49 protein-coding genes and 2 pseudogenes (2 of these 51 only partly in view) are annotated in these 57,671 nt (G+C 60.6%); 24 read left to right on the top strand and 27 right to left on the bottom strand.

Features of this window, described 5'->3' with window-relative positions:
- Together tssM and BSU04_RS11265 are read left to right on the top strand one after the other, a co-directional pair.
- Positions 1 to 947: the end of a type VI secretion system membrane subunit TssM gene (gene tssM / locus BSU04_RS11270; RefSeq protein ID WP_089160681.1), read on the top strand. 2,560 nt of this gene lie to the left of the window's left edge; the window shows 947 of its 3,507 coding nt (coding positions 2,561-3,507); the start codon falls outside the window, past its left edge; its stop codon occupies positions 945 to 947.
- Between the two features lie 38 nt (positions 948 to 985).
- Entirely contained in the window at positions 986 to 1,972 is a 987-nt protein-coding gene (locus BSU04_RS11265) for an FHA domain-containing protein (RefSeq protein WP_089160680.1), read from the top strand.
- On the opposite strand, the gene BSU04_RS11260 is transcribed toward BSU04_RS11265, so the two are convergent.
- The 3 genes from BSU04_RS11260 to purT form a co-directional block, all read right to left on the bottom strand.
- Positions 1,969 to 2,379 carry an MliC family protein gene (locus BSU04_RS11260; RefSeq protein WP_373452821.1) on the bottom strand — a complete coding sequence of 137 codons (411 nt, stop codon included), beginning with the start codon at positions 2,377 to 2,379 and terminating at the stop codon, positions 1,969 to 1,971. The two genes, BSU04_RS11265 and BSU04_RS11260, sit on opposite strands and share 4 nt — an antisense overlap.
- A gap of 55 nt (positions 2,380 to 2,434) precedes the next feature.
- The gene (locus BSU04_RS46405) at positions 2,435 to 2,590 is read right to left on the bottom strand and encodes a DUF6726 family protein (RefSeq protein ID WP_306427184.1); all 156 of its coding nucleotides are present in this window, start codon (positions 2,588 to 2,590) and stop codon (positions 2,435 to 2,437) included.
- A gap of 67 nt (positions 2,591 to 2,657) precedes the next feature.
- On the bottom strand, positions 2,658 to 3,872 hold the full coding sequence (purT, locus tag BSU04_RS11255; RefSeq protein ID WP_089160755.1) for a formate-dependent phosphoribosylglycinamide formyltransferase: 1,215 nt from the start codon (positions 3,870 to 3,872) through the stop codon (positions 2,658 to 2,660).
- Positions 3,873 to 4,208: 336 nt separating this feature from the next.
- On the opposite strand from purT, the gene BSU04_RS11250 reads away from it, so the two are divergent.
- On the top strand, positions 4,209 to 4,823 hold the full coding sequence (locus tag BSU04_RS11250; protein WP_256982493.1) for an META domain-containing protein: 615 nt from the start codon (positions 4,209 to 4,211) through the stop codon (positions 4,821 to 4,823).
- A 291-nt stretch (positions 4,824 to 5,114) separates the two neighbouring features.
- Complete coding sequence (locus BSU04_RS11240) at positions 5,115 to 9,059, top strand: DNA translocase FtsK (RefSeq protein ID WP_089160678.1); 3,945 nt, start codon at positions 5,115 to 5,117, stop codon at positions 9,057 to 9,059.
- A 76-nt stretch (positions 9,060 to 9,135) separates the two neighbouring features.
- Here the strand turns inward: BSU04_RS11240 and BSU04_RS11235 are convergent, their stop codons facing one another.
- Both BSU04_RS11235 and BSU04_RS11230 read right to left on the bottom strand, forming a co-directional pair.
- Positions 9,136 to 10,209: a transporter gene (locus BSU04_RS11235; protein WP_256982492.1), complete on the bottom strand. Its 1,074-nt coding sequence runs from the start codon at positions 10,207 to 10,209 to the stop codon at positions 9,136 to 9,138.
- Positions 10,210 to 10,369: 160 nt separating this feature from the next.
- Positions 10,370 to 11,599 carry a lactonase family protein gene (locus BSU04_RS11230; RefSeq protein WP_373452820.1) on the bottom strand — a complete coding sequence of 410 codons (1,230 nt, stop codon included), beginning with the start codon at positions 11,597 to 11,599 and terminating at the stop codon, positions 10,370 to 10,372.
- Between the two features lie 352 nt (positions 11,600 to 11,951).
- On the opposite strand from BSU04_RS11230, the gene BSU04_RS11225 reads away from it, so the two are divergent.
- Positions 11,952 to 12,104 carry a DUF3096 domain-containing protein gene (locus BSU04_RS11225; protein ID WP_089160676.1) on the top strand — a complete coding sequence of 51 codons (153 nt, stop codon included), beginning with the start codon at positions 11,952 to 11,954 and terminating at the stop codon, positions 12,102 to 12,104.
- A 181-nt stretch (positions 12,105 to 12,285) separates the two neighbouring features.
- On the opposite strand, the gene BSU04_RS11220 is transcribed toward BSU04_RS11225, so the two are convergent.
- Positions 12,286 to 12,534 carry a hypothetical protein gene (locus BSU04_RS11220; protein WP_089160675.1) on the bottom strand — a complete coding sequence of 83 codons (249 nt, stop codon included), beginning with the start codon at positions 12,532 to 12,534 and terminating at the stop codon, positions 12,286 to 12,288.
- A gap of 370 nt (positions 12,535 to 12,904) precedes the next feature.
- Here BSU04_RS11220 and BSU04_RS11215 point away from each other — a divergent pair, with 370 nt between their 5' ends.
- Positions 12,905 to 14,770 (top strand): glycoside hydrolase family 15 protein, encoded by a 1,866-nt coding sequence (locus tag BSU04_RS11215; protein WP_089160674.1) that lies wholly within the window; start codon positions 12,905 to 12,907, stop codon positions 14,768 to 14,770.
- 340 nt (positions 14,771 to 15,110) lie between these two features.
- On the opposite strand, the gene BSU04_RS45315 is transcribed toward BSU04_RS11215, so the two are convergent.
- Positions 15,111 to 15,305, bottom strand: a complete 195-nt coding sequence (locus BSU04_RS45315) for a hypothetical protein (protein ID WP_144021196.1) — start codon at positions 15,303 to 15,305, stop codon at positions 15,111 to 15,113.
- On the opposite strand from BSU04_RS45315, the gene BSU04_RS11210 reads away from it, so the two are divergent.
- Positions 15,304 to 16,575 carry a polyhydroxyalkanoate depolymerase gene (locus tag BSU04_RS11210; RefSeq protein WP_089160673.1) on the top strand — a complete coding sequence of 424 codons (1,272 nt, stop codon included), beginning with the start codon at positions 15,304 to 15,306 and terminating at the stop codon, positions 16,573 to 16,575. The genes BSU04_RS45315 and BSU04_RS11210 overlap by 2 nt on opposite strands.
- Before the next feature lie 120 nt (positions 16,576 to 16,695).
- Here BSU04_RS11210 and BSU04_RS11205 read toward each other — a convergent pair whose 3' ends face one another.
- Positions 16,696 to 17,328 carry a TetR/AcrR family transcriptional regulator gene (locus tag BSU04_RS11205; RefSeq protein ID WP_089160752.1) on the bottom strand — a complete coding sequence of 211 codons (633 nt, stop codon included), beginning with the start codon at positions 17,326 to 17,328 and terminating at the stop codon, positions 16,696 to 16,698.
- A gap of 512 nt (positions 17,329 to 17,840) precedes the next feature.
- Between BSU04_RS11205 and rsxB the strand changes: the two genes are divergently transcribed.
- The 3 genes from rsxB to BSU04_RS11190 all read left to right on the top strand — a co-directional run bounded on the left by rsxB (position 17,841) and on the right by BSU04_RS11190 (position 20,038).
- Positions 17,841 to 18,782 (top strand): electron transport complex subunit RsxB, encoded by a 942-nt coding sequence (gene rsxB, locus BSU04_RS11200; RefSeq protein ID WP_373452819.1) that lies wholly within the window; start codon positions 17,841 to 17,843, stop codon positions 18,780 to 18,782.
- Between the two features lie 5 nt (positions 18,783 to 18,787).
- On the top strand, positions 18,788 to 19,432 hold the full coding sequence (gene nth, locus BSU04_RS11195; RefSeq protein ID WP_089160672.1) for an endonuclease III: 645 nt from the start codon (positions 18,788 to 18,790) through the stop codon (positions 19,430 to 19,432).
- A 174-nt stretch (positions 19,433 to 19,606) separates the two neighbouring features.
- Positions 19,607 to 20,038, top strand: a complete 432-nt coding sequence (locus BSU04_RS11190) for a DUF1841 family protein (RefSeq protein ID WP_089160750.1) — start codon at positions 19,607 to 19,609, stop codon at positions 20,036 to 20,038.
- A 125-nt stretch (positions 20,039 to 20,163) separates the two neighbouring features.
- On the opposite strand, the gene BSU04_RS11185 is transcribed toward BSU04_RS11190, so the two are convergent.
- Both BSU04_RS11185 and BSU04_RS11180 read right to left on the bottom strand, forming a co-directional pair.
- Positions 20,164 to 20,553 carry a c-type cytochrome gene (locus BSU04_RS11185; protein ID WP_089160671.1) on the bottom strand — a complete coding sequence of 130 codons (390 nt, stop codon included), beginning with the start codon at positions 20,551 to 20,553 and terminating at the stop codon, positions 20,164 to 20,166.
- 81 nt (positions 20,554 to 20,634) lie between these two features.
- Positions 20,635 to 21,000 carry a c-type cytochrome gene (locus BSU04_RS11180; protein ID WP_089160670.1) on the bottom strand — a complete coding sequence of 122 codons (366 nt, stop codon included), beginning with the start codon at positions 20,998 to 21,000 and terminating at the stop codon, positions 20,635 to 20,637.
- A 450-nt stretch (positions 21,001 to 21,450) separates the two neighbouring features.
- Between BSU04_RS11180 and BSU04_RS11175 the strand changes: the two genes are divergently transcribed.
- From BSU04_RS11175 to BSU04_RS11150, 6 genes are all read left to right on the top strand, one after another.
- Entirely contained in the window at positions 21,451 to 22,293 is an 843-nt protein-coding gene (locus BSU04_RS11175; protein ID WP_062090977.1) for an AAA family ATPase, read from the top strand.
- Positions 22,294 to 22,306: 13 nt separating this feature from the next.
- A complete protein-coding gene (locus tag BSU04_RS11170; RefSeq protein ID WP_089160669.1) occupies positions 22,307 to 22,921 on the top strand; it encodes a GNAT family N-acetyltransferase in 615 nt (204 codons plus the stop codon).
- A gap of 41 nt (positions 22,922 to 22,962) precedes the next feature.
- Positions 22,963 to 24,138, top strand: coding sequence for a vWA domain-containing protein (locus BSU04_RS11165; protein WP_089160668.1), 1,176 nt, complete (start codon positions 22,963 to 22,965; stop codon positions 24,136 to 24,138).
- A 185-nt stretch (positions 24,139 to 24,323) separates the two neighbouring features.
- Complete coding sequence (locus BSU04_RS11160) at positions 24,324 to 25,511, top strand: benzoate/H(+) symporter BenE family transporter (protein ID WP_089160667.1); 1,188 nt, start codon at positions 24,324 to 24,326, stop codon at positions 25,509 to 25,511.
- A 423-nt stretch (positions 25,512 to 25,934) separates the two neighbouring features.
- Positions 25,935 to 26,888, top strand: a complete 954-nt coding sequence (gene tal, locus BSU04_RS11155; RefSeq protein WP_089160666.1) for a transaldolase — start codon at positions 25,935 to 25,937, stop codon at positions 26,886 to 26,888.
- Between the two features lie 170 nt (positions 26,889 to 27,058).
- A complete protein-coding gene (locus BSU04_RS11150; protein ID WP_089160665.1) occupies positions 27,059 to 27,475 on the top strand; it encodes a VOC family protein in 417 nt (138 codons plus the stop codon).
- Positions 27,476 to 27,529: 54 nt separating this feature from the next.
- Here BSU04_RS11150 and BSU04_RS11145 read toward each other — a convergent pair whose 3' ends face one another.
- The 6 genes and pseudogenes from BSU04_RS11145 to BSU04_RS11120 form a co-directional block, all read right to left on the bottom strand.
- Positions 27,530 to 28,639 (bottom strand): FUSC family protein, encoded by a 1,110-nt coding sequence (locus BSU04_RS11145; RefSeq protein ID WP_089160664.1) that lies wholly within the window; start codon positions 28,637 to 28,639, stop codon positions 27,530 to 27,532.
- A 148-nt stretch (positions 28,640 to 28,787) separates the two neighbouring features.
- Positions 28,788 to 30,338 carry a monocarboxylate uptake permease MctP gene (gene mctP / locus BSU04_RS11140; RefSeq protein ID WP_089160749.1) on the bottom strand — a complete coding sequence of 517 codons (1,551 nt, stop codon included), beginning with the start codon at positions 30,336 to 30,338 and terminating at the stop codon, positions 28,788 to 28,790.
- The gene (locus BSU04_RS11135; protein ID WP_089160663.1) at positions 30,338 to 30,592 is read right to left on the bottom strand and encodes a DUF3311 domain-containing protein; all 255 of its coding nucleotides are present in this window, start codon (positions 30,590 to 30,592) and stop codon (positions 30,338 to 30,340) included. Before BSU04_RS11135 ends, mctP begins: the two co-directional genes overlap by 1 nt.
- Positions 30,593 to 30,863: 271 nt before the next feature.
- Entirely contained in the window at positions 30,864 to 31,796 is a 933-nt protein-coding gene (locus BSU04_RS11130; protein WP_089160662.1) for a spermidine synthase, read from the bottom strand.
- A complete protein-coding gene (locus BSU04_RS11125; protein ID WP_089160661.1) occupies positions 31,793 to 32,266 on the bottom strand; it encodes a DNA-deoxyinosine glycosylase in 474 nt (157 codons plus the stop codon). The genes BSU04_RS11130 and BSU04_RS11125 overlap by 4 nt, the downstream gene beginning before the upstream one ends.
- A 5-nt stretch (positions 32,267 to 32,271) precedes the next feature.
- Positions 32,272 to 32,829 (bottom strand): annotated as a pseudogene (locus BSU04_RS11120) (chorismate--pyruvate lyase family protein); the annotation flags it as partial.
- Between the two features lie 156 nt (positions 32,830 to 32,985).
- On the opposite strand from BSU04_RS11120, the gene BSU04_RS11115 reads away from it, so the two are divergent.
- Positions 32,986 to 33,243, top strand: a complete 258-nt coding sequence (locus BSU04_RS11115) for a hypothetical protein (protein ID WP_089160659.1) — start codon at positions 32,986 to 32,988, stop codon at positions 33,241 to 33,243.
- A 94-nt stretch (positions 33,244 to 33,337) separates the two neighbouring features.
- Here the strand turns inward: BSU04_RS11115 and htpG are convergent, their stop codons facing one another.
- Together htpG and BSU04_RS11105 are read right to left on the bottom strand one after the other, a co-directional pair.
- Complete coding sequence (gene htpG, locus BSU04_RS11110) at positions 33,338 to 35,242, bottom strand: molecular chaperone HtpG (protein ID WP_089160658.1); 1,905 nt, start codon at positions 35,240 to 35,242, stop codon at positions 33,338 to 33,340.
- Between the two features lie 162 nt (positions 35,243 to 35,404).
- Positions 35,405 to 36,847, bottom strand: a complete 1,443-nt coding sequence (locus BSU04_RS11105) for an aminotransferase-like domain-containing protein (protein ID WP_089160657.1) — start codon at positions 36,845 to 36,847, stop codon at positions 35,405 to 35,407.
- A gap of 344 nt (positions 36,848 to 37,191) precedes the next feature.
- Here BSU04_RS11105 and BSU04_RS11100 point away from each other — a divergent pair.
- The 4 genes and pseudogenes from BSU04_RS11100 to BSU04_RS11085 all read left to right on the top strand — a co-directional run.
- Positions 37,192 to 37,863 (top strand): annotated as a pseudogene (locus BSU04_RS11100) (VOC family protein); the annotation flags it as partial.
- A gap of 410 nt (positions 37,864 to 38,273) precedes the next feature.
- The gene (locus BSU04_RS11095) at positions 38,274 to 39,482 is read left to right on the top strand and encodes an aminotransferase-like domain-containing protein (RefSeq protein WP_089160655.1); all 1,209 of its coding nucleotides are present in this window, start codon (positions 38,274 to 38,276) and stop codon (positions 39,480 to 39,482) included.
- Between the two features lie 85 nt (positions 39,483 to 39,567).
- Positions 39,568 to 40,032, top strand: a complete 465-nt coding sequence (locus BSU04_RS11090) for a RidA family protein (protein WP_089160654.1) — start codon at positions 39,568 to 39,570, stop codon at positions 40,030 to 40,032.
- 606 nt (positions 40,033 to 40,638) lie between these two features.
- A complete protein-coding gene (locus BSU04_RS11085; protein WP_089160653.1) occupies positions 40,639 to 43,038 on the top strand; it encodes a bifunctional diguanylate cyclase/phosphodiesterase in 2,400 nt (799 codons plus the stop codon).
- A gap of 26 nt (positions 43,039 to 43,064) precedes the next feature.
- On the opposite strand, the gene BSU04_RS11080 is transcribed toward BSU04_RS11085, so the two are convergent.
- The 5 genes from BSU04_RS11080 to BSU04_RS11060 all read right to left on the bottom strand — a co-directional run bounded on the left by BSU04_RS11080 (position 43,065) and on the right by BSU04_RS11060 (position 51,090).
- Positions 43,065 to 43,523: a CopD family protein gene (locus BSU04_RS11080; RefSeq protein WP_089160652.1), complete on the bottom strand. Its 459-nt coding sequence runs from the start codon at positions 43,521 to 43,523 to the stop codon at positions 43,065 to 43,067.
- 243 nt (positions 43,524 to 43,766) lie between these two features.
- Entirely contained in the window at positions 43,767 to 46,079 is a 2,313-nt protein-coding gene (gene parC / locus BSU04_RS11075; RefSeq protein ID WP_089160651.1) for a DNA topoisomerase IV subunit A, read from the bottom strand.
- Between the two features lie 92 nt (positions 46,080 to 46,171).
- Positions 46,172 to 48,187: a DNA topoisomerase IV subunit B gene (locus BSU04_RS11070; protein WP_089160650.1), complete on the bottom strand. Its 2,016-nt coding sequence runs from the start codon at positions 48,185 to 48,187 to the stop codon at positions 46,172 to 46,174.
- A 339-nt stretch (positions 48,188 to 48,526) separates the two neighbouring features.
- The gene (locus BSU04_RS11065) at positions 48,527 to 50,461 is read right to left on the bottom strand and encodes an ATP-binding cassette domain-containing protein (protein WP_089160649.1); all 1,935 of its coding nucleotides are present in this window, start codon (positions 50,459 to 50,461) and stop codon (positions 48,527 to 48,529) included.
- A 221-nt stretch (positions 50,462 to 50,682) separates the two neighbouring features.
- Positions 50,683 to 51,090, bottom strand: coding sequence for a DUF4399 domain-containing protein (locus BSU04_RS11060; protein ID WP_089160648.1), 408 nt, complete (start codon positions 51,088 to 51,090; stop codon positions 50,683 to 50,685).
- A 370-nt stretch (positions 51,091 to 51,460) separates the two neighbouring features.
- On the opposite strand from BSU04_RS11060, the gene BSU04_RS11055 reads away from it, so the two are divergent.
- On the top strand, positions 51,461 to 51,643 hold the full coding sequence (locus BSU04_RS11055; RefSeq protein WP_075644035.1) for a rubredoxin: 183 nt from the start codon (positions 51,461 to 51,463) through the stop codon (positions 51,641 to 51,643).
- 56 nt (positions 51,644 to 51,699) lie between these two features.
- Here BSU04_RS11055 and BSU04_RS11050 read toward each other — a convergent pair whose 3' ends face one another.
- Together BSU04_RS11050 and BSU04_RS11045 are read right to left on the bottom strand one after the other, a co-directional pair.
- On the bottom strand, positions 51,700 to 52,434 hold the full coding sequence (locus BSU04_RS11050) for a class I SAM-dependent methyltransferase (protein ID WP_089160647.1): 735 nt from the start codon (positions 52,432 to 52,434) through the stop codon (positions 51,700 to 51,702).
- Positions 52,435 to 52,476: 42 nt separating this feature from the next.
- Complete coding sequence (locus BSU04_RS11045) at positions 52,477 to 53,280, bottom strand: bestrophin-like domain (RefSeq protein ID WP_089160646.1); 804 nt, start codon at positions 53,278 to 53,280, stop codon at positions 52,477 to 52,479.
- Between the two features lie 455 nt (positions 53,281 to 53,735).
- Between BSU04_RS11045 and BSU04_RS11040 the strand changes: the two genes are divergently transcribed.
- A complete protein-coding gene (locus BSU04_RS11040) occupies positions 53,736 to 54,935 on the top strand; it encodes a GGDEF domain-containing protein (protein ID WP_089160645.1) in 1,200 nt (399 codons plus the stop codon).
- A 403-nt stretch (positions 54,936 to 55,338) separates the two neighbouring features.
- Here the strand turns inward: BSU04_RS11040 and BSU04_RS11035 are convergent, their stop codons facing one another.
- Entirely contained in the window at positions 55,339 to 55,671 is a 333-nt protein-coding gene (locus BSU04_RS11035) for a hypothetical protein (protein ID WP_089160644.1), read from the bottom strand.
- Positions 55,672 to 56,212: 541 nt separating this feature from the next.
- On the opposite strand from BSU04_RS11035, the gene BSU04_RS11030 reads away from it, so the two are divergent.
- A complete protein-coding gene (locus BSU04_RS11030; protein ID WP_179258289.1) occupies positions 56,213 to 57,142 on the top strand; it encodes a phytanoyl-CoA dioxygenase family protein in 930 nt (309 codons plus the stop codon).
- A gap of 197 nt (positions 57,143 to 57,339) precedes the next feature.
- Here the strand turns inward: BSU04_RS11030 and BSU04_RS11025 are convergent, their stop codons facing one another.
- Positions 57,340 to 57,671: the final stretch of an SOS response-associated peptidase family protein gene (locus BSU04_RS11025; RefSeq protein WP_089160642.1), read on the bottom strand. The gene runs 628 nt beyond the window's last position; only the last 332 of its 960 coding nucleotides appear in the window; its start codon lies off the right edge, out of view; its stop codon occupies positions 57,340 to 57,342.

Below are 57,671 nucleotides of genomic sequence, written 5' to 3'. Positions count from 1 at the left end.
TCGGCGCGTCCGATGGCACCGCCGCCGGCGCCGCGCCGTTCGACAGCAACCTGCAGGTGATTGACGAGCTGTATCGCTATTTGTCGTCGGCGAACGCGGCGCTCGCGAGCGGCAACGCGCCGCCTGTCACCGACGTCTTCGACAAGCTGCAAGCCGACGCTGGCCGCATGCCGATGCCGTTGCGCGCGATGCTCACGGATTTGTCGAAAAGCGGCGCGGCGCAGGTGGGCGGCGCCGCGCGGCGCAATCTCGCGCAGGATGCGCAGGGCAGCGTCGGACGGACATGCCGGCAGATGATCGCCGGGCGCTATCCGTTCGCGCGTCATTCGACCCGCGATGTCGCCCTCGATGATTTCTCGCGCCTGTTCGCGAGCGGCGGCCTGATGGACAGCTTCTTCCAGAAGAACCTGGCGTCGCAGGTGGACACGGGCCGCGAGCGCTGGGCGTTTCGCCGCGACGCAGGCATTGCCGGCACGTCCGGGACACCCGGTGATTCGCGCCTGCTCAGCGCATTCCAGAACGCGGACACGATTCGCCGCGTGTTCTTTCCGGGCAACACCAGTGCGCCCTCGTTGCAATTCGAAATCATGCCGCTCGAACTCGATCCCGGCATCACGCAATACGCGCTCGACATCGACGGCCAGGCGCTGCGCTACGCGCACGGTCCGCAGGTGCCGGCGGCCGTGCGCTGGCCCGGGGCGCGCGGCTCGAACCTCGTGACCCTGCAGGTCAGCACCCGCGACGGTGTCGACAGCGTGCAAACCGAAGGCGCGTGGGCACTGCAACGTCTTTTCGACCACGCGCGGATTGCGCCGGGTGCAGCGCCCGAGACGTTCGTCGCGAGTTTCGATTTCAACGGCCGCAAGCTCGCGCTGCGCGTGAGCGCGAACAGCAGCGTCAACCCGTTCCAGTTGCCGGAGATGGACGCGTTCGCTTGTCCGTCGTGAACCGGCGACTTCGTCAAATAAATAAGGAGGAGTAACCCATGTTTTCGTCGACGCTCGGCTTGACTATCATCGCGAGCCACGGCCAGGCACGCACCGGCGGCGCTCGCGCGCAGTTTAATGCGGCGGGTGGCACCATCGGCCGTGACGCTGCCAACGCTCTCATGCTTCCTGACGACAACTCGGTGGCCGAGCGGCACGCCGCCGTCGTCGCGGACAAGGACGGCTGGCAGCTTGTCAACCGAAGCGCGCAGGCGAGGATCGCCGTCAACGGAGGGCTGCTCGCGCCGGGTGAGCAGACGCGTCTCGTCGCCGGGGATATCGTGAACATCGGCGCTTATGTGCTGCAGGTGTCGGTGGCAAGCGCGGACAAGGGTCCGCTGCACTATCGTCCGCCGGTCGACGACTACTGGGACATGTCCACGCCCAAGACGGGCGAAAAAACCGCACCCACCGATCTCGACGACCTGCTCGGCCTGCCCGTCGATCCGCTTGCGCTCTTTGGTGGCGCAAGCCGAAAGGGACTGGGACCGGCGGGACGCGCGGCGGAATCGATGGGATTGTTCGGCGACATTCTCGCCACGGCGCCCGAAGCCTTCAACGCGCCAATCGATGCACGCTTTGACGCACAAGCCGACGCCCCCGTGGCACCAGACAACGCGATCCGCGACAACACCCCCGCGTACCTGAGCCCAATGCGCGTGAAGATCGCCGCACCGATCCCGGAGACGGAGGACACGGCGCAGACGGCTGAGAAGACAAAGACGCCTGCTTCGCATATCGCCACCTTGCGCATCATGGCCCCCGCGCCGCGTCCTGGCGGCTACGGCGCCCGTCCATCAATGACGATGGCGGCGAGCCAGCCCCTTCCAGCCGGCTCCAACACTGCCGCGCAGCCGGACGCGCTCGCGCTCGCCTTCCTCGACGGGGCCGGCGTCGCGCCCGACGATGCGCACGCGGCAGGCTTCACGCCAGCGTTCATGCGCACGCTGGGCGCGCTTGCCGGCATGCTCGGCAAGCGCCGTTAACCCGTCTTGCATTCCGACAACAGCGGGGCGGCCTTGGGATCGGCGGTCTCATCCGTGAGTGTGCCTTCCGGGCCTTTCGTCCACCACGTGAAGCGATCGCCGACATATTTCGCGCCGGACGCCGCGAGCACGTTCACGAACAGCATCTTGCGGTCATCCACGGTGAGCAGCGCGAAGCTCTGCTTGTTCTTCGTGTTCATGTATTGAACAGTCAACGCGTTGCCACCACTGCATTTATAGCGAATCGTGTTGGTCGTCGCCGTCTGGATCTGCGGCACGGTCAGCGGCATGGCGAACGCCGTCTGGGTTGCCGACATCAGGCACAGCGCGCCCAATGTCGCGGCGAACGGCCTGAGCGCCCGGCTGGTCCTGGCTATCAGGTACGTTCGTTCGATAACTCGTTTCATTGTGCTGTCCTTTGGTTTCCTCTCTGTGGCGGCCAGACGCTGCGCCGGACGGCGTTCAAGGATCGATCACGCCCGCGCACGCATCGGTCGGCGCCGCCGCCACATGGCCGACCAGCGGCACCATCTTCAATCCCGCCGATGCCACCCGGCAAGGCGCCGCCGCAACACCACACCCGGCCAAACCGACCAACGCCGCGCACAGCGCGACCATTGCACACCATTTCACTTGAAACCTCCGTGCCGGTTGCGACATGCTCGCTGCCAGCGGCGTGTTGCCGTCATCGAGTAGAGACGGGTCTTACCTTAGACGCGGCCAGCTTCGCGCGTTCCCGCGCTTCGTCAGTATCGCGTCCGGTTGCTAGCGCAACACCCATGCGCCGCTTCGTAAAACTTTCCGGTTTGCCGAACAGGCGCAGGTCCGAATCAGGCACGGCGAGCGCGTCAGCGACACCTTCGAACGCGACGCCCGCTTCGTCCAGGCCGCCATAGATCACCGCCGATGCACCCGGCGCGCGCAACGTTGTATCGACGGGAAGACCGAGGATCGCGCGCGCGTGCAGGTCGAATTCGGAGAAGCGCTGCGTGGCGAGCGTGACCAGGCCTGTGTCATGCGGTCGCGGGCTGACTTCGGAAAACCAGACGTCGTCGCCGCGCACGAACAATTCGACCCCGAACAATCCGCGGCCGCCCAGGGCCGTCGTCACTTTTGCCGCGACATCGCGCGATTTCGCAAGCGCGGCGGCACTCATTGCCTGTGGCTGCCACGATTCCACGTAGTCGCCCGCCACCTGGACATGGCCGATCGGTTCGCAGAAATACGTCTGCAGATCGCCCGTTTCCGGACTGAGCGCGCGCACGGTGAGCTGCGTGATCTCGTACTCGAAGTCGATAAACCCTTCCACGATCACACGCCCATGATTGACGCGCCCGCCGGCCATCGCGTGCTGCCAGGCCGGTTCAATATCCGCGGTGCTTTTGAGCACGGACTGCCCCTTGCCTGACGACGACATCACCGGTTTCACCACGCACGGAAAACCGATCTTGCCGACGGCCGCCGTCATCTCGTCAAGCGACTCGGCGAACGCATACGGCGACGTCGGAAGCCCAAGCGTTTCGGCGGCTAGACGGCGAATGCCTTCGCGGTTCATCGTGAGTTGCGTCGCGCGCGCGGTCGGGATTACGACGGCGAGCCGCTCGGCTTCGATTTCAGCGAGGGTATCGGTTGCTATGGCCTCGATCTCCGGCACGATCAAATGCGGCCGTTCCGCTTCGATCAGCGCGCGCAACGCGGCGCCGTCGGTCATGTCGATCACGTGCGAACGATGCGCGACCTGATGGCCGGGGGCGTCGGCGTAGCGGTCGACCGCGATCGTCTCCACGCCGAGCCGCTGCAACGCGATGATCACTTCCTTGCCGAGTTCGCCCGCGCCGAGCAGCATCACGCGCGTCGCGCCAGGCGTGAGCGGCGTGCCGATTTTCACCGGCTGCTGCATCGGCTGCATGCCGGATTGAGGGGAAGAAACGGCGGACGCAGCGGACTTCGCGCTCTGCATGGATGCTCCAGAAAAAGAGGCCGGTCAAGCCCGCAATGTTAACACGCGCACCCTTTTCAGGAGACGATCGGTGTTGCGTTTCCGGGCGCAGCCGGCCAGATCCGGGATGGCCTCGAGGTCGGGCGCCGGCTAACCGCTACGGGGTTTTCGCTTCATCGAGCGGGAGGCTCGGCTAACTTTTCTTTACATGTTGCAGTGACTTTGCCGCAATCTGGCTTGGTCAATCTTAGGACGAGTGCGATACCCTTACGGTTTTGCCAGCCTTAAGGAAATTCCATGTCGATGCAGCCTTCCCGCTCGCCAACTGCGCGTGTTTCGGCGCGCAACCGGGTCCATGCTGCGTTCCCGCGTTTCAGGCCCTCATTTGCCGCCCTGGTGTCGGTCGTGACCATCGCTTTCGGCACCGCGTTAGCAGGGTGCACGATGCCGACACATCCGGACAGCGCCGCGCCGCCGACCGATCCTTACAACCCGGCCGCGACCCAGCTTCTCGACGATACCCAATGGCAGCTCACCAGTTGGGCGAATGCCGACGGCAAGATGCGCCCGGTCCCGTCCAATCCGGCTGGCGCCGCAGGCGGTAGCACTGGCGGAGCGCCGATCACCCTGAATTTTTCGACGCAAGGCGGCCAACGCAAGACGAACGGCTTTTCCGGTTGCAACCGTTTCACCGGCACCTACGATCTGGCCGGCGGCGAGCTCTCTTTTGGCCCCCTTGCCAGTACGCGGATGGCCTGTGCGCCGGGGCCTGGCAGCGCGCTCGAGCAACCGTTTCTCCAGGGGCTGGCGGATATCGAAAAGACCGGCGTGCAAATGCAGCCGCCGCAACAATTGCAGATCACGCTCAAGAACGGCGACGTGATGACGTTCACACAAGGCGCACAACCTTGAGATCGATGCAGGCCGGTTTCGCGGGTTGAGGTTTTTGAGGGTGCAGGCTCAGGGTGCAGGTTGAAGGGACGCCGTTGCGTTTCAGGCGGATGTGAACGTCCAATGAACGTCCGCCTGACCCGGCCAACATCGTCTCCATGTACCCATCGTCACCTTCGGCCGAATGCTTGATCGCTTGAGCGCCGCCCGCCCTCGCCGCGTTCATGGCGGTTAAACTCGGTGGTATCGATTCACCTTTGTCTGAGCCTGGGTTCGCAGCTCACATCGCTTACATCATTCCTGGTTCCTTGCATGCACACGGTAGTTTTCGGCTGGTTCGGTGCTTCGGCCGTCTGGTTCATCCCCCTTCTCTGGCGCATCGTCAAGTCCGTTCTTCCCAACGGCGGCGGTCTGCGCGGTCCGGGCACGATCCGGCTTTGGCTCGGTTTCTTCTGCGTGCTTCTCGCGAGCTGCTCGCTCGAAGCCGCGTTGTTCCATTCGTTCGCATTCGCAGTTGATGTCGACCATCTCGGCCGCGCGCTGCTGCTCGGCCTGGGCGGGCATGCCGGCGTCGTGAGCACGCCGGCGGCGCTGAGCGTGGGTGCCGGCGCGGCCGTCGTGTTTTTCATCAGCTTGCCGTGGCTCTGCGGGTTCCAATGGCGCGAAACCCTTGGCTGGGCAAACGGCGCGTTCGGCCTGGGCCTCAAACCCGAGTGGCTCACACCACGGGAACGGACGGTCCGCGAGAAGCCGGCGCGTGCCCGGGCATCGCGCGAGAAGGCGGAAACGCGGGGGGCCGGCAACGGTCTCGGCAGTTTCAAGGCGGGAAGTGCGGCTGGGAGCGGCGTCACGACTTCGGGAAGAACCTCCAACGATGCTCCGGCACTCGGCTTGCCGAGCGCAACGCAACGCCCAAGCGGTCGCTATCAGCGCCCGACCGTCTGGCGTCCCCAGCCAGCGCGGCGCAGCGATGCCGGGCGGCCACTGCGTGGCCCCGAGGCAGCACGCCCGATCGAATCCTTGTCGCCGACACATCGTGAACCGGTTGCCGGCAAAGACAGCTATTCGGACCGCTTCCCCGATGCACGCCCTGCCGCTTCGCACAGCGGTCGTGGAGCAGGACCTCGGGAGCCGCTCGAACCGATCGCGCCGGCTGGTTGGCTGAAGACAGGTTCGGGGTCGGGAACGTCGACAGGAACGCGGGAAAGGGCACCTGGCGTGAACGCGCCCGCGGCGGCGACGGGCGCCGGATCGGCTGGCATCACGCGGGTCGCGAGCGCGGCGGGGAGAACGGCGGGGGGAGCCGCGGGTGCCATGCCGCCGAATCCTGCCCACACATCGACCACGCGGGGAACCGAGCGTCCTGCGGATACTGGCGCGTCACGGCGTCCAGACGTGTCGCGTTCGTCGCTGAACCGGAGTGCGCCGGGCGCCGTTCGCGCGTCGGGTTCCTCCAGCGTTTCTCACGCCGCATCGAGCAATACTTCGATGAACCCGGCCCGTGGCAGGTCGGTTCCTCCGGTCGTATCGAGAGACTCTTTTTTTGCTGCGACAACAGCATCCGAGTCGGTTTCCGCCAAGCCTGCCGGTCCGCCGCCGGCACCTGAACGTATCAAGGAGACGCTGCGCTCCATCGAGCAGAGCACGGCGCAATGGACCACGCACGCGGGTGGCGTTGATACCGCGCGGGAACCGGGAACGTTGCCAGATACGAGCGCTGCGGATAAGGAACACGATGCAGCGGCGCTGAACGCTTCGGGTACTTCGGGTACTTCCCACGCGCTGGCCACTTCGGCTGGTTCTGCGATTTCCGTTCTCCCGGCGTCCTCGACTATTGCAACGCCTGCAGCTTGCCTGGTGTCAGCGTTTGCGCCCCCTGCCGTTTCAGCTTCGTCGGTCAGTGCTGGTCTCGCGAGTCACGCAACCTCTGGCACGGCGATACCGGACGCGACCGATCTTGCGAAGGCCACAATCGCCTCCGATTCGCCTCCGTCGTCAGGCACGAATACTCCATCACCGATAACCAACCTATCCGCGAACCAGGCCGACCAGCCGGGAATGGCGGAAGGTGTTGCGTCGATGACGGCATCGAGTGTTGCGGGCACGTATTCGTCGAGCGCTTCGTTACGCGACGGCTACACCTTCGCCTCGGGCGCTCAGACTAACGTTCGCGAGCCGACGCAGCCGGAGACGTCGCCCAATACGCCACCCTCGACGCAAACGCATGAGCCGGCGCACACGCCGGTTCATCTCGCCGATCTCCCGCCATGGGCTGTCCGCGCTGGTCAGTCGCACCCCGTGCAGACGACGCGTGACATCGCACCGGCGACACCGGCATCACCGCTATCGGAAAGCCACGCAACCGCGTCCACGGGTCAGGTCCACACACCGCCGTGGCAAGCCGATGCGGGCGCCGCCCGTCCGCCGTTCCGGGTCGTCGATCCACCACACGCCACGCCGGACGCAACCAACGCAAACGTCCAAACCAGCACCAGCACCCCGTCCGTCCCTCTCGTCCCGAACGGATACGCGACACAAACGCAAACGCCATCCGGCCAAGCGGCGCAAACGGAATGGGAAATCGCGACAGAAGAACAAGCGGATCCGAGCCACGACCACGCGTCGAACGTCGTCCACTTCCCGCGCGCCAATGCGAGTGCGAGTGCGAGCGCGAGCGCGGCTCCTGCGCCTGAAACACCTCCGCAGCAACCCGAGTCCCGGCCACCTGTACGCGGTTTTATCGCGACCGAATTCGAGTTCCACGCGCCCGCCGCGTCGGCCGTCGATCTTCCCGGCCTCGATCTCCTCGAACCCGCATCCGACGAAGTCGAACCCGTCTCCGAACAACATCTCGCCGAAACGGGCCAGTTGATCGAGCAGCGCCTGCAGGAATTCAAAGTACCGGTGACCGTGGTCGGCGCATCGGCGGGACCGGTCATCACGCGCTTCGAAGTCGAACCGGCGCTGGGCGTGCGCGGTAGCCAGATCGTCGGCCTGATGAAAGACCTTTCACGCGGGCTCGGGCTGACGTCCATCCGCGTGGTCGAAACGATTCCCGGCAAGACCTGCATGGGGCTCGAACTGCCGAACGCCAAACGGCAGATGATCCGGCTCTCCGAAATCCTTGAAGCCGATGTGTATCGCGACTCGAAGTCGTTCCTCACGATTGCGATGGGCAAGGACATCGTCGGCAATCCGGTCGTGACCGACCTCGCGCGCGCGCCGCACATGCTGGTCGCGGGCACGACGGGTTCGGGCAAATCGGTGGCGATCAACGCGATGATCCTGTCGCTGCTCTACAAGGCAAAACCGGAAGACGTGCGCCTGATCATGATCGACCCGAAGATGCTGGAGTTGTCGGTGTACGAAGGCATTCCGCATCTGCTCGCGCCGGTGGTCACCGACATGAAGCTGGCCGCGAACGCGCTGAACTGGTGTGTCGGGGAAATGGAGAAGCGCTACAAGCTGATGTCGGCGGTGGGCGTGCGCAATCTGCAGGGTTTCAACCAGAAAATCCGCAATGCCGAAGCTGCGGGCAAGAAGCTGACGAACCCGTTCTCGCTCACACCCGACGCGCCCGAACCGCTCGCCAAGCTGCCGATGATCGTCGTCGTGATCGACGAGCTCGCCGACTTGATGATGGTCGCGGGCAAGCAGATCGAGCAGTTGATCGCGCGGCTGGCGCAAAAGGCGCGCGCCGCCGGCATTCACCTGATTCTCGCGACGCAACGGCCATCGGTGGATGTGATCACCGGGCTGATCAAGGCGAACATTCCAACGCGAGTGGCGTTTCAGGTGTCATCGAAGATCGATTCGCGCACGATCCTCGACCAGATGGGCGCGGAATCCCTGCTTGGTGCCGGCGATATGTTGTTCCTGCCGCCCGGCACCGGCTATCCGCAACGCGTGCATGGCGCGTTTGTCGCGGACGAGGAAGTGCATAGCGTCGTCGAGTATCTGAAGCAGTTCGGCGAACCGGAGTACGAGGAAGGGATCTTGTCGGGACCGACGCCCGAAGGTGGCACGCCGGACCTGTTCGGCGATACGCCGGATGCCGAAGCCGATCCGCTCTACGACGAAGCCGTGTCGTTCGTGTTGCGCACGCGCCGGGCATCGATTTCGTCAGTGCAGCGGCAATTGCGCATTGGCTATAACCGCGCAGCGCGGTTGGTCGAACAGATGGAAACAGCGGGCCTGGTTTCACCGATGGGCACGAATGGGAACCGCGAAGTGCTCGCCCCGGGACCATCGGAATAAGCCATTATCAGATGACCGGTGCCCAAGGCAAGGTTGCAGAACCATAGCCTGGGGATCGGCCATCGAACGCATCACTTCACCACAACCGAAAACGCCGCAACAGATACAGCGTAAAGGCGGCGCAAACGGCCATCACGCCCATCACGATCAAGAACGAATGACCGTCGTGCGTGCCGGGCAGCCCAGCCACGTTCATCCCGAAGATACCGGATACGAGCGTTGCGGGCATCAGCAACGCGGACATGACCGCGAGCCACAGCAGCTTGCGGTTGATGTCCTCCGAGAGCAACGCGGCAATCTCGTCCTGCAGAAGCTTCGAGCGCTCATACTGCGCTTCGAGCCCGGCGGCCAGTCCGTTGAGCACCTGAATGGCCTGGACCAGCGTTTCCATAGACCGGGGTTCCGCCCACTCCAGCCGCCGCATCACCAGTTGCGTGAGCGCGTTGCGCTCAGGATCCACGAACCGCTTTACTTCCACCAGCCGCCGCCGCACCGACCCCAGCTCCGCGCGCCAGTTTGAATGACGGCCGTCGAGCACCCCCTCCTCCACGTCGTCGAGCCGGTCGCCGATTTCATCAATCCGATCCGCGAACGTCTCGTTCAACGCGCGAATCAGGCCGGCGAAAAGATCGACGGTATCGCGGAACACGGCGCCTTCGAGCACGGCATGACGCAGCCGGTCGGTCGATTGCAGCGGCTGCGCGCGCACCGTGATCATGCGGTTCTTATCGACGTAAAAGCGCAGCGCGCCCGTCGCCCGGCGCGTGGCCTGCGCGTTCGGATCGGCGTCGGGCGTTTCCGCGACGCGCTCCAGATCCGCCACCACGCCGTACATGAACGTCCCGCCCATGTGCACACGCGGGCGCTTGTCCTCACCGTTCAGGAATTCACGGGCGACATCGGGCATGGCGGTCACGCCAGTCAGCCAGCTTTCGACGGTGTCGTCGTTTGCACTCAAATGCAGCCACGTCGGGCCATCGCCCGCAATCTCGCGGCGCGCCTCGTCCCAGGACAACCGTAAAGCCTCCGCGCCGGCAAACCGGAACGCACAGATGAAACCCGGCGGTGTGGGCGCGTCCGCAGACGTACTCCCGGCGGTGCTGCCGGCGGTGGGACCAGACTCCTTGCTTGGTGCTGACGTAATGTTCAACGTTGAATTCCTTCTTAATCAAGATAACCCCGCGAGACAACCCCGCGAGACAACCCCGGCCTTACTGGTTAAACCAAAACCCGTTACTTGAGAAAACCGTGCGAGCCGCGAACCACTGACGACCCACGACACACGACCCGCGCAGTTGGAGAAGCTATCTTCAGGATGGCGAAACAAACTTGAAATCGACCGGTGACCCAATCTCCAGGCGTTTCGGATCAGACGCAAGTTCGCCCGTGTCCGGATTGCGCCGGAAAAAATAGACGCTGTCGCTGTCCTGATTGCCGACAATCAGCCAGCGCCCGGTCGGATCGATAGCAAATTCGCGCGGCGACTTGCCAAGCGACGAACGCCGGTCGAGCAGCTTGAGATGACCATCGGACGGATCCACGGCGTAGGTCAGAATTTCGTTTGCGTCACCGCGATTGGTGGCATAGAGGAAACGACCGTCCGGCGACAGATGGATCGCGCTGCCACCCACCTTGCCCTTGAAACCGGGCGCGGCCATCGACAGGGTTTGCCGCAACGTGAGCTTGCCGTCGTCATAGTCGTACACCGATACCGACGCATTCATTTCGGTCGTGAGGTAAGCGTGTTTGGCGGCCTGATCGAAGATCAGGTGACGCGGCCCGGAACCCGGTTTCACCAGCGTATAACGCGACTCGGTCGGCCCGAACAAGCCGCGGCTGCCGTCGGGCGTGTATCTATAAGAGTAGATCTTGTCCGCCCCCAGGTCCTGCGCGAACAGGTAGCGGCCGTCGGGTGAAAACACTGTCGAGTGCACATGGGAATTGTCCTGACGCCCTTTCACCGGACCGCTACCGTCGTGATGCACGGTGAGTACCGACGGATCAACCCGGTCACCTTCCAGTGGAAACACGGCAAAGCTGCCGCCCGGATTCGATGCGACCGAGTAGTTGGCGGTCAGCAGATAACGGCCATCCGGCGATAAAGCGAGGTACGCGGGATCGTTGCCATCGGAAGAGACGCGGTTCACGAAGGTGAGCTGCCCGCTCGGCGGATCGAAGCGGAACGCGCTGATGCCGCCGCGTTGCGACGCGGGACCATTATCGCCGGGCAGCTCGTTGACCGCGTAGACATGCTGACGATCGCGGCTCACCACGAGGTAAGACGGATTCACCGTCTGTGCGGATGAAAGGCGCGTGATCGCACCGGTGCTCGCATCGAACCGGTACACATAGATACCCTCGCTCTTGCCGCTGCCGGTGTACGTGCCTACGAGCAAGTCGAATACGCCGTTATCGGCAGCGCCGGTAGCCGTCGCTGACATGCCGGTGCCCGCGGCGGTTCCCGCCCCTTGCGCGAAGGCTTGCGCAGCAGCAAGCGACAACACGGCGGCAACCCCCGCCGCGACACCTTTCGACGTCAATCGCAGCCGTCCGGACTGACTGCCAGGCTTAGACAAACGCACCGGCCCAATGGCGCGGCACGATGTTTGCGTAGGAGCGAAGCCCCGGAGACGGAGCGTCGAAGGAAACCGACGGGTAAAACGCGTCAAACGAGGAAAATGAGTGAAATCCGCCAATTGCATACCGCCTCCTGATCGTTCGTTATTACGGCTTGTTTCAGGGCTTGTTTCAAGGTTTGTTTCAAGGCTTGTTTCAAGTTGCTTGAGCCGTGGGAAGCGCCCGATTGTCCCAATTGTCACCGGTCACTGCTTCGGCGCATGATGCAGACCTGATGTAGACCCATTCCCATCAAAAAATCAACAAGGAGTCACCATGGATATCCATCTGAGCCTCGGACCGCTGGTCGCGCTGATAGCAGGCATTCTGATCCTGATCGTGCCGCGCCTGCTCAACTTCATCGTCGCGATTTACCTCATCATCATCGGACTGATTGGCGTGTTCGGACTGAGCGGGACACATTTCTGACGGCCTCGACCCGAACACCGCCATCGCGCTGATAGTCGAAATGCGCGTCCATAAGACGCTGTTATTGGAGCGAGGTTCCGAAAGACGCGCAAACGCTGAACGCGGGATCGCAATCCGCGATCCCGCGCTAAGAATGTTCTGAATACAGATGAAGGCGCAGCGTGCTGCAGCGCAATCAGTATCAGTTGTTGGCGAGCTGGTCGAGCCGCATCCTGCCTTGCAGCGACAAGGCGCCCACGGCAGTAAGCCCGTCGACCTCGCGATGCCGGGTGAAACAGGCGCGTTCGATCAGGAACGACGCGGCGGTTTCCATCCCGTTGCGGGACAGGCCGAGATTCTTGTAATTGAGATCCAGGAGCGTGGTGTGATCGACGATACGGCTCGCGGCCGACAGGATGGCGATGCAATCTGCTCTCGACGGATTCAGCATGGCTTTCACTTTCGATGTCCTCGAAAACGTTAGGCAAGCAAGGAGCGCGTGACGTTCATCACAGGTCCGGTGCCGCGGACCCACGGCGATACTGCCTTGGGCGAAACCCGTCTGGCGCGAAGATTCATTCTAGACATTTGTCACAAGTTTTTTCAACCTTCCTGCGCTTGCGGTTTTGCTTGGCCTTTTGCAAGCTCACTTGCATCCGGCGTGGCGGACTGGAACTGGCGGCACACGCGTGGGACGGACATGCGTGAAAAACGCGAAAAACGAATGCGCTTCATAATCGAACGCTCGAAGGACTGGAACAGCTTGGCTTCCCACAACCACGCGGCGCCTGTACCGCGGCCGCATCGATATCTCCTAGCCTATGCCCGCACTGATTGAGGACTACGCCCTGATCGGCGATGGCCACACCGCCGCCCTGATTTCAAAAGAGGGCTCGATAGACTGGCTGTGCTGGCCGCGCTTCGACTCCGGCGCATGTTTTGCGGCCCTGCTGGGCACGCCGGAAAACGGCCGCTGGCTGATCACGCCCGACTTGCCGGACGGCGCCCCACCCCCTGTGATCACCCGCCGGTATCGCGGCGATACGCTGATCCTGGAAACCGATTTCGAAACGCCCGACGGCCGCGTGTCACTCATCGACTTCATGCCGGTCCGTGACGGCGCATCCGACCTCGTGCGCATCGTGGTGGGCCGGCGCGGTACCGTAAAGATGAAAATGGAGCTGGTGCTGCGTTTCGACTACGGCTCCTCCATTCCCTGGGTCAGCCGTCTCCCCGACGAAAGCGGTATTCGCGCGATCGCCGGTCCCGACCTATGCGTGTTGCGCACCCCCATCGACGTCACCGGCGAGAACATGCGCACCGTCGGCGAATTCACCGTGAGCGAGGGTGAGCGCGTCCCCTTCTCGCTCGTGTATTCGCAATCGCACTTGCGCCTGCCGCGCGCGCTCGATCCGCATACGCAGTTCGCACGCACCGAGAACTTCTGGCTGGAATGGTCGGGACGCAGCAATCTTGACGGCCGCTGGGGTCCGGCTATCCGCCGCTCGCTGATTACGCTCAAGGCGCTTGCCTACGAACCGACCGGCGGTATTGTCGCGGCGCCGACCACGTCGTTGCCGGAGCAACTGGGCGGCACGCGCAACTGGGATTATCGATACTGCTGGTTGCGCGACGCCACCATCACCCTCCTCGCGATGATGCGCAGCGGGTACTACGACGAAGCGCGTGCCTGGCGGGCATGGCTTGGCCGCGTGATGGCCGGGTCGCCGGACCAGGTGCAGATCATGTACGGCATTGCGGGCGAGCGGCGTTTGCCCGAATGGGAAGCCGACTGGCTGCCGGGTTACGAGAACTCCAAGCCCGTGCGCATTGGCAACGGCGCGGTCAACCAGTTGCAGCTCGATGTCTACGGCGAAGTGATGAATGCGCTGCATCTCGCGCGCGTGGGCGGCCTCCAAGGCGATGACACCGTATGGTCGATCCAGCGCGCCATGCTCGATCATCTCGACACCATCTGGCAGGAAGCGGATGAAGGCATCTGGGAAACGCGCGGCGGCCGTCAACAATTCACCTTCTCGAAGGTCATGGCGTGGGTCGCGTACGACCGCGCGATCAAATCGGCGGAACAGTTCAGCCTCGAAGGGCCGATCGACCATTGGCGCACGATGCGCAGCACCATTCACGCGGACGTGTGCGAGAAAAGCTGGAATCCGGCAATGAACTCGTTCGCGCAGACGTACGGTGGCGGCGATCTCGATGCCAGTTTGCTGCTGATACCGCTGCTCGGTTTTCTTCCGCCGGAAGATCCGCGCGTGATCTCCACGCTCCACGCCATCGAGCGTGATCTCACGCACGACGGACTGGTCAAGCGATATCACACTTCGGAAGTACAGGACGGCCTGCCGCCGGGGGAAGGCACGTTTCTAGCGTGTAGCTTCTGGCTGGTCGACAATCTCGCGCTGCAGGGACGCCTCGAGGAAGCGTATGCGATGTTCGAGCGTTTGCTAGGTCTCGCCAACGACGTCGGCCTGCTGGCCGAGGAATACGACACGGTCGCGAAACGTCTGGTCGGTAACTTTCCGCAGGCGTTTTCGCATGTCGCGCTCGTCCATACCGGCATGAACCTGATGCGCCACGAGCAAGGCATGGCGAAGGCAACAGGCCAGCCTGCGTCGCGTCAGGACAAACCCTTGGACGCAGTGCCAACAAAAGAAAGCAAAACGTAATGCGATTCGAATGATTAACGGAAATTGACGATTTCGACGCAAAATTCATGCTGAATAGAGGTAAAGAGCACGTATGTTGCGTTGCACAAAAGCGCATTCTTGGCTATGATCGAAGAGGCTTTCCGACCGGTCGTTCGGCGAATTGGAGTTTCCAAGCGAGGCCTCGAAGCGAGGCCTCGAAGCAAGGGTTCAAAGCGGGGCTTCAATCCGGAATATTGAATCGGGGTCTGGTGTCACGGCTTAGCCGGCATGTGTTTCGTGTGCTGTTCCATTTTCAGCCCAGAAGGCGCAACGCCGGCTCATGCCCGCTCCCGGTCCCTGCCTCATTCCCCGCGACCCCTCATGAAGCAAATAAGCAACAACGAAAGTAATAACGAATAACTGCCAGCACCAGCAATGCGGTGCAATCGACGAACTGCACGCCGAGCCGGGAACCAGCGAAAGCCTGCCCCGGCATGACGCCACCGCCGATAGAGGCCAACCGCCGGACACGCTCCCGAACACGGGCGCAGCCGGTTTTATACAGGTCAGACATGCTCTATCAATTCCACGAGTTTCAGCGGGCCATGTTGAGTCCCCTTACGGCATGGGCGGAAGCGGCATCAAAGTCGTTCACCAATCCTTCCAGCCCGCTCGCCTACGTGCCTGGTTCCACGCGGCTCGCGGCCGGCTACGAATTGCTGTACCGCCTGGGCAAGGACTACGAAAAGCCAGAGTTCGAGCTGCATCAGATCGAGAAGAACGGCCATGCCATTCCTATCGTCGAGCAGATCGTGGTGGAAAAACCCTTCTGCAGGCTGATCCGCTTCAAGCGTTTCTCGGACGACAGCGCCACGGTCACCGAACTCAAGACCGAACCTATCGTGCTGGTGTGCGCCCCGCTGTCGGGTCACCATTCCACGCTGTTGCGCGACACGGTAAAGACGCTGCTGCTCGATCACAAGGTCTATCTGACCGACTGGCTCGACGCCCGCATGGTGCCGCTCGAAGACGGCTCGTTCCATCTCGACGACTACGTGGAGTACATCCAGGAATTCATCCGCCATATTGGCGCGAAGGACCTGCACGTGATCTCGGTGTGCCAGCCGACCGTGCCGGTGCTCGCCGCCATTTCGCTGATGGCGAGCCGCGGCGAAGACACGCCGCGCACCATGACCATGATGGGCGGCCCTATTGATGCGCGTCGCAGCCCCACGTCGGTCAACTCGCTCGCGAGTGAACATTCATACGAATGGTTCGAGAACAACGTGATCTACACGGTGCCGGCAAACTATCCGGGTGTAGGCCGCAAGGTATATCCGGGCTTTCTGCAGCATGCCGGTTTTGTCGCCATGAACCCGGAGCGGCACGTGACGGCGCATTGGGACTTTTATCAGAACCTGATGCGTGGTGACGACGAAGATGCGGAGCAACATCGCCGCTTCTACGACGAATACAACGCTGTGCTCGACATGGACGCCGACTACTATCTCGACACCATTCGCATTGTGTTCCAGGAGTTTCTCCTGGCCGAAGGTACGTGGAACGTCAATGGCGAACTCGTGCGTCCCCAGGACATCAAGAACACGGCGCTGCTGACCATCGAAGGCGAGCTCGACGACATATCCGGCAGCGGCCAGACACGCGCGGCGCATGACCTGTGCACCGGCATTGCGGCGAAGAACAAACGCCACTACATAGCGGAGAAGGCCGGCCACTACGGCATTTTCTCGGGACGCCGCTGGCGCACAATGGTGTATCCGCAACTGCGCGAATTCATTCTCATGCACGACAAGGCGCCGAAAACGGAAGCCATTCCGGCGTGATCGCGGTCTGACGAAATACCTGCCTGAAATTAATTGGCACGACAAAACACGCTGCGTTAAACGCGGCGTGTTTCATTTGCGGCCCCTCTGTGGCGTAGTGGCCGCGAGGAAGCCGATGCGTCAGCGTCGCAGCAAATATGCGAGCAGCAATTCCGTGTTCATCTTGATGATTTCGTCGCGTTCGGCGTCGCGGCTGAAGTCGAGCCCAAAGGTGGCTTCGAGCGTGAATCGGTTCGATACGATGTAATAGCCAAGACCCGACAAAGTCACGTAAAAGCGCAGCGGGTCGACGTTATTGCGAAATAGTCCGGCATGCTGACCACGTTCGAGAATCTTCGCGAGCGTGGCGACCACCGGCGAAATCAACTCTCGAATTCGCGTGGAACCCTTTATATAGCGGGCTTCGTGCAGATTTTCGTTATTGATGAGCCGCAAGAGTTCGGGATGCTCACGATAATAATTCCAGATGAAATGCGCCAGTTGCGTGATGGCTTCGACGGGCGCGATTCCATCGAGATCCAGCGTCTTTTCAGCGTCCGTGAGTGCGGCGAATGCATGTTCGAGCACAGCCGTGAACAACTGCTCCTTGCTGCCGAAATAATAGTAGAGCATTCGCTCGTTGGTTTCGGCACGGCGTGCAATCTGGTCAACACGCGCGCCGAATAAGCCACCCGCAGCAAATTCCTCTGCGGCGGCGAGCAGGATGCGACGGCGTGTACCCTCGGGATCTCTTTTGATTTTTGGCTGGTTCATGGTGGCTTTGTGATCGACAAACCGCGTTATCGAAATAGCGTCACGCGTTCCCGTGTCCGCAGGAAGCATGCGATGGATCGGTTACGCCAACGTGATTGGGGGATACCGTCCTGCAGTCAATCGAAAGCGATTTGATTATGTGCACATCGTTGGCATGTTGGCAATTGGGAATGATTGGGAACAGCTTGAAATTCGGCGATAATGCCGCTTCCCGTGCAACGGTCGGAAACGCTCGAACATGACGTCAAAAATGAGCGCGAACCAGAGCGGTCGACATGTCCCCACGTGCCGTCAACGAATGCCGCCCGAGGTCGCCCAATGCGGATCGAATGTGGATCGAATGTGGATCATACGGATCGCGCCAGTGGCCAATAGTCTGCAATCGGCTGTTTTGTCTGACCCACGGGCCCGGCCAACGCCAGATGAGCAGACCGTTCGTGTTGCAACTCCTTCGCGCCAAGGTCACGAGCCCGTCCGCGCCGCCCTCCCCACGCTGTTAGCAAGCCGTTAATGTGACCGTAGTGACTGCAACCTCTCCCAATACTCTCGCTGACCAGATTGAAGACCGGCTGCCCCAAACGCAGTGCACCAAATGCGGTTATCCCGCTTGCCGGCCGTATGCCGAGGCCATTGCCGCAGGCGAGGCAAACTACAACCAGTGCCCGCCGGGCGGACAGGAGGGCGTGGTGCGCCTGGCCAGCCTGCTCGGCATGCCTGTCATTGCGCTCAACCCGGCTAACGGTGTGGAACGGCCACGGCCGCTTGCGATCATCGATGAAAATCTTTGCATCGGATGCACGCTATGCCTGCAGGCATGTCCGGTCGATGCAATCATCGGGGCGGCGAAGCAGATGCATACGATCATCCCCGAGCTCTGCACCGGCTGCGACCTGTGCATACCGCCCTGCCCGGTCGATTGCATCGCCATGGTCCCGGTCACGGCCGAGAAGACCGGCTGGGACGCATGGAGCCAGCAGGAAGCCGACGCGGCGCGCGAGCGGCACGACTGGCGCCTGGCACGCCTCGCACGTGAACGCGACGCGGCCGAAGCGCGCAAGGCAGCACGCATGGTCGGGGCGTCGGGTACCGAGCCAAGCAGTGAGCCACGTGTCGAGCCAAATACGCATCTGGATACTCAGCCGGATGGATCTGTTGAATCAAAGGCGACCCAGCCCGCCACCACGGCCGACGACGACGCGCAGGCAAAAAAGCGCGCCATCATCCAGGCCGCGATGGACCGTGCACGCCAGAAGAAAGAAGAGCTGGCCAGACTCGGCGCGGGGCCGAAAAACACCGACGCGCTCAGCCCCGAGGTTCAGGCGCAGATCGATGCAGCAGATGCGCGGCGACGCCGGCTCGGCATGATCCGAGCAGACGACGACAAAAGGTCGACGCCCGCGGTAGAGCCCGGCAACACACCTGCTAATGCGTCGGACAACGATCACAAAGCCTGAACACGATGAACGCCAAAAAACGCCACGCGATCTTTGAAACGCTGCAAAGCCTGAATCCGCATCCGACCACCGAACTCGAACATGAATCGCCGTTCGAATTGCTGATCTCCGTGCTGTTGTCGGCACAAGCCACCGATGTCTCCGTGAACAAGGCCATGCGGCGCATGTACCCGGTCGCCAACACGCCGGCCAAGGTGCTGGCGCTCGGCGAAGAAGGCGTGACGGAGTACATCAAGACCATCGGATTGTTTCGGACGAAGGCGAGGAACGTGATCGCCACGTGCAAGATCCTGGTGGAGCAATACGGAAGCGAGGTCCCGGATGATCGCGAGGCGCTCGAAGCGCTGCCGGGCGTAGGACGCAAGACGGCGAACGTCATTCTCAACACGGCGTTCGGCCATCCGACCATCGCCGTGGATACGCATATCTTCCGTGTATCGAATCGCACCGGGCTCGCGCCGGGCAAGGATGTGCGAGCGGTCGAAATGGCGTTGGAGAAATTCGTCCCCGATGAATTCAAGCAGGACGCCCATCACTGGCTGATCCTGCACGGTCGTTATGTATGCCGGGCACGCGTGCCGGAATGCTGGCATTGCGCGATCGAGCCGCTGTGCGAGTTCCGGCCGAAGACGCCGGCGCCTATCGAATAAACGGAATAAACGGAATAAACGGCGGGAAGGCCGGCGAGAGCCGAAGCGGTCAAGCCGACGCGTGCGCGGGGCGGGCGAGAAGCGGGCGAGAAGCGGGCAAGAGACGGGCGAGAGACGGCGATGCAGCTTAAAATGAGCCTCTGAAAACGACCTATGCAAGCCAAGCCCACCACCATGTTCAACCCCAGCCGCGACGAAGTTCGCCAATTTTTCACCGATACCTGGCGCAAGCAGCGCGAGGGCGGCGTCCTGACACCGCTTGAGAGCATTGCGGCGGACTGGATCGGTGAGCATCCTGAATACCAGCAAGAACTCGCCGCTCCCGACGTGGCCCATGCCGATTACTCGCCGGATCAGGGCAAGAGCAACCCGTTCCTGCATTTATCGATGCATCTTGCCATTACCGAGCAACTGTCCATTGATCAACCGCCCGGCATCCGGCGTGCGCATGAGCGGCTGGTCGGCCGGATGGGTTCAACGCATGACGCTCAGCACGCCATCATGGAATGCCTTGGGCAGATCATCTGGGAATCACAGCGCAACAACACGCCGCCCGACACCGATGCGTATCTTGCGCTGATCGAACAGCGAGCGTCGCGAGACTAAGGGCCAAGAGCTCAGGTCTGAATCAAAAACGAAAACACCCCGCGGGTAGTTCACCAGCGGGGTGTTTCTTATGCGCGCATCAAAAAAAAATAGAACAACAAAGAACAACAACAACCGGGCGATGCTTACTTCTTCACGACCAGATCACCGTCCAACGATTCGATATATGCCGAGATGTCTTTCAGGTCGCTTTGCGACAAGCTTTGCACTTGCGCAGCCATGATCGCGTTGTTACGCCCGAAGTGCGGATTGCCGCTGCCCATCTGGTACTGGCGCAGCGCCCAGTAGAGGTAGTCGGCGTGCTGGCCTGCGAGCTTCGGATATTCCGCGCTCACCGGCTTGTTCAGGTTCGGGCCGTGGCAGGCTGCGCAATTGTGGGCCTCGGTGAGCACCTTGCCATTGCTTGCGTCGGCTGCATGCGCCGGCTGCATGGCCAGGACGTTGATCGCGCCGATCGCGCCGATCAGCGCGGCTGTCGTGCATGCTGTCTTCAACACTGTATCGAGTGCCTTCATGAATTCTCCTGTCCGCGATTAGTGATTACCGGGTGACGGGCGCCCTTGAGTCCTAAGTTTCAGATGCGGGCGCAACGCGGATCACTTGTCGGGATTGTTCTTCGAAGAGGGGGTTTGCGCGGCGTAATACGCCGCGATGTCGGCGATATCCTGATCGGTCAACGTGGTCGCTATGCCATGCATCGTCTCGAAATGGCGGTCGCCCTTCTTGTAGGCATGCAGCGCGTTCTCAATATAGCGGGCGCTCTGGCCGCCGAGCATGGGGACCCGGTACACCTCGGGATACGCGGTGCGGTAACCGGGAATGCCGTGGCACCCGATACACATCGCAACTTTGCCCTGGGCTGCCTTCGCGTTGCCCACGACATCGGCGGATGCCTGTGTCGCGAAGCCGGCAAGCCCCGACAGCGCTGCGATCACGGCACATTTGCCGACGAATTTATTCATAGCTTCTAACCTGGCATGAGGGGAAATCCGGCACCTTGGACGCCTGGCGTTCCGGGACTTTCTCGGGACTGGTCAAACGGACGGCGCTGACTATTTGCACTGAATAGTCTCGGTGCATCGTACCTGAGAGCGCTGATCCGGTTTCCAGCCACGCGGGCCAAAAAAATCGCGCTAATTGTACCGCGCGACCTACCCTGCGTCCACCGGCCGCAGCGGGGCCGGCCCCATCGCACAAGGCCGCGCCGCCTGGGGTCCCGGGAGACTGCGACAATCTGTCCGATGGACATTTGGTGCTCCTTCGGCAGCAACGGCGCGATTTGGGGCGGGATTCGGGGCGCGATTCGGGGCGGGATTCGGGGCGCGGGTGAGCCCCATCGGACGTTCCGGGGGTAGCTCCCCCCAAACCCTTCTGACTTATACTGCAATTTTTCCTTCTCCGAGGAACGCGTCATGCGTTTTGAAGGTTCATCGCAATACGTCGCCACCGACGATCTCAAGCTCGCCGTCAATGCCGCGATCACCCTGCAGCGCCCGCTCCTGATCAAGGGCGAGCCCGGCACCGGCAAGACCATGCTGGCCGAGGAAGTCGCCGCCGCGCTCGGCATGCCGCTGCTGCAATGGCATATCAAGTCGACCACGAAGGCCCAGCAAGGCCTCTACGAGTACGACGCGGTGTCGCGCCTGCGCGATTCCCAGCTCGGCGACGAACGCGTGAAGGACATCCGCAATTACATCGTCAAGGGCGTGCTGTGGCAGGCTTTCGACGCGGATGAACCCGGCGTGCTGCTGATCGATGAAATCGATAAAGCGGACATCGAATTCCCGAACGACCTGCTGCGCGAACTCGACCGGATGGAATTCTATGTATACGAGACCCACGAGCTGGTGAAAGCCAAACACCGGCCGCTGGTGATCATCACGTCGAACAACGAGAAAGAACTACCCGACGCTTTCCTGCGCCGCTGCTTTTTCCATTACATCAAATTCCCCGAACCCACGACGATGAAGCAGATCGTCGAGGTGCATTTTCCTGGCATCAAGCAGGAACTGCTCGCCGCCGCGATGCAAAGTTTCTTCGAGTTGCGCAACGTGTCGGGCCTGAAGAAAAAGCCGTCGACATCGGAATTGCTCGACTGGCTGAAGTTGCTGCTGGCCGAGGATATTGGCCCCGAAGCGCTGCGTTCCACCGATCAGAAACAAGTCATCCCGCCGTTGCATGGCGCGTTGCTCAAGAACGAACAAGACCTGAGCCTGTTCGAGCGCCTGCTGTTCATGAACCGCAACAACCGCTGAAAGGGCTGCACGTATGAGCCGCTGGATTGATCCGGTTACGCTGGAAGGCAGGCATGTGAGACTCGTGCCGCTCGAGCGCGAGCACCAGGAAGCGCTCGCCAACGCCGCCGCGGACGGCGAGTTGTGGAAGCTCTGGTACACGAGCGTCCCCTCGCCCGAGACGATCGCCGCATGGATGGACACGGCGCTCGCCATGCGCGATTCAGCGGGCGCGCAACCGTTCACCATCATCGACGCAAGGACAGGCGACGTGATCGGCAGCACGCGTTATATGAATGTCGAGGCGGCGCATCGGCGGCTTGAGATAGGCAGCACGTGGTATGCAAAACGCATGCAGCGCACGGCGATCAACACCGAAGCCAAGCTGCTCCTGCTCGCGCATGCGTTCGATACGCTGAATGCCATCGCCGTCGAGTTCCGGACTCACTTCATGAACCGTCAATCGCGCGCGGCTATTGCGCGGTTGGGGGCGAAGGAAGACGGAATCCTGCGCAATCACCAGATCGGGCGGGACGGCATTTACCGCGATACGGTGGTATTTTCGATTATCGAGTCCGAGTGGCCAGCCGTGCGCGCGAACCTGCGCGCGAAACTCGAGGCACGGTTCGACTTGCCGCTTGACTCGTAGCGCAACCCGTAGCGCGACAGATTTGGGGCAAGGAGCCCGGCATGCTGATCGATTTTTTCTATTCTCTGCGCGGCGCCAAGTTACCGGTTTCGGTCAAGGAATACCTGACGCTGCTTGAGGCACTCAAGGCACAAGTAATCGGGCCGTCTATCGACGAGTTCTATTTTCTCGCGCGCATGACGCTGATCAAGGACGAGAAATACTTCGATAAATTCGATCAGGCGTTCGGCGCCTATTTCAACGGTATAGCGACACTGGATGAAGACGCATTCGATGTGCCGCTCGACTGGCTCAAGAAACGCCTGGAACGGGATTTCACGCCCGAGGAAAAACGCCAGATAGAAGCGCTGGGCGGTATCGACAAGCTGATGGAACGGCTGAAGCAACTTCTCGATGAACAGAATGAGCGGCACGAAGGCGGCAGCAAGTGGATTGGTTCAGGCGGGACGTCGCCGTTCGGCAATGGCGGATTTAATCCGGAGGGGATTCGGATTGGCGGGGATTCCGCGGGCAACCGGACGGCCGTCAAGGTTTGGGACGAACGCGCCTACAAGGATTACGACGATCAGGTCGAGATAGGGACACGCAATATCAAAGTGGCGTTGCGGCGCTTGCGGCGTTTCGCGCGAGAAGGCGCCGCCGATGAACTTGATCTCCCCGACACCATTCGCAGCACCGCCGCCAATGCCGGCTGGCTCGATCTGAAGATGGTGCCGGAGCGGCATAACAATGTGAAGGTCCTGATGCTGCTGGATGTGGGCGGATCAATGGACGACCATATCAAGCGCGTCGAAGAAATCTTTTCCGCGGCGAAATCAGAATTCAAACATCTGGAGTTTTTCTACTTCCATAACTGCGTTTATGACTATCTCTGGAAAAACAACCGGAGACGGCATGGCGAGCGTACCGCCACGTTTGACGTGCTGCACAAATTTTCGCCCGATACAAAACTGATTTTTGTCGGCGATGCAACCATGAGTCCGTACGAAGTCGTTCAACCCGGTGGATCGGTTGAATATAACAATGCCGAAGCCGGCGCGGTCTGGCTAAGACGGCTCGCCGACCAGTTCCCCCGTTTCGCCTGGCTCAATCCTGAGCCTGAAAGGCTTTGGGAATATCGGCAATCGGTATCGATTATTCGGCAAATATTGGGCGGTCGAATGTTTGGGTTGACGCTTGGCGGGCTTGAAAGCGCAATGCGGGCGCTTTCCAAATAACCGGCGCTTGTCACCCGGATCCTATTCCTCGCTCGCCGTTCAGTACAAATTCAAGGGTTTATACGGCCCCCTTGCCGGTTTTTATTGATCTCGCTTTAAAGTGGCACGGCGATTTTTTTTCAGACTGTCACTGCCCTTGATCCCGTGCGGCCAGTACGATCTGCGATCGCCCCTCAAGGTTTCGCATGAATCCGCCCGCCACGACCTTCCGCCCCCTCGCCGATTCCTCCATTTCCGCGCTCGTCGCCGGATTCGTCGCCATGATGACGGGCTATACCAGTTCGCTCGTCCTCATGTTCCAGGCCGGGCGTGCCGCCCATCTCTCCGATGCCCAGATTTCCTCCTGGATCTGGGCGCTCTCGATTGGCATGGCGCTGTGCACGATCGGCCTGTCGCTCACGTTTCGCGCGCCGATCGTCTCCGCCTGGTCGACGCCCGGCGCGGCGCTCCTCGTGACGTCGCTTCCGAACGTGGCGTATCCCGATGCCATCGGCGCGTTCGTTGTCTGCGCGGTTTTGCTCACCATCGTGGGGCTCACCGGCTGGTTCGATACGCTCATGCGGAAAATCCCCGCCAGCATCGCGGCCGCCCTGCTGGCCGGCATCCTGTTCGAAATCGGCATCGAGATATTCAAGGCCGCCCAGTTCCAGACCGCGCTCGTCCTGGCGATGTTCTTCACGTATCTGGTCGTGAAACGCCTCGCGTCCCGCTATGCCATCCTCATGACGCTCGTGGTTGGCATCATAGCCGCTGGGTTGCTCGGTTTGCTCGACTTCAGCCAGTTCCACGTCGCGCTCGCCCACCCTGTTTTCACCCTGCCGCACTTCTCGCTCGCGGCGGTCATCAGTATCGGCATACCGCTGTTCGTGGTCGCGGTGGCCTCCCAGAACGTGCCCGGCATCGCCGTGCTGCGCGCGGACGGCTATAACACCCCGTCCGCGCCGCTGATCGCGACGACCGGCCTCGCGTCGCTGGTGCTCGCGCCGTTCGGCTCTCACGGCATCAACCTGGCCGCCATCACCGCCGCCATCTGCACCGGCCCCGAAGCCAACGAAGATCCCTCGAAGCGCTACATGGCCGCCGTCTGGTGCGGGATTTTCTATCTCCTGGCCGGCGTGTTCGGTGCAACCATCGCCGCCTTGTTCGCGTCGATGCCGAAAGCGCTGGTGGTGTCAGTCGCCGCGCTGGCTTTGTTCGGCTCGATCATGAGCGGCCTCACCAATGCGATGAGCGACCTGCGCCAGCGCGAAGCCGCCCTCGTCACGTTCATGGTCACCGCGTCCGGACTGACGCTGCTGTCGATCGGCTCGGCGTTCTGGGGTCTGGTAGCGGGCGTCGTCACGCAGATTGTGCTCAACGCGCGGCGGGCGTAGATTGATCGTATCGACGCGAAATGTTCACGCGAACAACGTGTAATAGGCCGTGAGCCTATGCCGGGCTCTGGCATCGTAATTGCACAGTCATGGGCATGGCTCCCGCACAACACCCGCCACCCTGGACTCGCATGTCAGCAACCGCGGAGACTGGCGCGGCGGGTGAACTCTCGAAGCCACCTGCCGTCGAAACGAGTTGAACAGCGTATGCAACGCGGCGGTTCAGCGGCCGAAAGCAGGAAGCATGGCCGCGGATCACGGCGTTCTCTGCGCCAAATGGCGCGGCAGGAATAGAATGGCAATCTTGGGCGAGCCGCTCGCCAGCAGCTTTGGCGCAGCACCAGCACCGGCGGCCTCGCATAACCCTTTCACCCGCGGGCACTCCGCATCTTTGACAACGGCATAACGCGCCGAAGACCAGATATGACCACCGCTCTCGACCAGCTCAAGCAATACACCACCGTTGTCGCCGATACCGGCAACTTCCAGCAACTCGGCGAGTTCAAGCCGCAAGACGCGACCACGAACCCGTCGCTGATCCTCAAGGCCGTCCAGAACGATGCCTACAAGCCGCTGCTCGAGAAGACCGTCAAGGAGCACGCCAGCAAGCCGATGGGCCAGATCATCGATCAGCTGCTGATTGCTTTCGGCAAGGAAATCCTGAAGATCGTCCCGGGACGTGTGTCAACCGAAGTGGACGCCCGCCTGTCGTTTGACATCAAGGGTTCCATTGCGAAGGGCCACGACATCATCAAGCTGTATGAAGACTCGGGCATCGACCGCAAGCGCATCCTCGTCAAGCTGGCATCGACATGGGAGGGCATCCGCGCGATGGAAGTGCTGCAGAAGGAAGGCATCCACTGCAACATGACGCTGCTGTTCTCGACCGCGCAAGCTGCAGCCGCAGCGGACGCCGGTGCGCAACTGATCTCGCCGTTCGTCGGCCGCATCTACGACTGGTACAAGAAGTCGGCGGGCGCAGATTGGGACGAAGTCAAGATGGGCGGCGCGAACGATCCGGGCGTGCAATCGGTTCGCAAGATCTACGCGTACTACAAGAAATTCGGCTACAAGACCGAAGTGATGGGCGCGAGTTTTCGCACGATCAACCAGATCACCGAACTGGCCGGCTGCGACCTGCTCACCATCAGCCCGGACCTGCTGAAAAAGCTCGCCGAGAGCAACGACAAAGTCGAACGCAAGCTGTCGCCGGAAGCGGTCGCGAACGATCCGGTAAGCAAGATCGATATCGATGAATCGAGCTTCCGCTTCCTCGTCAACGACGACGCAATGGCAACCGAAAAGCTTGCAGAGGGCATCCGCGCGTTCGCTGCCGACGCAGTCAAGCTCGAAAAACTGATCGAAGCGCTGAAATAATTTCGCGGTTGCAACACCTGAATTTCGCGTCTGAAAACGGGCGTCGGCGCTATTGCGCCGACGCCTTTTTTTATGCGGATCGAGGCTGCGGCGTGCGTTTTTAGCGCTGCGGCGTGGGCTAGACTTTTGGCCACGGGCGGCGAAGCTGCCCGACTCACCAGGAGTTGCCAATGCGTCTCGAACCCTATTTGTTCTTCAACGGCCGCACCGAAGAAGCGCTCGCGTTCTACCAAAAAGCGCTCGGCGCGCAAACATTGTCCGTGCTGCAATTCAAGGATTCCCCCGAAGGCGTGAACGCCACGCCCGAATGGCTGGACAAGGTCATGCACGCGACGTTCAGGATAGGGTCAAGCCTGATCATGGCGTCCGATGGCGTAAATGCCACGCCACAGGTTTTCTCGGGTTTCAGTATTTCGATAGCCGCTGACGATGTCGAATCCGGCCAGAAAATGTTCGCGGCTCTCAGCGAAGGCGGTGACATCCGGATGGCGTGGCAACGGACGTTCTGGACAAGTGGGTTCGGCATGGTGTCCGACCGATTCGGCATCCCCTGGATGGTGAGCGTAATGGACGACCTCGAAGGATAGCGAACGCTCGGAGCGCAGAGTATTCACCCGTCGCCCGCTCACCCGCTCACCCGCTTATCGATGAAACGGCTGCGCGCCCTCGATGTTCCATTGCCGCTCGATCTCGATCAGCCGCAAACGCAATCGATCGACCTGTTCCGCCAGCCGTTGCGCAAGCCAGTACGGCCCCTGCAGTTCGGGTGCGAGGGCCGCCGCGACATTCGCCGTCTGTTCCAGTCGCGCGGCCGCTGCGGCAGACCCGGTCGCGGCGTGCAGCAGACCGACGCGCCCAAAACGCAACGCGCGTGCAACCAGCAGCAACGTGTGCCGCACCGCGCGCTCGTCCGTGTGAGGGCTCTCGGCAAATCCTGGCGCGGCGGCCGGCATGGCTGCCGCCATCATTTCCAGTGCGCTGAGAATTGACCGGTGCTGGCGCTGGATGTCGTCGAGCACCACCACCGGCACGTCGATTTCTTTCGCCACCGACGCCAGCAATGAACGCGAACTCACCAGCCGTGAGTTCATCGTGAGGAACCGCTTGGTCAGGATGTCGGCGGACAATGGCCTTCCATCCATGATTGCGCCGTAAATCCGCGCGCTGTCGCGCATGTTGTCGGCGAGCCGATAGCGCCACGAATAGGTGGCGTATTGCGGCAGCACGAACGAAAACGCGAGCGCGATCACGATCCCGATCAACACCGTCAAGGTGCGCCACAGTCCAACTTCGATGGACAGGTCGCCGTGTCCCGCGACGATGATCGTCGTGATGGCCGTCAGCAACGCGATATACCCTGGCTTGCCGATGGCGTGATACGCGCAGACCCCGGCAATCACTGCCAGGAGCACGTACGTGACCATGGTCGAATGGGTCGTCGACTGCAGCAGGATCAGCCCTAGACCGAGCGACGCGCCAAGCAGCGTACCAACCGCGCGCTCCGCTGCTTTCTTGCGAATATTGCCGTGATGCTGCAAGCCGCCGATCACCACCAGCAAGGTCACCGACGACCATTCGCCGTGGGGAATGTTGATGCCCGACGTCAGCGCAATCGACGCAAGCATGGCCAGCGCCACGCGCACCGCATGCAGGTATTTGGCGTAGCGATAACGAAAATACGGTGAGCCGAGCACATGCAGCGCGCGTCGTGCCTGGCTGCGATGAGGCCGGGTCGTATCGGTCGAGGACATGCGGTTCCGATGAGTTGACGAGCAAAAGACGGACAAAAGGTTGATGAAACCGGACGCCGAAAGACAAAACGCCCGCAACATCCGTTACGGGCGTTTTACCAGCTTTCGGGTCGGAACGGGGTTGGATCGCCCGTTTTTCCCTTTCCGATCAGGTTTCCGCGACGTCGAGATAATCCTCAGGGCTCGTACGGTCGTCCGAGCGCTTCAGACCGATCACACGCACCGCAATGCTCACCACGATCGATACCACCAGATTCACGACCAGTGCCCATACCGCGGCGTAACCGGGGATCGCATAGCCGAACAGGTGGATCGTGAAGATCGAGCCCGCCAGTTTCAGCGACACCGCCATCCACGTACCCGTTGCAATGCCGGCAGCCCAGCCGAGCAGCAAGCCACGGTGATCAAGAACCCGCGTGTACAGACCAAGCACCAGCGCCGGCAGCGTCTGGATAATCCAGATCCCGCCGAGCAGTTGCAGCTGGATGGCGTAAGTCAGCGGCAGCGCAAGAATAAACACGACAGCGCCCACCTTCACCAGCAGCGATACCAGCTTCGCAACATTGGTTTCCTGCTCCGGCGTCATGTTCGTGTTCACGAACTCCTTATGCACGTTACGCGTGTACAGGTTGGCGGCAGCGATCGACATGATTGCCGCCGGAACCAGCGCGCCAATACCGATTGCGGCAAACGCCACGCCTACGAACCACGACGGGAAGAAGTGCAGGAACAGTGCCGGGACGGCGAAGTTCGAACCGTACGCCTTGAAGTACGGGGCGAATTCCGGCATGTCCTTTACGCCCGATGCCAGCGCCATGTAACCCAGCAACGCGAGCAAACCGAGCACCAGCGAATAAGCCGGCAGCAGCGCCATGTTGCGGCGGATCGTGTTACCCGACTTCGACGACAGCACCGCCGTCACCGAGTGCGGATACAGGAACAGCGCAAGCGCTGACCCGACCGCCAACGTGGCGTACGCGCTGTAGCCGTTCAGGCTCGACGCATCCGGTGCCTTCAGCAGGATTTTCGCCGGATCGACATGGGCGAAGATCGCGCCGAAGCCGCCGAGCTGCGCCGGGATGATGATCATTGCCGCGATGATCGTGATGTAGATCAGCACGTCCTTCACGACCGCGATCATGGCCGGCGCGCGCAGGCCTGACGTGTACGTGTAGGCCGCGAGAATCGCGAACGCGATGATCAGCGGCAGATCGCCGACGAAGCCCGAGGTATCGAAGCCGAGCGCGCCGATCACCACTTCAATACCGACAAGCTGCAACGCAATGTACGGCATCGTCGCGATAATCCCCGTCACGGCAATGGCCAATGCCAGCATGCGGCTGTTGTACCTAGCGTGAACGAAGTCGGCAGCGGTGACGTAGCCGAACTTCTTCGAGATCGCCCAGAGCTTCGGGAACACGACGAAGGCGAACGGATAGATCAGGATGGTGTACGGCAACGCGAAGAAGCCGGTGGCGCCCGCACCGAACACAAGCGCTGGAACCGCGACGAACGTGTACGCCGTGTAAAGGTCGCCGCCGAGCAGGAACCACGTGACGATCGTGCCGAAGCGACGGCCGCCCAGGCCCCATTCATCGAGTTGTCCGAGATCGGCCTTGCGCCAGTGAGCAGCGACAAAACCCAGGATCGTCACGCCGATAAAAAACAGGACGAAGACGAAGGTTGCCGTGGAGTTCATCATCGCGGGCTCCCGGGTGTGAGCTTGGGAACATCGTGGACAGGCTTGGTCTTCATATAGACCACGGCCGTAATCACCGCGCTGATCAGCACCCAGAGCAACTGGTACCAATAGAAAAACGGAAAGCCCATGAGCACGGGCTCGATCTTGTTATAGAACGGCACCCAGACCACGCCGATCCACGGAAGAATCAGCAGCCAGAGCCACCGCTTGTTGCGAACTTGACCACTGGCGGTCACCGCCTCTTGAGCCATGACGCTCTCCTCTTTCTTTTGAAATGTGCTGCTTGACTGGGCTTTGCGCGGGTCTCGCGTCAAAACGTCAGTCTTATAGCGCCCCGAAATAACACGTGGAGTATATGGACGCAGAAAAGCGGGTCAAGCAGGGCGAACCCGAACCGTAATGATGGAGAACAGCCATATGTAATCTTGCTGTAGTGTCCTGCCTCGTCCGAAGACATGACAGTCAAACAGCGGGTCCGTTGTCGGACCTCGCCTTGGGTGCTTCAGCTTGATACCTTGATGATCAGATGGAGAAGCTGGTCACGTCGTCCGCGCCGGCGCTGATCGCCAGCCCCTTCACCCATTGACGGGCCGGCAGCTTCAATTCCTTCTCGATCAGCTTCGCCCGCTTTTCAAGCTGCGCGTACGGTATGTCGAGTTCCGGACCGGCGAACGCGATGGCAATGCGATTGCCGTCGTGGACTTCGGGCAACGCGATCACGCGGCCATCGAAGGCTTCGTTCAGGCGCTTCATATTGAGCACGAAGCTCGGATGATCGCCGAACAGGTTGACCGTCACCACGCCCGCCGGCGCCGTCAGGCAAGCCCGGCACGCACGATAGAACGAGGTGCTATCCAGCACGGGGCCGCGCGCGGTGGCGTCGTAGACATCGATCTGCAATGCGCCGATGGTGCCATGGTTCGCACGGTCGTTGACGAAGTCCCACGCGTCCTGCTCGTGGACAGTCAGCCGTGCGTCGTCGTTCGGCAGTTCGAACATCGTGCGCGCTGCTATCACGACGGACGGGTTCAATTCGACCGCTTCCACCTTCGCGCGCTTCAAGAACGCGTGGGCGAACTTGGTCAGCGCGGCCGAGCCGAGTCCGAGTTGCACGATGCGCTTCGGCGTTTCAATGAACAACAGCCACGCCATCATCTGCTGTGCGTATTCAAGCTCGATGTGGTTCGGCTTTTTCAGGCGCATCGCGCCCTGCACCCATTCGGTGCCGAAATGGAGGAACCTCACACCGCCCTCTTCCGAGAACGTCACGGGCGCGAAACGCGGCTTGCGGGGGACATCGATACGCGGTGCGTCGTCGAGATCGCGGTCGAGATCGTCTCCGCGCTCGCGCTTCAAGCGCTTAGCTTGCTTCTTGTCTTGCTTGTCGAGCTTGTCTTGACGCTTGCTGCCGAACGCGCGAGCTTCCGCCGACGCACGCTTGATTAATTGGGTCATTTAAGGATGTCGCGCCAGATGCGCAATTTTTGATCGAACGAGAGGATAGCATTCGCCGGACTCGACGAAGGCAGGACGAGGGTTTCATAGCCCGCCGCGCGGATCACCGGTTCGAAGCGGCCCGACGTCTTGCCGTTGAAGCAGAGCTTTTTCAGTCGCGGCGCATGAAGGCGGAATGAAGCGAAATCGTTCGGGTTCGCGTTGCGGATCGCGGTGTCGAGACTGCCTTCGCGCTCGCAGGCCGCGAGCACATCCCATAGGCCGATGCCGTGTTTCAGCAGCCTGAGCACGCGGTCATCGTAGGGAAGCTCGTTTAAAGGCTCTTCAATCACCGTACCCACCAGCCGCCAGAACTGGTTACGCGGATGCGCGTAATACTGCGCGGCATCGAGCGACGCTACGCCCGGGAAACTGCCGAGGATCAGCGTGTGCGTGTTGTTATCGGCGATGGGCGGAAAGCCTTTCAGCATTTTTCACGACGCTCGACGAACGACCAGAGCGCCGGCAGGAAGCATTCGGTGACCATCAACGGCGCGTCTTGTCGCAAGAATACCGAACGGCGTGCAACGAGCGCGTGCGGTTTTTCATGCGGGATTTGTCTGGCTGCAAGTTTATAGAGCGGATCGCGCGCATCGATCCTTCTGTTCGTGAGCGGCGAGCGCCACACGCTGCTATCGCTATAAAGCAGTTCTGCGAGCGGGCGCGTCCTCAAACGACGCATAGCTTGCCACACGCCCGAACTGGCATGGAGCGGCACGATGCTGTGCGCCGCGACGAATGGCACGCGGTCCACATTCAACACGACTTCGCGGATCCACACCGGCGTGCGCGGCGTGATGTCCAGCGCCGCAGCTTCATCCCGCCACGGCTGACCAACCGTCTCGCGGGTGACTTCGACGGTGACATCGCCCAGTTCGCGCAAATGTGCGGTCAGCGAGCCGCCGCGCGTGAGCCAGTCCTTCTGATCGGCAGTGAAAGTGGGAAGCGGACGGTCGCGCCAGGCATGAGTACCGGCAAGAGGAGCTTTTGACATGCGCGAGATTATAAAACCAGACACGTATATAGGAGGATTCGTATAGATGTCGGCGGGTGCTCACGGGAGACTGACGAACCGGTCGGTCAATAGACGACAGCCCGGCGCTCGCGGCAATCCTGTTGCGCGCCATCTATCAAGCATGAGAGGAAACGCATGTCGGTCAATACCAAACAAACGTCGAAGGTCGTCGCCACGCTGGCGTCGCACACGTTGCACGACCCGAAGGCATCGGCGATTGTCAAGAGCCTCGCTGCGTCGGCGTTGTCGCAGACGCATACGAAGAATCAAACGGGCGCCGAGATGGAACATAAGGCCGCACAGGTTCTTCACAGCGACAAATATTCAAAGGACACGAAGACGCTGGCGGCCTCGGTCGTCGCGCAGGCCAACAAGGAACGGCGAGCCAAGTAAATCGCAACGCCGCGTAGCCTACGCGCAACTGCAATAAAAAAACGCGCCGCCAGTTTCCTGGCAGCGCGTTTTTTCACTTCTTCCGAACGCTGACTTATCGCGCCAGCAACAACGCGTTAGTCCGCTTCACAAAGCTTGCCGGATCTTCCAGCGTGCCGCCTTCGGCCAGCATCGCCTGATCGAAGAGCAGATGACACCAGTCGCCGAAATTCGCGTCATCGGCGTGAAGCTGCTTCACCAGCGGATGCTCCGGATTCACTTCCAGAATCGGCTGCATCTGCGGCGCTGCCTGACCTGCTTGCTTCAGCATGCGTTGCAAATAACCGCTCATGTCGCCGTCATCGGCAACGAGACACGTCGGCGAATCGGTCAGGCGGAACGTCAGGCGCACATCTTTGGCCTTGCCTTCCAGCGCTGCCTTCATGCTTTCCACCAGCGGCTTCAATTCTTCGCCGACCTTCTCCTGCGCCTGCTTTTCCTCGTCATTCAGCGCACCGAGATCCAGGTCGCCGCGCGCCACGCTTTGCAGCGGCTTGCCATCGAATTCGTTGAGGAACGACAGCATCCATTCATCGACACGATCCGTCAGCAACAGTACTTCCACGCCCTTCTTGCGGAACACTTCAAGGTGCGGGCTGTTCTTCGCGGCCTGCCAGGTGTCAGCGGTAACGTAATAGATCTTCGTTTGCTCGGGCTTCATGCGCGACACGTAGTCGGCGAGCGCCACGGTCTGCTCCGAAGAATCAGTATTCGTGGAAGCAAAACGCACGAGCTTGGCAATACGCTCGCGATTGCCATAATCCTCGCCAATACCTTCCTTGAATACCTGGCCGAACTCTTTCCAGAAGGTGGCGTACTTGGCTTTCTCGGCGTCATCCGTGGCTTCTGCCGACGACGATGCCACTTCTTCCAGCATCGACAAAACGCGCTTGGTCACGCCTTCGCGGATTGCCTTCACATCGCGGCTTTCCTGCAGGATTTCACGCGATACATTCAGCGGCAAATCAGCCGAATCGACCACGCCCTTCACGAACCGCAAGTAGGCCGGCACGAGTTGTTCCGCGTCGTCCATGATGAACACGCGCTTCACATACAGCTTCAACCCGCCCTTATGATCGCGGTTCCACATATCGAACGGCGCGTGCTTCGGCACGTACAGCAACTGCGTGTATTCGCTACGGCCTTCCACGCGGTTGTGGGTCCACGCGAGAGGATCGTCGTGATCGTGGGAAAGATGCTGGTAGAACTGCTTGTATTGCTCGTCTGTGATCTCACTCTTCGGACGCGTCCAGAGCGCACTCGCCTGATTGACCGTCTCGTCTTCGTCCTTGGTGACCATCTCGGACTTCTCTGCATCCCACTCTTCCTGCTTCATCAGGATGGGCAATGCGACGTGATCCGAATACTTCTGGATGATCGACTTCAGCTTGTGCGTGGAGAGGAACTCGTCTTCTTCCGGACGCAGATGCAACGTGATGCTAGAACCGCGTTGCGCGCGCTCGATCTGTTCGACGACGAAATCGCCTTCGCCCGCGCTTTCCCAGCGCACGCCTTCGCTTGCCGGCAAACCGGCGCGGCGCGTTTCAACCGTGATCTTGTCGGCGACGATGAAACCCGAGTAAAAGCCCACGCCAAACTGGCCGATCAACGCAGCGTCTTTCTGCTGATCGCCGGAGAGTTTCGAGAAGAATTCCTTCGTGCCCGAGCGTGCGATCGTACCTAGGTTCGAGATCGCTTCTTCGCGGCTCATGCCAATGCCGTTGTCGTCGATAGTCACGGTGCGCGCCGCCTTGTCGTACGAGATGCGGATGCGCAGATCCGGGTCGTTTTCGTACAGCGCACTATTTTCGATACCTTCAAAACGCAGCTTGTCCGCCGCGTCCGATGCGTTCGAAATCAGCTCGCGGAGGAAAATTTCCTTGTTGCTGTAAAGCGAATGGATCATCAGATGCAGAAGTTGTTTCACTTCTGCCTGAAAGCTCATGGTTTCTTGTGCCATGGTCGGTTCCTCTGGTTGTGTCTAATGTTGACGGATTTTCTTGGGGCTGCAGCGATGCAGCCGGAATGCATCGCGCGAATTCTGCGAAACATGAGGTCGCCCGCGATAATTTCAAGAGGTGCACCGCATCTGCTGATTGCACTTGAGCGTGCGGCGGTGACGCTACCCGACGCGATCCGAGTAAGCGCAGAGCATGGCGGGCAGGCCAGGATCGCCGCAATTCGCGATGTTGAAGCGCATCCACGTGCTGGGCAGTTGATGCGGGGAAAACAAACTCCCGGGCGTCAGCAAAAAGCCGGCTTCGTGCCCGGCGGCAGCGAGCCCCTCGGAGTCCACGCCGGTATCGGCCCATAAAAACATGCCCGCCGATGGCACCAGATACGGCTTGTAGCCGACTTTTTCGAACATCCGGACGGTTTTCTCCCGGACCCCGTCCAGTTTTGCGCGCAGCCGTTCGACGTGACGCCGGTAGTGGCCGTCGGTGAGCACTTTGTACAGCACGCGCTCGTTGAGTTCGGGGCTCGTCATGCCGACCAGCATTTTCTGATCAGCGATAGCGTTGGCCACTTCAGGTGCAGCTGCGACATAACCCACGCGCAAGTTCGGCGCGAGCGTCTTCGAATAACTGTTGAGGAAAATCACCCGCTTCAGTTGGTCGAGGCTCGCGAGGCGTGTCGCCGCGAAATTGGTCGGGCACAGATCGCCGTAGATATCGTCTTCCACGACGATGAAATCGTAGGTTTGCGCGAGTTGCAGGATGCGAAACGCCTGTGCCGCGCTCAGCGACGTGCCGGTGGGATTCTGCAGCACGGAATTGATCACGAGCATCTTCGGGCGCCAGGTCTGGACCATGGCTTCGAGCGCGTCGAGATCAGGCCCATCCGGCGTGTATGGCATGCCGACAAGCCGCGCGCCCTGCGCCACGAATCGGCCGAACATCTGGAACCAGGCGGGGTCCCCCACTATGACCGTGTCGCCGGGTTTCACGAAGACTCGCGCGATCAAGTCGATGGCCTGCGTCACGCCGGACACCATCACGATTTGCTCCGTCGACGCGCCTATCTCAAGCTCCTCCAATCGCGTCTGGATTTGCTGGCGCAACGGCAGGAATCCTTGCGGCGTGCCAAAGCCAAGCATTTGTGCGCCGCTTTGCCGGCTCATGGAGCGCAGCGCACCGGTCAGCAATTCGCCGTTCAGCCAGCTGGAAGGCAGATAGCCGATGCCCGGCCCTTTCGCCGGACTCGACGTATGGAGCATGTTGCGCAGCAGCCAGACCACGTCAATGGTGCTAGGCACCGGTGCGCGCTCAGTGGCTAATGTCGGGTGGACGTGGGAATCGTTGGAACTGGTCCGGTCGCGCACGAAAAAACCGGAGCCTCTCCTTGAATCGAGATAACCGTGCGCGACCAGCCGTTCGTACGCCTCGACCACCGTGAAGCGAGACACGCCCTTGTCCACAGCGAGTTTGCGAATGGACGGCATGCGCATGCCCGGACGGAATACCCGCTCGTCAATACGGCGCCGGCCCCACTGGACCAACTGGTCGACGAGCGTCAGTTGCGGCGCGCCGTGCGGCGCGGGAATCTGGTCGAGCGGGACTGACATGTCAGGTTCCATCGGGTTTGAATGCGTTCGATGACTGTATCGCAGAGTATCGGATAGAGTGTACCGTTACTGTTACGGTCGTTGCCGATACATTTAAGACCGGGACGATAGGTAAACTTGGTGTTTTTTGTGCGCGTTTCGTGCGTTGTTTCATACGTTTTCACTGTCGCTGGGGGATCTGGCGCGGTTTTCGGCCGCTTCGGGCTTGCGCCGATTATCTGGCGAGATTCCCGGCAGGATGGCTAACGCGGGCCAAGCGCTGTGGCACAGCCGGACGTTACGGGTATGCTGACGAGCTCAGCCGGCGTTGTCCGGGCAATTTTCCTTCACGCTATTTGTGCACTATGACCGCTCATCCGCTGCAACTCGATCATCTCGTTATCGCCGCCCGCACGCTGGAAGAAGGTGCGGACTTTATCGCCGCGAAACTGGGAGTCGAGATGGCGGGAGGCGGTGCGCATCCGCTGATGCGCACGCATAACCGCCTGCTGAACCTGTGGGGCGGCGCGTATCTCGAAGTGATCGCGATCAACCCGGACGCCGAGCCGATTGAAACCAGGGAAACACCGCGTCCTCGACTCTTTGCACTCGACAACCCGGCGCTGCGCTTGCGTCTCGAAGCCGGTCCGCAGCTCGTGCACTGGGTCGTGCGGGTGAACCGGCCGAAGCTGCTGTCGCGCTGGCAGACGCAATATCCGGAGCGCATCCCGGCTGTGGTACCCATGACGCGCGGCGGGAACGCGTGGGATCTCACCATTCCCGCCGATGGCGCTTTCCCAGCGTGGCAGGATGCCGGCGACGGGGTCCTGCCGTCGCTGATCCAGTGGGACACACCGCAGCATCCGAGCGAATCGTTGCCGGAAACGGGTATCGCGCTGAAATCGCTGACGGGGTTTCATCCGCGAGCGCACCTGATCTCCGAGCAACTGGCGTGGCTCGGGGTGTCGCATCTGATGCAGGTCGAGGTGACGGCGGCCACGCCGGTACTCGTCGCGGAATTTGAGCTGGCGGACGGTTCGGTCGTGACGCTGGGGGAATCGGCGGAATCGATCGATGCGGCAAAGCAGGCCGGCGTCGCGCCAGCCAAGCCGGCCCGCAAGCGCGTGAAGAGCAAGAAGACCGGGGACGCAATCGCAGCTAATGACGCGGACACGCCTGAGGACGCGGCCGAGCCGACGCAAGACGAAACAGTGCAGGAAGACGAGCACTAGAACATCCGATGGCAGGCATTCGTGCTTCTTGCCGGTACTGGGTTTTGACCATCGATCCCGACCATCGCAGCACCAGGCAAGCCATAATAAGCGTCCCCCGCCGCTCCCTCATTGCGCTGGATTGCAGTGCACAGGACCCTATTCGAAGCACCGTGCAATATTTTTTCAACCCGCATACGCACTAGAACTGCTTACCGAGACCAACCGAGGACCCCATGAATCAAGCCGACCTTCAAGCCAAGCCGTGGCAGCTTTCCGAACGTGCGAGAAAACTCACCAGTTCGGCCATTCGCGAAATCCTGAAGGTCACCGAGCGGCCCGAGGTTATCTCGTTCGCGGGCGGATTGCCGTCGCCGGCTACGTTTCCGGTCGAGGAAATGCGCGTGGCGTGCGACCGCATCCTGCGCGACAGCCCCGCCGCCGCGCTGCAATACAGCGCCACGGAAGGTTACTTGCCGCTGCGCGAATGGGTCGCACACCGCTACTCGGTCAGCGGCGCGTCGATCCGGCCGTCGCAAGTGCTGATCACAACGGGCTCGCAACAAGCACTCGACCTGCTCGGCAAGGTGCTGATCGATCCCGCCAGCCGCGTACTGGTCGAAACGCCCACGTATCTCGGCGCGCTGCAGTCGTTCTCCATGTACGAGCCGAACTACGTGCAAGTCCCAACCGACGAACACGGCTTGATCCCGTCCTCGCTCGACGCCACGCTGACGGCCGGTGCGCGCCTCTTGTACGCGCAGCCGAATTTCCAGAATCCGACGGGCCGTCGCCTGCCATTGGAGCGCCGCACCGCGCTGGCCGCGTTTGCGCAACGCGCCGGCTTCCCGGTGATCGAGGACGATCCGTACGGTGCGCTCGACTACGCGGGCGCACCGCTACCGACCATGCTGTCGATGGCGCCCGATCACATCGTTCATCTGGGTTCGTTCTCGAAGGTCCTGTCGCCCGGCATGCGCGTGGGTTACATCATTGCGCCCGAAGAGTTGCACTTCAAGCTGGTGCAGGCAAAGCAGGCAACCGACTTGCATACGCCAAGCCTCACGCAACGCATCGTGCACGAGGTCGTGAAGGACGGCTTTCTCGAAACGCATATCCCGAAAATCCGCGCGCTGTATCGTGATCAGTGCGCGGCCATGCTGGCGTCGCTCGAACAGCACATGCCGGCGGGCGTGGAATGGAACCGTCCGGAAGGCGGCATGTTCGTGTGGGTGAAGCTGCCGAAACACGGCGATAAGCACATCGATACAATGAAGCTGCTCGAGCAGGCAATCGAGCAGCACGTCGCGTTCGTGCCCGGCGGCCCGTTCTTCGCGAATGAAGCGGAACACAACACCCTGCGCTTGTCGTTCGTGACCGTGCCGCCGGCGAAAATCGACGAAGGTGTTGCGAAGCTCGGCGCGCTGATCCGCGCGCTGCTCTGATCTCGTTGCATGGCAAGCGTGCCACGGCGGGACGACCGCCTTGGTGCGCTCTCGCGTCATCCTCTCCATCTTTAGGGAATACCCCATGGCCCAACTTAACGTCTACGACAAACTGAAGGAACTCGGCATCGAATTGCCGACGGCCGGCGCACCCGCCGCCGCCTACGTGATGAGCGCGCAAAGCGGCAACACGGTTTATCTGTCCGGCCACATCGCGAAGAAGGACGGCCAGGTGTGGGTGGGCAAACTGGGCGCTACGCTCACGACCGAGGAAGGCCGCGCCGCCGCCCGCTCGATTGCCATCGACCTGATCGCGACGCTGCACGCGCACGTCGGCGACCTGAACCGGGTAACGCGGATCGTGAAGGTGATGAGCCTGGTCAACTCCACGTTCGAGTTCACCGAGCAGCATCTGGTGACCAACGGCGCGTCCGAGTTGATCGCCGATATTTTCGGAGAGCGCGGCAAACATGCACGCTCGGCATTTGGCGTGGCGCAGATTCCACTGGGCGCATGCGTCGAAATCGAATTGATTGCCGAAGTGAGCTGAAACCCCTGCTTTAAACGCTTAAGACGCATAAATCGTTGCAACGAATTTTAGTCTTGTTCTTAATCCCGATGCCGCCCGGCACCGGGATACAAATTACCGGATTTCGTTCGCTTAAATTCACATTGGCGAAACGATCATTGCCCCCGCCGAAGCCCCTCCCGATAAGCGTTTCAGCCTATCCGTGTATACCTCGATACTTCGCCGCGCCGCCACGCTTCCTTAAATGAGTCGCCTTCAGTAATATCTATTCCGGTTGTCATTGGTATTATCTGGCTTAGCCGCCATTATGGGAATCAGCCTCACGCGGGGAGACTGGATAACCAGCGGCTACCCGGTCAACCCGGGTCAGCGCCGGACGGAGTTCTAAAAGCAGTATTACCAAAAACCATCGTAAACGAAATGAAAGCGTGCCTGACGCGCACATAGGCTCCAGCCTGTAAAGAGGGTCTGCAAACAACTCGAACGATGGCCCGGATTCAGCGGGAATCGGAAATAACGCCCCGCCTCACCGGCATTGAACGCTGCAGCAATGCCGACACCCATTTGTGTTGTTCCGGACGCACTATCGGCGCAACCCGTCACAGGGTCCATGGACTGACCAAACCCATGAATCGATCACGGCCCAAAGCGCCACGCGACATGAAACAAGCGGATTTTCCGCGACGGCGCCGCGCATTGTTCGCCATTCCGGCGCTGGGCGCGCTCGTGCTCGTCCTGCTGTGGACGGTGATCTTCGCACGCCTGTCGGTGGAGCGCGACGCCGCCACGCACGCGTCAATGGCCTCAGCCGCCATTCTCTCGTCCGCGCTCGAGCAGCACACGATCAAAGCCATTCATCAGGTCGACCAGATCACGCGTTTCGTCAAATACGAGTTCGAGAAGACGCCTGGACAGTTCAACCTCGCAAGCACGGTTGAAAAAGGCGTGGTGCAGAGTGACACGCTGGTGCAAGTGTCGTTGATCGATGAACATGGCATGCTGATCGGGTCCACATCGGGCGCCATACAAAAACCGGTCGATCTCTCCGATCGCGAACATTTCCGGGTTCACGCGCTTTCCAACGACGACCTGCTCTACATCAGCAAGCCCGTCCTCGGCCGGGTCTCCCGGCAATGGACGCTGCAGATCACGCGCCGCCTGAATCATCCCGACGGCTCGTTCGCGGGCGTCGTGGTGGTGTCGGAGGACCCCAGCTACTTTACGAGCGACTTCTACAACGTGGCGTCAATCGGACGCGACGGTGTGGTCGCCGTGATTTCGGACAACGGCTCGGTGCTGGCACGAAGCACGGGTGTGGGTGCGGCGTCTGCCCAACCGGACGGCCGCCCGATGAAAAAAGTCGACGGCAGTGGCGACCCGCGCGGCGGGTTCACAGCAAGCGGCGTGTACCCGACCTCCGAGCACGCATCCGGCATCTACGTCGATCCGATCGACAACGTCACGCGCATCGTTTCGTATCGGCATATAGATGGTTATCCGCTCGGTGTGCTTGTCGGACTGTCGCAGGCGGAGGAATTCACCGACTTCAATCACACGCGGCGCGTTTATCTGCTGATGGCGACTTTCATCTCGCTCGCCATGCTTGGCTTTTTCGCGGTGGCGACCGGGTTGATCGGCAAGCTGCTCGGGCGTGAGCGCGAGATGACGCATCTGGTTGAATACGATTTGCTGACCGGTCTGCGAAACCGCTATTCCACGCTGCAAATGCTGCGTCACGATGTTGCCAAGCCGGAGAACGTTGGCCACCTTGCGCTGCTTTTCATCGATCTCGACAACTTCAAGACCGTCAACGACACCCTCGGTCATAACGCCGGTGACATCGTCTTGCAGATGACGGCGTCGCGGCTGGCGGAAACGGTCGGCGACAACGGCATGCTGTCACGTATTGGCGGCGATGAATTCGTCGTGGTGGTCAAGGGCGCCGACGTCGAACGACAAGCGGTTGAACTCGCAGAAGCGGTTTCGCATATGTTCGCGACACCTTTCGACGTGCGCGGCAGCGCGTTCGTGTTGCACGCGAGCATTGGCATTGCGTTGTATTCAGTGTCGAGCGAAAGTGAAATCGACTTGCTGAAGAAGGCCGACCTGGCCATGTACAGCGCGAAGGATTCGGGCAAGAACTGCTTTCAGTTCTATTCTCCGCAGTTATCGCATCGCGCCGATCATTTGATGAAGTGGGAACAGCAATTACGGGTCGCCCTGGCTCAGGATCAATTGTTCCTCGCTTATCAGCCAAAGATCGATCTGACCCGGCGTTGCATCACCGGTTTCGAAGCACTGGCGCGATGGAATCATCCCCAGCACGGTCTTATTCCGGCCAACGAGTTTATTCCGGTTGCGGAATCGACGGGACTGATCGTGCCTATCGGTGACTTCGTGATTCATACAGCTTGCCGGCAATTGGCCGTCTGGCAGCGTCAAGGGTATGACGGGTTGTCACTCGCGGTGAATATCTCGGCGGTGCAGTTCTGGCGCGGGGATTTGCTCGAAACAGTAGCCGCAGCTATTCGCGAAAGCGGTATTGCGCCGGGGAAACTCGAACTCGAGATTACTGAAACGGTGATGATGGAGTTTCCGGATATCGTCGCGGAAAAGATTTCTGCGTTAAAGCGGCTTGGGGTCAGGATCGCACTGGATGATTTCGGTACTGGATATTCGTCGCTGTCTTATCTGAACCGGTTTGCCGTCGATACGCTCAAGGTCGACCGGTCATTTATCCAGGCTATTCCACACGATCGGAGCGTCTGCGTCATGGTCTCCGCAATCGTCAATCTCGCCCGGTCGTTGGGATTGACGGTTGTGGTTGAAGGGACCGAGACCGAGGAGCAGGTTGCGTGGTTGTCTCGGCTTGGGCCGATCGAGGCTCAAGGCTTTCTCTTTTCTCGCGCGGTTCCAGCTGATGGTGTGCAGGCGCTGCTCGACCGGTTTGGAGTCTGTGGCCTGGGGCTCATGGTCGATGTAGCGGCCCTGCCGTTGGGGGAAACGCCATCTAATGCCGTCGATTAAAACACGAGTCCGCGCCCCCTCCCCGATCAGAATCCCCGCGATAAAACCGCTGCGCCCACCGTCACCACACCCAGCACGATATTGACCAGCACGAGCCTTCTGATCGTACCCACCGCTCTCGCACCATCCGGCCAGTTTTGCGATTGCACTGCGCGGCGGATTTTTGGGAAAACGCCAAAGCGGATATGGCCGAAAATAAGCATCATCACAATGCCGAGACCCGTCATGGCGTGTAACGGCAACGCCGCATGGGTACCACCGAATTGCGTCAGCAAAAAGCCACCAGTCAACAATATCACCAGCACCGATGCCGCCACCCAGTTAAAAAACCGAGCGAATACCGACTCCCATAACGGCAACCTCAACTGCGGCGACAAATCCGCTATTGCGGGCCGCAGACAGAAGTGAGCAAAAATCATCCCGCCAATCCAGACTGCCACTCCCAACAAATGCAGGAACAGCGCCACTTCAATCGCTTTATTCATTAACGTTCCTAAATGCAGGTGAATCACCGGTTCTCACTGCCGGGTCAAGCGCTTATTCACCCAAGCACTTATCCGCCACTTCGCCCGCCGCCTTTTTCACAAGGTTCGGCCGTTCGACTCAGCCAGACGAAGCCAGTTCAAGTATTTTCAAGATAAACAAACGCCCCGGGCCGGCTGAGCCAACCCGGGGCGCGTGATTACGCGTGATTACGCGTTAGCAGGCGTTCATTGCGCGTCGGTTAGTCAGCCTTCGAACACCGGCCGCAACTCCGTCACCTTGATGGTGGACTCGGGCGCACGACCCTTGCGGGCTCGTTTGCCTACGTGTGCTTCCAGGGCCGCACCGGCGAGTTTCTCGTCACGCGCCTTGCCGCCCCGGCCCGTGCCGATCAGCACCAAACCGCGTGCGTCGATAGCCAGCGCCTGCCGCAACGTCTCCTTCGGATCGAGCGCCATCAAAATGACGCCACGGCCGCCACCCGACAAGGTCTTCATCTCGTCGACATCAAATATCAGCAGGCGGCCATTGCTCGACAAGCACGCGACCTTCGTGGCGCCTGGCAGCACCGGCATGGGCGTAAGCGGTGTCGCGCCTTCATCGATGGTCATGAACGACTTGCCCGCCTTCACCCGGCTCACCATGTCGCCCAGCTTGGCCATGAACCCAAAGCCGTTACTCGATGCCAGCAGCAAGGGCTGCTCAACCGAAGCGGCAAAATAATGCAGCAGATGCGACCCCGACTCGAGCTCGATCAACGACGTGACCGGAACACCGTCGCCCCGGCCGCCCGGCAGGATTGCAACCGGCACGGAGTACACGCGCCCGTTGCTGCCCCACGCAATCAGCATGTCCGGCGTACGCGCCTGGAACGCGGCATAAATACCGTCGCCGGCCTTGAACTGGAAGCTGGCCGGATCGAGACCATGGCCCTTCAACGCCCGCACCCAGCCCTTCTGCGATACCACCACCGTCACCGGCTCGTCGACCACCCGCACCTCGAACGTCGCCCGCTTTTCCGGTTGGATCAACGTGCGGCGATCGTCGCCATATTGCTTGGCGTCGGCTTCAATCTCCTTGATCAGGAGCCGCTTCATGGCGGCGTCGCTGTTGAGCAACTCTTCGAGCTTTTCCTTTTCGCTGCGCAATTCCTTTAGTTCCTGCTCGATCTTGATTGCTTCGAGCCGCGCCAGTTGCCGCAAACGGATTTCAAGAATGTCGTCGGCCTGACGTTCGCTGAGATTGAACCTCTCCATCAACGCCTGCTTCGGATCATCGGCTTCGCGGATGACACGGATCACTTCATCGATATTCAGAAAGACGATCATCCGCCCTTCAAGAATATGAATCCGGTCGTTCACCTTCCCCAACCGATGCTGCGTGCGGCGCGTGACCGTCGTGAACCGGAAGCCGACCCACTCATGCAGGATCTCGCCAATGCTTTTCTGGCGCGGCCGGCCGTCCGTGCCGATCATCACCAGGTTGATCGATGCGTTCGACTCAAGACTCGTGTGCGCGAGCAGCGAATTGACGAACTCGGTCTGGTCGATACGGCTCGACTTCGGCTCGAACACAAGCCTCACCGGCGCGTCGCGGCCGGATTCGTCGCGGACCGTGTCGAGCAAGGCGAGCAGCGTCTGCTTGGTCTGCAACTGATCCGGACTCAGCGCCTTCTTGCCGAGCTTGATCTTCGGGTTCGTCAGCTCCTCGATCTCCTCGAGCACCCTCTGGCCCGATGTGCTCGGCGGCAATTCCGTGATGACCAGTTGCCACTGACCGCGCGCCATCTCTTCGATCTTCCAGCGCGCCCGCACCTTCAGGCTGCCGCGGCCAGTTTCATAAGCCGCCGCAATCTCGGCCTGACTCGAAATAATCTGGCCGCCGCCCGGAAAATCCGGACCCGGAATCAGCTCGACCAGCCGCGCGTGATCGATCTTCGGATCGCGGATCATCGCAACCGCGGCGGCCGCGACTTCACGCAGATTGTGCGAAGGAACCTCGGTCGCCATCCCCACGGCAATACCCGACGCGCCGTTCAGCAGCACGAACGGCAGGCGCGCCGGCAACAGCTTCGGCTCCTGGAATGAACCGTCGTAATTCGGCATGAAATCGACGGTACCCATGTCGATTTCATCCAGCAGCAATTTCGCGATCGGGGTGAGGCGCGCTTCCGTGTAACGCATGGCGGCCGCGCCATCGCCGTCGCGCGAGCCGAAGTTGCCCTGCCCGTCGATCAACGGATAGCGCATCGAAAACGCCTGTGCGAGACGCACGAGTGCGTCGTAGGCCGACTGGTCGCCGTGCGGATGGTATTTACCCAGCACGTCACCCACCACGCGAGCCGACTTCACCGGCTTGGCGGTGTTGGCCAAGCCCATCTCGTTCATCGCGAACAGGATGCGGCGCTGCACAGGCTTCTGGCCATCAGAAACGTCGGGCAGTGCCCGGCCTTTGACCACGCTCACCGCATAGTCGAGATACGCGCGCTCGGCGTAATCGCCCAGCGTCAGTTTTTCGCCTTCGGGCGCGGCTTCTTGGTCCGCGAAGAGATCGTCCATCAGATTTCCAGTGTTATGCGTTGACGAAGTTCAGAGTGTGCATCCAGCATCAGCGTCAGATCGGGCGTCACATCCGCCGAAGCATGAAAGCGTCAAATATCAGCTTCGACTTCGTTGCCCTTCTCCTCAAGCCAACTGCGCCGCGACGCCGCTTCGCCCTTGCCCATCAGCATCGTCATGCGGGTGACCGTGTCGTCAAACCCGAGATCGCCGACTTGAACCGGCAGCAAACGGCGCGTGTCCGGGTTCATCGTGGTGTCCCACAACTGCTCCGCGCTCATCTCGCCCAGCCCCTTGAAACGGCTGATCGACCATTGCGTCTCGCGCACGCCGTCCTTCCTCAGCTTGTCCAGAATCGCCTCGAGCTCACCTTCGTCGAGTGCGTAGAGCTTTTGCGCCGGCTTCTTGCCACGCGCGGGGGCATCGACGCGAAACAGCGGCGGCCGCGCGATGCATACATTGCCCTGCTCGATCAGTTGCGGGAAGTGCTTGAAGAACAGCGTGAGCAGCAGGACCTGGATGTGCGAGCCATCCACGTCCGCGTCCGACAGGATGCAGATCTTGCCGTAACGCAGATTCGAAAGATCTGCTTTCTGGTCCAGGCTGTCGGGACCGTGCGGGTCCACGCCGATCGCCACGGCGATGTCGTGCACTTCGTTGTTCGCGAACAGCCGGTCGCGCTCGGTTTCCCACGTGTTCAGCACCTTGCCGCGCAACGGCAGAATGGCCTGGAACTCCTTGTCGCGACCCATCTTCGCCGAGCCGCCAGCCGAATCGCCCTCGACCAGGAAGAGTTCGTTGCGCGAGATATCCGTCGATTCGCAATCGGTCAGCTTGCCGGGCAGTACTGCCACGCCCGAGCTCTTGCGCTTCTCGATTTTTTGCCCGGCGCGCGTACGCGCCTGGGCCTGCCGGATCACCAGTTCCGCGAGTTTCTTGCCGTACTCCACGTGCTGGTTCAACCACAGTTCGAGCGCGGGCCGTGTAAACGACGACACGAGTTTCACCGCATCGCGACTATTGAGGCGCTCCTTGATCTGCCCTTGAAACTGCGGATCCAGCACCTTCGCCGACAACACGAACGACACCCGTGCGAACACGTCTTCGGCCAGCAGCTTCACGCCCTTGGGCTGAAGATTATGCAGCTCGACGAAGCTCTTGACCGCCTGGAACAAACCGTCACGCAGACCCGATTCATGCGTACCGCCAGCCGGCGTTGGGATCAGGTTGACGTACGACTCGCGCAGCAACGGGCCTTCTTCGCTCCACGCGACGACCCACGTTGCGCCCTCGCCTTCGGCGAAGGTTTCCTCACTCGACTTTGCATTGCCTGCGAACCGTTCGCCTTCGAACAAGGGAATAAGCAAGTCGCTGCCGCCCATGCCCTCCAGCAGGTAACCGCGTAACCCGTCCTCGTATTTCCAGGTTTGGCGCTCGCCGGTTTTTTCGTTGATCAGTACGACTTCCACGCCTGGCAGCAACACCGCCTTCGAGCGCAAGAGCCGCTGCAATTCACCGACCGGCAGGTTCGGCGAGTCGAAATATTTCGGATTGGCCCAGGCAGTGACACGGGTCCCTGACTTCTTCTCGCCGCGATTCATTGCACGGGTTTCGAGCGCCTTCACCACGTCGCCATTCGAAAAGCCGAGGTCCGCGACCTTGCCGTCGCGCCAGACGGTCACGTCCAGCCGGGTAGACAACGCGTTCGTGACCGAGACACCCACGCCGTGCAGGCCGCCCGAGAAGGTGTACGCACCGCCGGCCGCCTTGTCGAACTTGCCGCCCGCGTGCAGGCGCGTGAACACGATCTCGACGACCGGCACGCCTTCTTCCGGATGCATGCCGAACGGAATGCCGCGTCCATCGTCTTCGACAGACACCGAATGATCGACATGCAGCGTGACCGTGATCTGCTTGCCGTAGCCGCCAAGCGCCTCGTCGGAGGCGTTGTCGATGACTTCCTGAATAATGTGCAGCGGATTTTCGGTGCGGGTGTACATGCCGGGCCGTTGCTTGACCGGCTCAAGACCCTTGAGCACCTTGATCGATGCTTCGCTGTATCCGCTGTTCTTGCCGCTGTCGGCGGCGCTGGGTTTTTTCGTGGACATGTCTGGACGTGGGTCCGGCGGTCCGGGTGGCCGCGGCTCGAATTCGGTAGCGCAATTCAGAGAGCGGCCACGCCGGACAACCGGCGAATGCGTGAACATAGCGGGCCAACCCGGCCAACCGCGCCTGAGCCAGCCGCGCCGGATTGCGCGTTATTAACTCGAGACCGCGACGGCCTCTCGCTTGGACTATAGCGTTTCACTATAAGGTGTCACCACGGTGTAACTGCGGCGACGCCTTCGGCGATCGTTCCTCAAGGCCGTGCGCCCGAAAACGCGACGTATTTTACTGTTTCCAACAAATTTTTCGATATGGAGAAGACGCTGGCCCCGAAGGCCGGCTTACTTGCGCTTTGCTTCCAGTTCTTCCCAGCGTTCGAGCGCGACCAGCAATTCCTCGTCGATAGCCGCATGCCGTGCGCTCAGCCGCGTGCCTTCTTTCGGATCCTTCGTGTACACCGATCCGTCTTCGAGCTTTGCTGCAATTGACTTTTGCTCGGCTTCGAGCGCGGCGATCTGCGCGGGCAGCGCTTCCAGCTCGCGCACCTCCTTGTAAGGCAATTTGTTCGAGCGCTGGGAATTGCGACCAGCACCGCTGTCTTTAGGGCCGTCTTCCTTCTTCGCTTGCTTGGCCGTGTCACGGGCGGCGTCCAGAGCAATTCTCTCGGCACGTTCGCGCTGGATCTGCCAGTCGGTGAAACCGCCCACATATTCGCGCCACATGCCGCCGCCTTCCGACGCAAAGACCGAGGTCACGACGTTGTCCAGGAACTGGCGGTCATGGCTTACCAGCAGCACGGTGCCGTCGTAGTCCGTCAGCAGTTCTTCCAGCAATTCGAGCGTCTGGATGTCCAGGTCGTTGGTCGGCTCGTCCAGCACCAGCACGTTCGCGGGTCGCGCGAACAGACGCGCGAGCAGCAGCCGGTTGCGTTCCCCGCCCGACAGCGAGCGCACAGGCGAACGTGCGCGCTCCGGTGCGAACAGGAAGTCGCCGAGATAACTCATGACGTGCTTTTTCACGCCATTCACTTCGACCCATTCACTGCCTGGGCTGATGGTGTCGGAGAGGGTCTTGTCGAGGTCGAGTTGCGCGCGCATCTGGTCGAAATACGCTACCTGCGTGTTCGTGCCGGTGCGTACCGTGCCTGTGTCCGGCGCGAGTTCGCCCAGGATCATCTTGAGCAGCGTGGTCTTGCCCGCGCCGTTCGGACCGATGAACCCGAATTTGTCGCCACGCATGACGGTCGCGCTGAAGTTGTCGACAATCGTTCGATCGCCGTATTTCTTCGTCACGTCGGTCAGTTCCGAGACGATCTTGCCCGAGCGCTCGCCCTGCCCGACATCAAGCTTCACGTTGCCCAGCACGTTGCGGCGTTCGGCGCGCTCGTTGCGCATTTCCACCAGCCGCGCGATACGTCCGACGCTGCGCGTACGCCGCGCTTCCACGCCCTTGCGAATCCACACCTCTTCCTGGGCCAGCAACTTGTCGAACTTGGCCGCTTCGACCTGTTCGATTTCGAGTTGCTGCGCCTTGCGCGTCTGGTACGCGCTGTAATTACCCGGATACGACAGCAAGCGTCCGCGATCCAGATCGACGATGCGGGTAGCCACCTTGTCGAGGAAAGCCCGGTCATGGGTAATGAACAGCAAACCGGTGCGCAACGTGACCAGCATCTCTTCCAGCCAGCGAATGCCGTCGAAGTCGAGGTGGTTGGTCGGTTCGTCCAGAAGCAGCACGTCAGGTTGCACGACCAGCGCACGCGCGAGCGCCACGCGCTTTTTCATACCGCCTGAGAGCGCGCCCGAGCGCACGTCGCCGTCCAGCCCGATCTGCTGCAACGTGGTCGCCACGCGGGTTTGCCAGCTCCAGGCATCGTGCAGGTCAAGCGAGGATTGCAGCGCGTTCATGCGGTGCAGCAGGTCATCGTGCTCGGAACCTTCGGGGGTATCGGCAAGTTTGTGCGCTACGACGTCATATTCGTCGAGCAGTTCCCGCTCGTGGGACAAGCCGGACGCGACGACGTCGAACACCGACGCCTCCAGGTCGAACTCGGGTTCCTGCGGCACGTAGACGGTAGTGAGCTCGTTTTGCCGCGTGATGAGGCCGTCGTCCGGCTTGGTGAGCCCGGCGATAATCTTCAGCAGCGACGACTTACCCGCGCCGTTACGGCCGATCAGGCCGACGCGTTCGCCCGCTTCGAGAGAAAAGTCAGCGTGATCGAGCAACGCAACGTGGCCGAACGCAAGTTGCGCGTTCGAAATGGAATAGAGCGACATGGGAGGCAGCCGGAAAAGTGCAAATACTGGAAGCGGCCATTGTACCGGTCTTGACCGGCGCGCTTGGAGGACGCTTGGAGGACGGTTTGGGGCCCTATGCCATCAGGACAAGGCAAAGTGCCTGATAAGTTGCAAAAAAAACGCGGCCGCGCCGCGTTTTTGAGATTAGCGCAGGATCAGAGCGTCCCGGCGCCGGCCGATGAAACCCGGCCCGAGGGCCGTTATTTCACGTGAACTTTGATCGTCTGGCTCATTTCCGGTCCAAACGACTGGTGCGCGCCATCGCCGAATTGCAGGGTCAGCGTGTGATCGCCCGGAGGCAGCTTTACGTCCGCTTCCGTCTGCATCTTGCCGAAATGCAGCGATTTATCGTTCATTGGAATCACGAGACCCTTTTGCATCGGTCCTGCGTCGATCAGCAAATGGTGGTGGCCTTTTTGCGGATCCGTATCGCCGGCCGGCGCGAGCCCCATGCCTTCCAGGCCAAAGACCACGTGCACTGGGCTTGTGACGGTAGCACCGTCTTTCGGTTCGATGAAAAACACCCGGGCTTGTTGCGCGTGCACCGCAACGGCCACAAGGAAAACGCTCGACAACACCGCTCCCGACAACAGTTTCTTGAACATCATTTTTTTCGCTCCCAGAAGAATGCGGCTGCCGGATCAACTATCCAGGCAGGCCAAAACGGTTTCGTGCGACACGCGTGGCGTGACCGACGCGGCAAAGACACATCACAACTCGCCGGACGACACGCAAGGGACTCCAAAAACCGCCGGGGAGAGGATACACCGAGCATAAGGAATCACGCAGATCCATGCTTGCGCGCTGCTCCGCCGTTTTTCCAGTCCGATGAACCCATTTTGACAATCCGGTACTATGCGGGTCGCCGAATGTTTCGGCAGGCGCGCACGGCACATCCCGGAAGGCGAGCTTTCGGGGATTGAGCCGTGGGGCCGAATATTTAACGATGTTTTGTCGAACGAGAAGAAAGAGTCTGTCGTGAGTGAAGTTTTAGAATATAAAAGCTGGGTTTGCCTGATCTGTGGGTGGATATACAACGAAGAAGACGGTTTGCCGGAAGAAGGTATTGCGGCCGGAACCCGTTTCGCCGATATCCCGGACACATGGCGTTGTCCATTATGCGACGTCGGCAAAGACGATTTCGTGGCAGTCGAATTCTGATCCGGCTACCGGATTGGTCGTTGCATTCGGTCGTTTCAGCCTGATTTCGCGCCGGTTCAGCGCGCGACCACAATCAGTTCCCGGCTCGAGGCGGACACCGCCGCCCCATTCCAATCGCCCTGCCATGTGAGGTGGCGGAACCCTGCGGCCTCGAGCTGCGCGCTGAGTTCGTCCTGAGTGCGAAAGCGTAGTTCGCTCGTGGACGTCAGCGTCTCGTCTGTCGCCTTGAATCGATAATACGTGTTGAAGCGAATGCCCGACTCCGGGCTCGCGCTCACGTCGTCCTGCCACACCTCCACCTCGCCGACTCCGTTCACGTCGATCAGCCTGTGCGATTGCGCAGGCGTCCACGATTCCCATGCTCGTGCGGCCGGATTGCGGCTTTCGAACGCCAGGGTGCCGCCTTCGCGCAGCGCGTAGCGGGCGGCTTTGAGCGTATTGAGGAACGCTGTGTCGTCGAGGAAAACCTGCGCGACGTGGCCCGTCATCATCAGCAGGTCGGCGGGCGGCAACAAGGCGAGCGCGCGGGCGTCGCCTTCAATCCATTGAACGCGATCGCCGTTCGGTCTATGCCGCGCCACGTGCAACATCTCGGGCGCGGGATCGACGGCAATCACCCGATGCCCCCGCGACGCCAGTTCACACGCGAGCAAACCCGTTCCGCAACCGAGATCGATTACTCGCTGCATGCCTGCGGCCAGCGCCAGGTAGAAGTCGGTATCGGCGGCGAAGGGGTTCAGGGTGTCGTACAGCGCAACGAGGCGCGGGTCAGTGTAGAGCGTGGATGGCATCGGATGAGTTGGGCGGTGGTTAAGCGTCACGCGATCAGCGTTTCAGCGGCTGAGGTAGGCGAGCGCATCTCGCATGGATTGGCTTGGCACAAGGATGGAGCCCGTGAACGGCGTGTCGAGATCGAGGATCACGAGCACCGTGGACGCTATCGATAACGCCCCGAGCATAATCGTAACCAGCGCCAGTGCGTTACGTGGGGCGATCAGGCCAAAGCAAAGGAAGATGACGAGCAGCCAGAAGACCAGAATCCGGTCGAACGGCGAAGACGCCGAACCGCGCGCTTCCTCCACGATTTTCCAGCGTTGCTGGATCAGCCGGTCAAACCGGCCAAGCGCTTCTTCGGCGAGCTTCTGGTGGAACGGATCAGCCGGCTGCAACTCGCGTGTGTATCGTTGGGCTCGTTCAAGCATGGCGCCCAGTACGCGGCTATCGAGATTATCGGTGCCGTAGCCCGGGACCGGCGTCTTCTGATAATAGTCGCCGGGCGGCGGCGGTTCCTGCACCCAGGTGGATGCAATCGCGGCCGCCGTGTAGGCGCGCAGGATCCGGCGGGGAGCGTCGGCTTGCGGGCCGTACTCGCGCAAGCTGTTGTCGAGCTGGATCAGCGCAGCGGCATAGGTACGGATATCGGTAGTGGTGGTATCGAACACAGCTTTCGACGATGCCGTCAGCAAACCCAACACGAGCGCTGCGAACGTAACCAGCATGCCGACCACCAGTTTCAGCAATTGCACCGTTTCGTGCGCCTTGTGTTCCTCAGGCAGCAGCGGGCGCACGAACGCACCAAGCCCCGTGGCCGCGAGCAGGCACAAGAACACGACGACAGAGGTTTCAAGTTCGGTCATGGCGAGAGTCGGGGGAACGTTTGTATTATCGGATGAAGTGGCCGGTTATTCCACACTAGCGGGTTAGTGTGGCGAGTTGTCGAGCGATTAGTTGAGCCTTTTATAAGTGGTAACGGTAATCGGCAGTTGTGCTTGTTAATCGACCGGTGAGAGAGCGCATGAAACGGACGCAATATGCGGGAGCAACCTCTGATCCGCGTCTTGCAAGCAGAAGTTCCACAGGTGTATCAAAGCTCACCCCCGTGTTTTCAAACGTGCGCGTGACATGCCGCTGAGCCGGCGCAAAGAGAATGCGGCATCGCTGCGGATTTTTATGAAGATTTGGTGCCAGAGCGTATTATCTGAGCCGCTGGCGTCGTCGTTCAGCACGTTCGTGCAACGTAGCGGAAGGTATCAGGCGCTCAACCTATTCGACTCGCGCGAAATTTTTCGGTCACTTGGCCCACTGAAAACCTATGTTCAGTCCCGTCGCACTTTACGTTGTCGGAATTATGTCCGGAGCGATCAGCGTAGTCGTATTCGGCTCGCTGGTGCGGTCCGGGATACCCGGATTGTTTCGCTGGATCGCTGCCAACGTCCTGATCGTGGCCGCATTTGTAGCGTTGGCTTTGGATGACACTTCGCCGGCACCGCTAACCGTCGTTGTCGCGAGTTTGCTATTCGCCAGCGCCGCACTCCTTGTACTACAAGGTTGCCGGCTATTCTTCGGCCTTCGACCTTCGCGGCTTCACGAGGTCGCTGCGTTCACGATGCTGGTGATTGGCGTTATCTACTGGGCCTGTCTTTCGCCGAACGAAGCTGCCCGGGTTACGCTGATGTCCGCCTTTCTCGCCTACGTTCGTCTGTCCGTAGGTTGGATAACCTACACCAGGAGGCCGCTGCATCGACCGGGTTACAGCTACCAGTTCGTCGCGATTGTCGCCGCGCTCGGCGGGCTCGTTCATCTTGCTCGTGGACTTGCCGCCGGCTTTGGCTGGGAACATCACACACGGTTTCTCGAGCCAACGCCATTGACCATCGCGTTTCTCGCACTGGGTATCGTCACCCTGCCATGTCTCTCGATCGGCGCGCTCATGCTGGCCTATGACCGCATGGCGGAGAGGATGGAGCGGTTGGCGGCTATCGATGAGTTGACCGGTGCCCTCGTGCGGCGCGAATTCATGGCTCAGGCCGAGTTGCATCTGGAGCGTGCCAACCGTGCAGAATCCCGGTTCGCGGTTGCCATCCTCGACATCGATCACTTCAAAGCAGTCAATGACGCTCACGGCCACGCGGCCGGAGACCGCGCGCTTGCTCACTTTTCTTCGATTGTGTCGCAGGGCATTCGGCGAGGAGACATTTTTGGGCGGCTCGGCGGCGAAGAGTTTGCAGTCTTGTTCCCTGAGACAACCAGGGTGGACGCAATGACGCTGGTGAACAGTTTGCGGCTGCATCTGGCCGCGTCTACGTTGGCCGTACCTTGCGGAGAAGTGACGTGCACGTTCAGTGCTGGCGTGGATGAATATCAAGCTAGTGAAATGCTGGCAAACCTGATGGCCCGAGCCGATGCTGCGCTCTACTCGGCCAAGGCCATGGGACGAAATCGCGTCGTGTTGGCAGTCTCTACGGGCGATGAGGCGGTGGGAGCGACGAAGGATGCGCCGAAACCGACGTAAGCGTTCTTTTGCGGGGGTATGGTGGTCTTTATCTGGTTTTCCGCGCGCCGATTTGGCAGTCCCAAAACCGATACTCAACGGCATGGGTCCGCACGCTGAGATATCCATCTCCCCGTAGTTCAGGGGAAGATATTGACTGAACTGAGTCGGGTCGACCTGTTACAACCTCCAACCGTTTTCCGCCAAGCGCGATTCAATTCTCCATAAACGATTATCCATTCAATATCGGTGGATCTCCCAACTTCATCGTGGGTCATGACATTGCCCTATCGCCACCGCATGCAACAGACAATATCAAGGTTGCGGCATTGAGATTCCCTTGGCAAACAAGTGATTAACAAACGGCGATCGGAATTCCCTGCAGCGGGTCGCGCCAGAGTCAGGCGAGCGCATCGGGGTCCACCTATATTGGTTTTTGCTTATGCAAGGCAAAACCACGCGAAAAATAGGTTGGCCAGTTCGTCCTCCGATAACGGATCGAAACAAAAGCTTTTCGACAATTGTTCAACAGCAGAAGGTCGATTTCCGCTCGCGCTGTTCTTGCAGACGCGTCAAAAGCGTCTGTCATATATACATACTGTTCCGTGAGGTCGCATTTGAGTTTGACCGGTCTCGTAGGAACCTCCCGCATTTTTTCAAACTGCTGATGCGTCACGCAATAGCGCAAACCATAACCGCGTCGGATATCCGTGCAAATCAAAAAGCCGCGATAGACATCGCGAAGATGAGTGATCATATTCACCCCGATTAGGGCTTGCGCTAACTTGCAATAGTGGCCCGTGTCTTCGTGGACAGAGGCTCCGTTCGCTCTCAGGTTCTAACTCCCATTCAAGCAGAATCATTGAGTGGGTGGTCGAACCCTAGACCTATTCGCGTGGGTTAGATACGACTTATCGATAAATTACGGTTTTTGTATGCTTACAACATACAGGACAACTACGGCTGATTGGCTCGTTCACCCGCCTGGAAGGGAAATGGCAGCCCTTGGTCTGTTGCGGCCTGCATACACTTGGCCGCCGTCCCAAGCGAGTTCATTGCCGAGATGGGCGTGTTAAGAATCCGTCCAAGCCTTCCGGAGCGGCCGCTAAGCGGATTGGGTCTACCGAAGTCATTAGATGACTGCACTTCGAAAGTGCGCAACGGTGACGCCTAACACATCTGGCGGTCCGCCTCGCTCTATTCGCGTAAACCCGTTGGTATAGGCGCCACCGCACATACGGTAAAAATAGTCCTTAATAGCATCCTTCCTGACCCAATTTTGCTTCGAGTGAATAAACTTGCAAACAGAAATTGCCCACGCCGACAGGCTCAAGCCAAGCGGTTTTGACTCCGATCAGATCGCTGCGCTTAAAAATCGCGGTTTTAGTTCGTATGAGAACGTCGCATCGCTGGAGGAAATTGCTGAACTGAGAGGGATCTGCGAGCGCCTGATATTCGCCGGTACCGGTGCGCGAGAAGGCGCGCTGTTTGATTTCGTTGGCGAGAATCCACTCGAGTCAACGGGGCTCACTCAGTTGCTGATGCCGAGCAACTTCAATCCGCGGTTGCGTCAGATGGACTATCACAAGCGTCTTAAATTGCTGGCTAAACAGGTCTTGGGCCCGCGTGCGCGTATTGCAGGAGATCACCTGTTCTACAAGCCACCCATAGCCGGCCCTGAGACTCCGTGGCATCAGGACGAGGCATTCCACGATCCGCGCTTCGCATACGAAGAAGTGAGCTTCTGGCTGCCGCTGCAAGCCGCCACACTCGCGAACGGCTGTCTGCGTTTTATTCCGGGATCTCACCTCTGGGACGTTCAGCCTCACAGAAAACTCGTGGGCAAGGAGCGTTCACACGGGATCGAGTGTTACGACGGATTCAACCCCGAAGACGCGGTCTCTTGTCCGGTACCAGTTGGCGGCTGTACAGCGCACTTGGGACGCACGTTGCACGGCGCGGGATCGAATGTCTCGGCCACTGCCCGCTTTGCCTACGTAGTCATCTTCGATATTCCCGCTACCATTGCAACCAAGTACCGCGAGTTCGACTGGCGAAATTCGACAACAACGCGCCAGGAGACTGAGCGCAAATGGAAACAGGGCGCCGGGAAAACAATCGTGTTGTATCGTCGCCTGATGCGACGCAATAGCGTCGATCCTTATCGCCTTTACCACAGCGTCAGACGCCGTTGGTGGTCTTTGATGCAACGTCGCAAGCGGGGATAGTACCGCGTCCTTTACTGAAGGGATTCGATACGGGGAATGTCGACGCGAGGATCCCTTCCAGGGCCGGGCGGAAACGGTCAAAGTGGTTTTGTGGGGCTTTTCACAGGAAACAGCACTCGCATCTTTCACATCGTCCGCGTAAGCCGTACCCATTCGTCACTCCTTCGCAGCGGCTGTCCTCGACATTAGCGGTCCAGTTAGGCCGCCATTCGATACTCGTAATATGGCCGGTGACGGTCATCGAGAATGGCATACTGCGCCGCGAGGTTCGCCGGGTCTGGATTAAGCCACGCGTCGATGTGTTCGGGCTTGATCGGGATGATGCAGCGATCGTGGCCAGCCAACGCTATTTCCTGCGGCGGATCGTCTGTGACAGCGGCGAACGACAGCAGGTCAGGTTCGCCCTTCCCTTGCCAGTGCGACCATAGGCACGCAATCAGCATTTCTTGGGGCGGGTTGGGCCTGAACTCCAGGACTACGTTTTCGTCTTTCTCCCCGTCAAGCGGTATGCGATTTTCTAGTCGAAACC

The organism is Caballeronia sordidicola, from assembly GCF_002220365.1.
Taxonomy (GTDB): Bacteria; Pseudomonadota; Gammaproteobacteria; order Burkholderiales; family Burkholderiaceae; genus Caballeronia; species Caballeronia sordidicola_C.
The sequence above is the reverse complement of the archived record's forward strand: the minus strand, read 5'-3'. Positions and strand labels throughout refer to the sequence as shown.

Coding starts and splice junctions, on each gene's coding strand:
- BSU04_RS11265 (WP_089160680.1), top strand. CDS start 986: ATGTTTTCGTCGACGCTCGGCTTGACTATCATCGCGAGCCACGGCCAG.
- BSU04_RS11260 (WP_373452821.1), bottom strand. CDS start 2,379: ATGAAACGAGTTATCGAACGAACGTACCTGATAGCCAGGACCAGCCGG.
- BSU04_RS46405 (WP_306427184.1), bottom strand. CDS start 2,590: ATGGTCGCGCTGTGCGCGGCGTTGGTCGGTTTGGCCGGGTGTGGTGTT.
- purT (WP_089160755.1), bottom strand. CDS start 3,872: ATGCAGCAGCCGGTGAAAATCGGCACGCCGCTCACGCCTGGCGCGACG.
- BSU04_RS11250 (WP_256982493.1), top strand. CDS start 4,209: ATGTCGATGCAGCCTTCCCGCTCGCCAACTGCGCGTGTTTCGGCGCGC.
- BSU04_RS11240 (WP_089160678.1), top strand. CDS start 5,115: ATGCACACGGTAGTTTTCGGCTGGTTCGGTGCTTCGGCCGTCTGGTTC.
- BSU04_RS11225 (WP_089160676.1), top strand. CDS start 11,952: ATGGATATCCATCTGAGCCTCGGACCGCTGGTCGCGCTGATAGCAGGC.
- BSU04_RS11220 (WP_089160675.1), bottom strand. CDS start 12,534: ATGCTGAATCCGTCGAGAGCAGATTGCATCGCCATCCTGTCGGCCGCG.
- BSU04_RS11215 (WP_089160674.1), top strand. CDS start 12,905: ATGCCCGCACTGATTGAGGACTACGCCCTGATCGGCGATGGCCACACC.
- BSU04_RS11210 (WP_089160673.1), top strand. CDS start 15,304: ATGCTCTATCAATTCCACGAGTTTCAGCGGGCCATGTTGAGTCCCCTT.
- BSU04_RS45315 (WP_144021196.1), bottom strand. CDS start 15,305: ATGTCTGACCTGTATAAAACCGGCTGCGCCCGTGTTCGGGAGCGTGTC.
- BSU04_RS11205 (WP_089160752.1), bottom strand. CDS start 17,328: ATGAACCAGCCAAAAATCAAAAGAGATCCCGAGGGTACACGCCGTCGC.
- nth (WP_089160672.1), top strand. CDS start 18,788: ATGAACGCCAAAAAACGCCACGCGATCTTTGAAACGCTGCAAAGCCTG.
- BSU04_RS11190 (WP_089160750.1), top strand. CDS start 19,607: ATGTTCAACCCCAGCCGCGACGAAGTTCGCCAATTTTTCACCGATACC.
- BSU04_RS11185 (WP_089160671.1), bottom strand. CDS start 20,553: ATGAAGGCACTCGATACAGTGTTGAAGACAGCATGCACGACAGCCGCG.
- BSU04_RS11180 (WP_089160670.1), bottom strand. CDS start 21,000: ATGAATAAATTCGTCGGCAAATGTGCCGTGATCGCAGCGCTGTCGGGG.
- BSU04_RS11175 (WP_062090977.1), top strand. CDS start 21,451: ATGCGTTTTGAAGGTTCATCGCAATACGTCGCCACCGACGATCTCAAG.
- BSU04_RS11170 (WP_089160669.1), top strand. CDS start 22,307: ATGAGCCGCTGGATTGATCCGGTTACGCTGGAAGGCAGGCATGTGAGA.
- BSU04_RS11165 (WP_089160668.1), top strand. CDS start 22,963: ATGCTGATCGATTTTTTCTATTCTCTGCGCGGCGCCAAGTTACCGGTT.
- BSU04_RS11160 (WP_089160667.1), top strand. CDS start 24,324: ATGAATCCGCCCGCCACGACCTTCCGCCCCCTCGCCGATTCCTCCATT.
- tal (WP_089160666.1), top strand. CDS start 25,935: ATGACCACCGCTCTCGACCAGCTCAAGCAATACACCACCGTTGTCGCC.
- BSU04_RS11150 (WP_089160665.1), top strand. CDS start 27,059: ATGCGTCTCGAACCCTATTTGTTCTTCAACGGCCGCACCGAAGAAGCG.
- BSU04_RS11145 (WP_089160664.1), bottom strand. CDS start 28,639: ATGTCCTCGACCGATACGACCCGGCCTCATCGCAGCCAGGCACGACGC.
- mctP (WP_089160749.1), bottom strand. CDS start 30,338: ATGAACTCCACGGCAACCTTCGTCTTCGTCCTGTTTTTTATCGGCGTG.
- BSU04_RS11135 (WP_089160663.1), bottom strand. CDS start 30,592: ATGGCTCAAGAGGCGGTGACCGCCAGTGGTCAAGTTCGCAACAAGCGG.
- BSU04_RS11130 (WP_089160662.1), bottom strand. CDS start 31,796: ATGACCCAATTAATCAAGCGTGCGTCGGCGGAAGCTCGCGCGTTCGGC.
- BSU04_RS11125 (WP_089160661.1), bottom strand. CDS start 32,266: ATGCTGAAAGGCTTTCCGCCCATCGCCGATAACAACACGCACACGCTG.
- BSU04_RS11115 (WP_089160659.1), top strand. CDS start 32,986: ATGTCGGTCAATACCAAACAAACGTCGAAGGTCGTCGCCACGCTGGCG.
- htpG (WP_089160658.1), bottom strand. CDS start 35,242: ATGGCACAAGAAACCATGAGCTTTCAGGCAGAAGTGAAACAACTTCTG.
- BSU04_RS11105 (WP_089160657.1), bottom strand. CDS start 36,847: ATGTCAGTCCCGCTCGACCAGATTCCCGCGCCGCACGGCGCGCCGCAA.
- BSU04_RS11095 (WP_089160655.1), top strand. CDS start 38,274: ATGAATCAAGCCGACCTTCAAGCCAAGCCGTGGCAGCTTTCCGAACGT.
- BSU04_RS11090 (WP_089160654.1), top strand. CDS start 39,568: ATGGCCCAACTTAACGTCTACGACAAACTGAAGGAACTCGGCATCGAA.
- BSU04_RS11085 (WP_089160653.1), top strand. CDS start 40,639: ATGAATCGATCACGGCCCAAAGCGCCACGCGACATGAAACAAGCGGAT.
- BSU04_RS11080 (WP_089160652.1), bottom strand. CDS start 43,523: ATGAATAAAGCGATTGAAGTGGCGCTGTTCCTGCATTTGTTGGGAGTG.
- parC (WP_089160651.1), bottom strand. CDS start 46,079: ATGGACGATCTCTTCGCGGACCAAGAAGCCGCGCCCGAAGGCGAAAAA.
- BSU04_RS11070 (WP_089160650.1), bottom strand. CDS start 48,187: ATGTCCACGAAAAAACCCAGCGCCGCCGACAGCGGCAAGAACAGCGGA.
- BSU04_RS11065 (WP_089160649.1), bottom strand. CDS start 50,461: ATGTCGCTCTATTCCATTTCGAACGCGCAACTTGCGTTCGGCCACGTT.
- BSU04_RS11060 (WP_089160648.1), bottom strand. CDS start 51,090: ATGATGTTCAAGAAACTGTTGTCGGGAGCGGTGTTGTCGAGCGTTTTC.
- BSU04_RS11050 (WP_089160647.1), bottom strand. CDS start 52,434: ATGCCATCCACGCTCTACACTGACCCGCGCCTCGTTGCGCTGTACGAC.
- BSU04_RS11045 (WP_089160646.1), bottom strand. CDS start 53,280: ATGACCGAACTTGAAACCTCTGTCGTCGTGTTCTTGTGCCTGCTCGCG.
- BSU04_RS11040 (WP_089160645.1), top strand. CDS start 53,736: ATGTTCAGTCCCGTCGCACTTTACGTTGTCGGAATTATGTCCGGAGCG.
- BSU04_RS11035 (WP_089160644.1), bottom strand. CDS start 55,671: ATGATCACTCATCTTCGCGATGTCTATCGCGGCTTTTTGATTTGCACG.